This is a genomic window from Burkholderia sp. AU33545 (genome assembly GCF_020419685.1).
GTDB classification, from domain to species: Bacteria; Pseudomonadota; Gammaproteobacteria; order Burkholderiales; family Burkholderiaceae; genus Burkholderia; species Burkholderia diffusa.
The window spans coordinates 168,821-212,957 of the sequence record NZ_JAIZRQ010000012.1; the positions used below are offsets into that span (position 1 = coordinate 168,821).

General features: G+C 67.4%; 45 protein-coding genes and 1 tRNA gene (1 of these 46 only partly in view). 34 read left to right on the forward strand and 12 right to left on the reverse strand.

Annotated elements, in window-relative coordinates:
• On the forward strand, positions 1 to 1,265 hold the 3' portion of the coding sequence (gene gspE, locus LGM71_RS32075) for a type II secretion system ATPase GspE (protein ID WP_226118524.1). It extends 235 nt beyond the left edge of the window; only the last 1,265 of its 1,500 coding nucleotides appear in the window; its start codon lies beyond the left edge, outside the window; it ends in the stop codon at positions 1,263 to 1,265.
• Positions 1,266 to 1,269: 4 nt separating this feature from the next.
• Positions 1,270 to 2,487: a type II secretion system inner membrane protein GspF gene (gene gspF / locus LGM71_RS32080; RefSeq protein ID WP_059602149.1), complete on the forward strand. Its 1,218-nt coding sequence runs from the start codon at positions 1,270 to 1,272 to the stop codon at positions 2,485 to 2,487.
• A 30-nt stretch (positions 2,488 to 2,517) separates the two neighbouring features.
• Here gspF and LGM71_RS32085 read toward each other — a convergent pair whose 3' ends face one another.
• The gene (locus LGM71_RS32085; protein WP_059602152.1) at positions 2,518 to 2,928 is read right to left on the reverse strand and encodes a type II secretion system protein N; all 411 of its coding nucleotides are present in this window, start codon (positions 2,926 to 2,928) and stop codon (positions 2,518 to 2,520) included.
• A 178-nt stretch (positions 2,929 to 3,106) separates the two neighbouring features.
• Between LGM71_RS32085 and gspG the strand changes: the two genes are divergently transcribed.
• Genes gspG through LGM71_RS32125 form a run of 8 tightly spaced genes read left to right on the forward strand, consistent with a single transcriptional unit; the run spans position 3,107 to position 9,060 of the window.
• Entirely contained in the window at positions 3,107 to 3,559 is a 453-nt protein-coding gene (gene gspG, locus LGM71_RS32090) for a type II secretion system major pseudopilin GspG (RefSeq protein ID WP_059531290.1), read from the forward strand.
• Positions 3,560 to 3,601: 42 nt separating this feature from the next.
• A complete protein-coding gene (locus tag LGM71_RS32095; RefSeq protein WP_124627874.1) occupies positions 3,602 to 4,138 on the forward strand; it encodes a GspH/FimT family pseudopilin in 537 nt (178 codons plus the stop codon).
• The gene (gene gspI, locus LGM71_RS32100; RefSeq protein WP_059602158.1) at positions 4,135 to 4,539 is read left to right on the forward strand and encodes a type II secretion system minor pseudopilin GspI; all 405 of its coding nucleotides are present in this window, start codon (positions 4,135 to 4,137) and stop codon (positions 4,537 to 4,539) included. Before LGM71_RS32095 ends, gspI begins: the two co-directional genes overlap by 4 nt.
• Positions 4,517 to 5,221, forward strand: a complete 705-nt coding sequence (locus LGM71_RS32105) for a type II secretion system protein J (protein WP_059602162.1) — start codon at positions 4,517 to 4,519, stop codon at positions 5,219 to 5,221. Before gspI ends, LGM71_RS32105 begins: the two co-directional genes overlap by 23 nt.
• 2 nt (positions 5,222 to 5,223) lie before the next feature.
• On the forward strand, positions 5,224 to 6,348 hold the full coding sequence (gene gspK, locus LGM71_RS32110) for a type II secretion system minor pseudopilin GspK (RefSeq protein WP_124627872.1): 1,125 nt from the start codon (positions 5,224 to 5,226) through the stop codon (positions 6,346 to 6,348).
• Positions 6,349 to 6,372: 24 nt separating this feature from the next.
• Positions 6,373 to 7,737, forward strand: a complete 1,365-nt coding sequence (gene gspL, locus LGM71_RS32115) for a type II secretion system protein GspL (protein WP_226118526.1) — start codon at positions 6,373 to 6,375, stop codon at positions 7,735 to 7,737.
• Positions 7,734 to 8,240, forward strand: a complete 507-nt coding sequence (gene gspM / locus LGM71_RS32120) for a type II secretion system protein GspM (RefSeq protein ID WP_059602273.1) — start codon at positions 7,734 to 7,736, stop codon at positions 8,238 to 8,240. The genes gspL and gspM overlap by 4 nt, the downstream gene beginning before the upstream one ends.
• A gap of 31 nt (positions 8,241 to 8,271) precedes the next feature.
• Complete coding sequence (locus LGM71_RS32125; protein ID WP_124902831.1) at positions 8,272 to 9,060, forward strand: type II secretion system protein N; 789 nt, start codon at positions 8,272 to 8,274, stop codon at positions 9,058 to 9,060.
• A 29-nt stretch (positions 9,061 to 9,089) separates the two neighbouring features.
• On the opposite strand, the gene LGM71_RS32130 is transcribed toward LGM71_RS32125, so the two are convergent.
• Positions 9,090 to 10,649 (reverse strand): efflux transporter outer membrane subunit, encoded by a 1,560-nt coding sequence (locus LGM71_RS32130; protein WP_226118528.1) that lies wholly within the window; start codon positions 10,647 to 10,649, stop codon positions 9,090 to 9,092.
• 275 nt (positions 10,650 to 10,924) lie between these two features.
• The gene (locus tag LGM71_RS32135; RefSeq protein WP_124627866.1) at positions 10,925 to 11,212 is read right to left on the reverse strand and encodes a multidrug ABC transporter ATPase; all 288 of its coding nucleotides are present in this window, start codon (positions 11,210 to 11,212) and stop codon (positions 10,925 to 10,927) included.
• Positions 11,213 to 11,387: 175 nt separating this feature from the next.
• On the opposite strand from LGM71_RS32135, the gene LGM71_RS32140 reads away from it, so the two are divergent.
• Together LGM71_RS32140 and LGM71_RS32145 are read left to right on the forward strand one after the other, a co-directional pair.
• The gene (locus LGM71_RS32140; RefSeq protein WP_059531315.1) at positions 11,388 to 11,876 is read left to right on the forward strand and encodes a MarR family winged helix-turn-helix transcriptional regulator; all 489 of its coding nucleotides are present in this window, start codon (positions 11,388 to 11,390) and stop codon (positions 11,874 to 11,876) included.
• Between the two features lie 174 nt (positions 11,877 to 12,050).
• Positions 12,051 to 13,613, forward strand: coding sequence for a DHA2 family efflux MFS transporter permease subunit (locus LGM71_RS32145; protein WP_124627864.1), 1,563 nt, complete (start codon positions 12,051 to 12,053; stop codon positions 13,611 to 13,613).
• A 50-nt stretch (positions 13,614 to 13,663) separates the two neighbouring features.
• On the opposite strand, the gene LGM71_RS32150 is transcribed toward LGM71_RS32145, so the two are convergent.
• On the reverse strand, positions 13,664 to 14,590 hold the full coding sequence (locus LGM71_RS32150) for a LysR family transcriptional regulator (RefSeq protein ID WP_059531322.1): 927 nt from the start codon (positions 14,588 to 14,590) through the stop codon (positions 13,664 to 13,666).
• A gap of 139 nt (positions 14,591 to 14,729) precedes the next feature.
• On the opposite strand from LGM71_RS32150, the gene LGM71_RS32155 reads away from it, so the two are divergent.
• From LGM71_RS32155 to LGM71_RS32235, 17 genes are all read left to right on the forward strand, one after another.
• Entirely contained in the window at positions 14,730 to 15,206 is a 477-nt protein-coding gene (locus LGM71_RS32155; RefSeq protein ID WP_174911604.1) for a CidA/LrgA family protein, read from the forward strand.
• A gap of 13 nt (positions 15,207 to 15,219) precedes the next feature.
• Positions 15,220 to 15,942: an LrgB family protein gene (locus tag LGM71_RS32160; protein ID WP_059531328.1), complete on the forward strand. Its 723-nt coding sequence runs from the start codon at positions 15,220 to 15,222 to the stop codon at positions 15,940 to 15,942.
• 179 nt (positions 15,943 to 16,121) lie between these two features.
• Positions 16,122 to 16,658 carry a flagellar basal body-associated protein FliL gene (gene fliL / locus LGM71_RS32165; RefSeq protein WP_059602185.1) on the forward strand — a complete coding sequence of 179 codons (537 nt, stop codon included), beginning with the start codon at positions 16,122 to 16,124 and terminating at the stop codon, positions 16,656 to 16,658.
• Positions 16,659 to 16,680: 22 nt separating this feature from the next.
• Positions 16,681 to 17,679: a flagellar motor switch protein FliM gene (gene fliM / locus LGM71_RS32170; protein ID WP_059465946.1), complete on the forward strand. Its 999-nt coding sequence runs from the start codon at positions 16,681 to 16,683 to the stop codon at positions 17,677 to 17,679.
• The gene (fliN, locus tag LGM71_RS32175; RefSeq protein ID WP_124627861.1) at positions 17,672 to 18,163 is read left to right on the forward strand and encodes a flagellar motor switch protein FliN; all 492 of its coding nucleotides are present in this window, start codon (positions 17,672 to 17,674) and stop codon (positions 18,161 to 18,163) included. The genes fliM and fliN overlap by 8 nt, the downstream gene beginning before the upstream one ends.
• The gene (fliO, locus tag LGM71_RS32180; RefSeq protein ID WP_059602191.1) at positions 18,160 to 18,729 is read left to right on the forward strand and encodes a flagellar biosynthetic protein FliO; all 570 of its coding nucleotides are present in this window, start codon (positions 18,160 to 18,162) and stop codon (positions 18,727 to 18,729) included. Before fliN ends, fliO begins: the two co-directional genes overlap by 4 nt.
• 36 nt (positions 18,730 to 18,765) lie before the next feature.
• On the forward strand, positions 18,766 to 19,527 hold the full coding sequence (fliP, locus tag LGM71_RS32185; RefSeq protein WP_124627857.1) for a flagellar type III secretion system pore protein FliP: 762 nt from the start codon (positions 18,766 to 18,768) through the stop codon (positions 19,525 to 19,527).
• A 16-nt stretch (positions 19,528 to 19,543) separates the two neighbouring features.
• Positions 19,544 to 19,816: a flagellar biosynthesis protein FliQ gene (gene fliQ, locus LGM71_RS32190; RefSeq protein WP_006750427.1), complete on the forward strand. Its 273-nt coding sequence runs from the start codon at positions 19,544 to 19,546 to the stop codon at positions 19,814 to 19,816.
• A 28-nt stretch (positions 19,817 to 19,844) separates the two neighbouring features.
• Positions 19,845 to 20,627, forward strand: a complete 783-nt coding sequence (fliR, locus tag LGM71_RS32195; protein WP_174911618.1) for a flagellar biosynthetic protein FliR — start codon at positions 19,845 to 19,847, stop codon at positions 20,625 to 20,627.
• Positions 20,628 to 20,792: 165 nt separating this feature from the next.
• Complete coding sequence (locus LGM71_RS32200) at positions 20,793 to 21,797, forward strand: ABC transporter substrate-binding protein (protein ID WP_124627853.1); 1,005 nt, start codon at positions 20,793 to 20,795, stop codon at positions 21,795 to 21,797.
• Between the two features lie 121 nt (positions 21,798 to 21,918).
• Positions 21,919 to 22,716 (forward strand): ABC transporter ATP-binding protein, encoded by a 798-nt coding sequence (locus LGM71_RS32205; RefSeq protein ID WP_027788757.1) that lies wholly within the window; start codon positions 21,919 to 21,921, stop codon positions 22,714 to 22,716.
• A 19-nt stretch (positions 22,717 to 22,735) separates the two neighbouring features.
• On the forward strand, positions 22,736 to 23,593 hold the full coding sequence (locus LGM71_RS32210; RefSeq protein WP_108064675.1) for an ABC transporter permease: 858 nt from the start codon (positions 22,736 to 22,738) through the stop codon (positions 23,591 to 23,593).
• Between the two features lie 73 nt (positions 23,594 to 23,666).
• Entirely contained in the window at positions 23,667 to 25,034 is a 1,368-nt protein-coding gene (locus LGM71_RS32215) for a sensor histidine kinase (protein WP_226118530.1), read from the forward strand.
• Positions 25,035 to 25,046: 12 nt separating this feature from the next.
• A complete protein-coding gene (locus LGM71_RS32220) occupies positions 25,047 to 25,724 on the forward strand; it encodes a response regulator (RefSeq protein WP_059602202.1) in 678 nt (225 codons plus the stop codon).
• A 271-nt stretch (positions 25,725 to 25,995) separates the two neighbouring features.
• Positions 25,996 to 27,126 (forward strand): porin, encoded by a 1,131-nt coding sequence (locus LGM71_RS32225; protein WP_151048958.1) that lies wholly within the window; start codon positions 25,996 to 25,998, stop codon positions 27,124 to 27,126.
• Between the two features lie 331 nt (positions 27,127 to 27,457).
• A complete protein-coding gene (locus LGM71_RS32230) occupies positions 27,458 to 29,476 on the forward strand; it encodes a site-specific DNA-methyltransferase (protein WP_226118532.1) in 2,019 nt (672 codons plus the stop codon).
• On the forward strand, positions 29,476 to 32,511 hold the full coding sequence (locus LGM71_RS32235; protein ID WP_226118534.1) for a type III restriction-modification system endonuclease: 3,036 nt from the start codon (positions 29,476 to 29,478) through the stop codon (positions 32,509 to 32,511). Before LGM71_RS32230 ends, LGM71_RS32235 begins: the two co-directional genes overlap by 1 nt.
• 227 nt (positions 32,512 to 32,738) lie before the next feature.
• On the opposite strand, the gene LGM71_RS32240 is transcribed toward LGM71_RS32235, so the two are convergent.
• The 5 genes from LGM71_RS32240 to egtB form a co-directional block, all read right to left on the reverse strand.
• Positions 32,739 to 33,107 carry a hypothetical protein gene (locus LGM71_RS32240; protein WP_059602214.1) on the reverse strand — a complete coding sequence of 123 codons (369 nt, stop codon included), beginning with the start codon at positions 33,105 to 33,107 and terminating at the stop codon, positions 32,739 to 32,741.
• A 224-nt stretch (positions 33,108 to 33,331) separates the two neighbouring features.
• Positions 33,332 to 33,586, reverse strand: coding sequence for a hypothetical protein (locus LGM71_RS32245; RefSeq protein WP_124627843.1), 255 nt, complete (start codon positions 33,584 to 33,586; stop codon positions 33,332 to 33,334).
• Positions 33,587 to 33,642: 56 nt separating this feature from the next.
• On the reverse strand, positions 33,643 to 33,945 hold the full coding sequence (locus LGM71_RS32250; protein WP_059448027.1) for a hypothetical protein: 303 nt from the start codon (positions 33,943 to 33,945) through the stop codon (positions 33,643 to 33,645).
• A 247-nt stretch (positions 33,946 to 34,192) separates the two neighbouring features.
• Positions 34,193 to 35,206 (reverse strand): L-histidine N(alpha)-methyltransferase, encoded by a 1,014-nt coding sequence (egtD, locus tag LGM71_RS32255; RefSeq protein WP_226118536.1) that lies wholly within the window; start codon positions 35,204 to 35,206, stop codon positions 34,193 to 34,195.
• Complete coding sequence (gene egtB, locus LGM71_RS32260; RefSeq protein ID WP_226118538.1) at positions 35,190 to 36,419, reverse strand: ergothioneine biosynthesis protein EgtB; 1,230 nt, start codon at positions 36,417 to 36,419, stop codon at positions 35,190 to 35,192. The genes egtD and egtB overlap by 17 nt, the downstream gene beginning before the upstream one ends.
• A 581-nt stretch (positions 36,420 to 37,000) precedes the next feature.
• On the opposite strand from egtB, the gene LGM71_RS32265 reads away from it, so the two are divergent.
• Together LGM71_RS32265 and LGM71_RS32270 are read left to right on the forward strand one after the other, a co-directional pair.
• Positions 37,001 to 37,477: a carboxymuconolactone decarboxylase family protein gene (locus LGM71_RS32265; protein ID WP_226118540.1), complete on the forward strand. Its 477-nt coding sequence runs from the start codon at positions 37,001 to 37,003 to the stop codon at positions 37,475 to 37,477.
• On the forward strand, positions 37,477 to 38,358 hold the full coding sequence (locus tag LGM71_RS32270) for a sigma-70 family RNA polymerase sigma factor (protein ID WP_226118542.1): 882 nt from the start codon (positions 37,477 to 37,479) through the stop codon (positions 38,356 to 38,358). Before LGM71_RS32265 ends, LGM71_RS32270 begins: the two co-directional genes overlap by 1 nt.
• A 195-nt stretch (positions 38,359 to 38,553) precedes the next feature.
• Here the strand turns inward: LGM71_RS32270 and LGM71_RS32275 are convergent.
• Positions 38,554 to 38,630: transfer RNA gene (locus LGM71_RS32275), tRNA-Val, on the reverse strand.
• 94 nt (positions 38,631 to 38,724) lie between these two features.
• Between LGM71_RS32275 and LGM71_RS32280 the strand changes: the two genes are divergently transcribed.
• Positions 38,725 to 38,979, forward strand: coding sequence for an EamA family transporter (locus LGM71_RS32280; protein WP_226118544.1), 255 nt, complete (start codon positions 38,725 to 38,727; stop codon positions 38,977 to 38,979).
• Positions 38,980 to 40,631: 1,652 nt separating this feature from the next.
• On the opposite strand, the gene LGM71_RS32285 is transcribed toward LGM71_RS32280, so the two are convergent.
• Both LGM71_RS32285 and LGM71_RS32290 read right to left on the reverse strand, forming a co-directional pair.
• Positions 40,632 to 41,393 (reverse strand): anti-sigma factor family protein, encoded by a 762-nt coding sequence (locus LGM71_RS32285; protein WP_151048952.1) that lies wholly within the window; start codon positions 41,391 to 41,393, stop codon positions 40,632 to 40,634.
• Positions 41,390 to 41,908, reverse strand: a complete 519-nt coding sequence (locus LGM71_RS32290) for a sigma-70 family RNA polymerase sigma factor (protein ID WP_124627827.1) — start codon at positions 41,906 to 41,908, stop codon at positions 41,390 to 41,392. The genes LGM71_RS32285 and LGM71_RS32290 overlap by 4 nt, the downstream gene beginning before the upstream one ends.
• Positions 41,909 to 42,065: 157 nt before the next feature.
• Between LGM71_RS32290 and LGM71_RS32295 the strand changes: the two genes are divergently transcribed.
• A complete protein-coding gene (locus LGM71_RS32295; protein ID WP_059602233.1) occupies positions 42,066 to 43,154 on the forward strand; it encodes a catalase family peroxidase in 1,089 nt (362 codons plus the stop codon).
• Positions 43,151 to 43,684, forward strand: coding sequence for a cytochrome b (locus tag LGM71_RS32300; RefSeq protein ID WP_226118546.1), 534 nt, complete (start codon positions 43,151 to 43,153; stop codon positions 43,682 to 43,684). Before LGM71_RS32295 ends, LGM71_RS32300 begins: the two co-directional genes overlap by 4 nt.
• Positions 43,685 to 44,137 lie beyond the last annotated feature (453 nt).

Genomic DNA, 44,137 nt, shown 5'->3' on the forward strand with positions numbered 1-44,137 from the left:
ACGAACTCGCGCAGGCGATCAACCAGGCCTACGCGCGCCAGGACGGCAGCGCCGCGCAGGTGGTCGGCGAGGTTGAAGGCGAAGTCGACCTGTCGCGCCTGATGCAGGACATCCCCGAAGTCGAGGATCTGCTCGAATCGGAAGACGACGCGCCGATCATCCGGATGATCAACGCGCTGCTCACGCAAGCGGCGCGCGAACAGGCATCGGACATTCACATCGAGCCGTTCGAGAACGCATCGGTCGTGCGGTTTCGCGTCGACGGCACGCTGCGCGACGTCGTGCGCCCGAAGAAGGCGCTGCATGGCGCACTGATCTCGCGGATCAAGATCATGGCGCAGCTCGACATCGCCGAGAAACGCCTGCCGCAGGACGGCCGCATCACGCTGCGCGTCGGCGGCCGGCCGGTCGACGTGCGCGTGTCGACGCTGCCCACCGGGCACGGCGAGCGCGCGGTGCTGCGTCTGCTGGAAAAGGATGCGAAGCGCCTGAATCTCGAAGCGCTCGGGATGGGCCGCGACACGCTCGTCCAGTTCGACAAGCTGATCGCGCGACCGCACGGCATCGTACTCGTCACGGGCCCGACGGGCTCGGGCAAGACGACGACGCTGTATGCGTCGATGTCGCGGCTCGAAACCGCGACGACCAACATCATGACCGTCGAGGACCCGATCGAGTACGACCTCGGCGGCATCGGCCAGACGCAGGTGAACGAGCGGATCGGGATGACCTTTGCCCGCGCGCTGCGCTCGATCCTGCGCCAGGATCCGGACGTGATCATGATCGGCGAAATCCGCGACCTCGAAACCGCGCAGATCGCGGTGCAGGCGTCGCTGACGGGCCACCTCGTGCTCGCGACGCTGCACACGAACGATGCGGCATCGGCCGTCACGCGTCTGACCGACATGGGTGTCGAGCCGTACCTGCTCGCATCGTCGCTGCTCGGCGTGCTCGCGCAGCGCCTGGTGCGGCAGCTCTGCCCCGTCTGCAAGGAAGAGCGGCACGAGGATGGCCGCACGCTGTGGCATCCGGTCGGCTGCGACAAGTGCGGGCATTCGGGCTACGCGGGCCGGCGCGGCGTATACGAGCTGCTGCTGGTCGACGACTCGATCCGCGCGCTGATCCATCGCAACGCGGCCGACGCGGAGATTCTGGCCACCGGCCGCGCGGAAGGGATGCGCACGCTGCGCGACGACGCCGAACGCTGGCTCGCGGCCGGCGCGACGTCGCTCGAGGAAGTGCTGCGCGTGACGGGAGGCGCATAGCGCGATGCCGGCATTCCGTTTCGAAGCGATCGATGCGGCGGGACACGCGCAGAAAGGCGTCATCGATGCCGACAGCGCGCGTGCCGCGCGCGGCCAGCTGCGCACGCAGGGGCTCACGCCGCTCGTCGTCGAGCCGGCCGCCAGCGCAACGCGCGGCGCGCGCTCGCAGCGCCTCGCGTTCGGCCGCAAGCTGTCGCAGCGCGAGCAGGCGATCCTCACGCGCCAGCTCGCGAGCCTGCTGATCGCGGGGCTGCCGCTCGACGAGGCGCTCGGCGTGCTGACCGAGCAGGCCGAGCGCGACTACATCCGCGAACTGATGGCCGCGATCCGCGCCGAGGTGCTCGGCGGCCATTCGCTCGCGAATGCGCTGGGCCAGCATCCGCGCGATTTTCCGGAAATCTACCGCGCGCTCGTCGCAGCGGGCGAGCATACGGGCAAGCTCGGCATCGTGCTGTCGCGCCTGGCCGACTACATCGAGCAGAGCAACGCGCTCAAGCAGAAGATCCTGCTGGCCTTCACGTATCCGGGCATCGTCACGCTGATCGCATTCGGCATCGTGACGTTCCTGCTGAGCTACGTGGTGCCGCAGGTCGTCAACGTGTTTGCGAGCACGAAGCAGCAGTTGCCGATCCTCACCGTCGTGATGATGGCGCTGTCGGAATTCGTGCGGCACTGGTGGTGGGCGATCCTGATCGTGGTCGCGCTCGTCGTGTGGTTCGTGAAGGCGACGCTGTCGCGCGACGGGCCCAGGCTCGCGTTCGACCGCTGGGTGCTGACCGCGCCGCTCGCGGGCAAGCTCGTGCGCGGCTACAACACGGTGCGCTTCGCGAGCACGCTCGGCATCCTGACCGCGGCCGGCGTGCCGATCCTGCGCGCGTTGCAGGCGGCCGGCGAGACGCTGTCGAACCGCGCGATGCGCGCGAATATCGACGATGCGATCGTGCGCGTGCGCGAAGGCTCCGCGCTGTCGCGCGCGCTGAACAACGTGAAGACGTTTCCGCCGGTGCTCGTGCACCTGATCCGTTCAGGCGAAGCGACGGGCGACGTGACGACGATGCTCGACCGCGCGGCGGAAGGCGAGGCGCGTGAACTCGAGCGGCGCACGATGTTCCTGACGAGCCTGCTCGAGCCGCTCCTGATCCTCGCGATGGGCGGCATCGTGCTCGTGATCGTGCTGGCCGTGATGCTGCCGATCATCGAGCTGAACAACATGGTGCAGTGACGGCCCGAGCGTCGGTCGGGCCGCCGCCGTTCAACGCATGTAGATCGCGGGGGACGGTGTGTTCGCGGGGAGCTGGATTTCGGCGCGGGCGCCGTTGCGGTCGACGATGATCGAGCGGCTGCGGACTTCGGCGAGCTTCGCGCCGGGCGTGACTTCCGCGCCGAGCGACACGGCACGCGGCGGTTCGCCGCCGACGCCGACGATCGCGGCGCCGCCATGATTGAGCGCGAGAATGCCGAACAGGTGGATGTCCTGCACGGGATTCTTGTCGAGCTGTCCGCCGAAGAGCGCGGCGGCGTCCTCGGTGCGGATCGGCAACCGCGCGGCGGCGGCGGGCAGCGGCGCTTCGCGGGCCGACAGCGTGACGACCCAGTAGGTGGCCGTCGCGCACAAACCCGCGAAGAGGGCTAGGGAGAGGATCCGGATCGAGAGCGCGTTCATGCGCGCTATTGTACGGATGTATATGAAATTTGCGTTGGGTGAAAGCCCTCGGCAATGCGCGCCTTACAATGCGTGCTCCGCGCCCGGGGTATCGGAAGCTTGCCGTCAGGCAGGCATGCCGCGATCCGCAGGGTGCGTCACTCAATCGACGATATTTTTTGGAAAGAGGTAGTCAGTCATGCAAACGTGGATCACTCGCCGTAATGCGGCCGTGCGCCGTCAGCGCGGTTTTACGCTGATCGAGATCATGGTGGTGGTCGCGATCCTCGGGATCCTCGCGGCACTGATCGTGCCGAAGATCATGAGCCGTCCCGACGAGGCGCGCCGTATCGCCGCGAAGCAGGACATCGGCACGATCATGCAGGCGCTCAAGCTGTACCGTCTCGACAACGGCCGCTATCCGACCCAGGAACAGGGCCTGAACGCGCTGACCCAGAAGCCGACCACCGATCCGATCCCGAACAACTGGAAGGACGGCGGCTATCTCGAGCGCCTGCCGAACGATCCGTGGGGCAACGGGTACAAGTACCTGAACCCGGGCGTGCACGGCGAGATCGACGTGTTCAGCTACGGCGCCGACGGCAAGGAAGGCGGCGAGAGCAACGATTCCGACATCGGTTCGTGGCAGTAAGCCTGCGCTGACCGGACCGACGTTCTCCCCGTTCCTCATTTCATGCCCGCCCTTCGCACGCCCTTGCGCGCCGCTCGCCGCGATGCCCGCGACGGTCGCGTTCGTCGCGGTGTGCCCGTGACCGCGGCGCGTGCGCGCGGCTTCACGCTGCTCGAGATGCTGGTCGTGCTCGTGATCGCGGGCCTGCTGGTGTCGCTCGCGTCGCTGTCGCTCACGCGCAATCCGCGTACCGACCTGCGCGAGGAAGCGCAGCGCATCGCGCTGCTGTTCGAAACGGCCGGCGACGAAGCGCAGGTGCGCGCGCGCCCGATCGCGTGGCAGCCGACTGCGCACGGCTTCCGTTTCGACGTGAGCTCGCCCGACGGCTGGCGCACGCTGCACGACGACGTGCTGCGCCCGCGCGACTGGGACGGCGGCGTCACCGGCGCCGATATCGACTACCCCGGATCCGACGTGCGCGCGAGCCGCGTCGTGTTCGGCATCGAAAGCGTCGACACGCCGGTGCGCGTGACGCTGCATTCGGCGGTCGGCAGCGCGACGATCGTCGGCACCGGCAACGGCCGCTACGAGGTGCAATGACGATGCGTCGTCGCCTGCCCTTCCCGGCTTCTTCCCGAGGCTTCACGATGATCGAGGTGCTGGTCGCGCTCGCGATCATCGCGGTCGCGCTCGCCGCATCGATCCGCGCGGTCGGCACGATGGCGACCAATGCGTCCGATCTCCATCGCCGGCTGCTCGCCGGCTGGAGTGCCGACAACGCGCTCGCGCAGTTGCGGCTCACGCATGCGTGGCCGGAGGTCGGCGAGCAGAATTTCGACTGCTCGCAAGGCAACGTGCAGCTCGTCTGCACGCAGCGCGTGAGCACGACGCCGAACCCGGTGTTCCGGCGCGTGCAGGTGTCGGTGAGCATGCCGGGGCAGGCCGGCGTGCTCGCGCAAATGGTGACGGTGGTCGCGAATGAAACCAGCCGTCCGCTCTGACGCGCCGATGCGGCGCCGGCCCGTGCGTTCCGTCGGCTCGCGCCGCGTGCGCGGCTTCACGCTGATCGAACTGATGATCGCGATCGCGATCCTCGCGGTGGTCGCGATCCTCTCGTGGCGCGGGCTCGACCAGATCATGCGCGGCCGCGACAAGGTCGCGTCCGCGATGGAGGACGAGCGCATCTTCGCGCAGATGTTCGACCAGATGCGCATCGACGCGCGGCTCGCCGCCACCGACGACGAAGCCGGCCAGCCGGCCATCGGCGTCGCCGGCAACACGCTGCAGATCGTCCGCGAACTCGACGTGCCGGGCGCCGCGCCACGGCTGCAGGTGGTCCGCTACCGGATCGCCGGCGGGCGTGTCGTGCGCTATGCGTCGCCGCCGCTCGACGACGCGAACCGCCTGCGCGACGTGCTGAAGGACAGCAGCGTCGACGGCTGGAGCTGGGTCGCGCTGATGGGCGGCGTCGGTGCGATCGACGCGAAGCTGTACGTGCCGCGCGTCGGCTGGACCACCAACCTGCAGGCGGCCAGCGACGCGCTGTCGCAGAACAACGATGCGCTGAAGGTGCCGCAGATCGGCAACGCGCCGCCGACGCGCGCGGTGACGGGGCTGCAGGTCAGCATCGGTGCGACGTCGCTGCGCGTGCCCGTCACGCGCATCTTCCTCGTCGGGGAATGACGATGCGCGCGCGCCCTCACCGTTCCCGGTTCGCCGCTCGCGGCAGCGCAAGCGCGCATGCCCGCACTCGCCGCGAGCGCGGCGCGGCGATCATTACGGCGCTGCTCGTCGTCGCGCTGTCGGCGATCCTCGTGTCGGGGATGCTGTGGCGCCAGCAGGTGCAGATTCGCCGCATCGAGAACCAGCGCGTGATCGCGCAGGCGCAGTGGGTCGCGCGCGGCGCGCTCGACTGGACGCGCATGATCCTGCGTTCCGAAGGCGACACGGCGCCCGGCATCACCTATCTCGGCGGGATCTGGGCCGTGCCGATCGCGAAGACCAAGCTGTCCGACTTCCTTGGCCGGATCGGCGCGCCGAACGACAACGGCGGCGAAGACACCTACATCTCCGGATCGATCGAGGACGCGCAGGCGAAGTACAACCTGCGCAACCTCGTGTCGTCGCCGGCGCCCGGCGTGCTGCAGCTCAACGTGATGCAGCTCCAGGCGTTCCAGCGGCTGTTGACGACGCTCGGCTACGACGGCGCGTTCGCGAAGCGGATCGCGCTGCAGATGCGCGCCGGCCTGATGCATTCGGCGACGCGCTTCCAGACGCCGACGCTGCCCGGCGCCGGTACGGCCGCGACCGCGCCGGTGCCCGGCGGCGACATGACCGGCAACATCACCGACGAACCGGGAATGTCCGACAGCGATCGCGGGCCCGCGCCGCTCGTGATGACCGGCGTCGACAGCCTGCTCGACGTCGACGGCGTGACGCCCGAAATGGTCGCGCGGCTGCGCCCGTTCGTCACCGTGCTGCCGACCACCACGCCGGTGAACATGAACACCGCGCCCGCCGAGGTGATCGCGGCGCTGGTGCCGGGGATGAGCGTGTCGTCGGCGCAGGCGCTCGTGGCGCGCCGCGAGACCGTTTTTTTCCGCAACGTCGGCGACGTGCAGCTCGCGCTGCGCGGTGCCGGCGCGCCGAACGTGACGATCGACTCGAGCCTCGTCGACGTCAATTCGAGTTATTTCATCGTGCATGGCCGGATTCAGCACGATCGCGCGGAGGTCGATCGCACCTCGCTCGTGTATCGTGATTCGACCACGCACTCGACGCGGGTCGTGCGCATCCGCGACCAGCTATAACGACGCCATTCGGGAGAGGAGCTCTTGAGCACGCTGATTGTTTCTTTGCCGCCGCGCGAGCCGGCCGTGCCGTTGCAGGAATGGCAGTGGCCCGAGCTGCCGTTCACGCTCGTGGACAAGGCCGGCCAGGTGCAGCGCGCGGGCCGCGCCGCGCTCGCGCTGCTGCCACGCGCGAACGCGACGGTGCTGATCGTCGCCGCGCGCGACGTGCTGCTGCTGGCCGCGACCGTGCCGCCGCTCAAGGGGCCGAAGCTGCGCCAGGCGCTGCCCAACATCGTCGAGGACCAGCTGATCCAGGATCCGCTCGGCTGCCATATCGCGCTCGATCCGGTCGCGCTGCCTGACGGCCGCCGCGTGCTGGCCGTCGTCGATCGCGCCTGGTTCCGCGCGATCTGCGACGCGTTCACCGCGGCCGGCCACCGGCACCTGAGCGCCGTGCCCGCGACGCGCTGCCTGCCCGCGCCGCGGGCGCCGGCGGCGGATGCTGCGCCTGCCGACGGTGAGGCCACGCCGGCCGACGCGATCACGGCTGCGGCGGAGCCGCCCCTCCGCCCGACGGCGGTGGCTGCGGTGCTCGGCCTCGCGACGACAGTCGAACCCGTGCTCGTGGAAGCCGGCGCGCTGCCGGCCTCGGCCGGTGCGCCGCGTCTCGAGCTCGCGATTGCGCGCGGTGCGCTCGGCGAAGGTTTCGCGGCGCCGGCATCACGCGCGGGCGGCACGCTGGCCGCGCTCGCCGGTGGTGGCGACGTCGAGCTGTACGAACTCGGCGAACCGGGTGCGGAGCCGCGCCTCGCGTCGGTCGGACGTGCCGACGGCCCGCTGCTGCCCGGCGCGCAGCCGCTGTCGTTCGACGCATTCGCGCGGCGTGCGCTGACCGAGCGCTTCGATCTGTGCCAGTTCGAATTCGAATCCCAGCCGTGGCGCTTCGACCGCGCGACGGTGAAGCGCCTGCGCGTGCCGATCGCACTCGTCGCGGCCACGCTCGGCGTCGCGGTGATCGGGATGAACCTGCACTGGTGGAAGCTGTCGCGTGAGCGCGACGCGCTGTCCGCGCAGATCACCGAGACGCTGCTGTCGGCCTTTCCGAAGACGACGACGGTGCTCGATCCGCCCGCGCAGATGCAGCGTCAGCTCGACCAGTTGCGCCTCGCGGCGGGCGAGCTGTCGCCGAACGATTTCCTCGCGTTGTCGAGCGGGTTGTCGCGTTCGATGGGCGCGCTGCCGCTGAACGGAATCGCGTCGCTCGATTATCACGACCGGCGGCTCGACGTCGGCTTCAAGCCGGAGGTCAAGGTCGACCCTGATTTCCCGCAGCGTCTCGCGCGCAACGGGCTGTCCGGCGAAGTCGACAGCAGCACCGGCAAATGGACGATCCGGAGCCGCTCATGAAGACCGAACAACTGAACCAGACGCTTGCCCAGTTCTGGGGGGAACGCACGCCCCGCGAGCGGACGCTGCTCGGCTGGGGCGGCGCCGTGCTGGCCGTCGCGATCGCGTATTCGGTGTTGTGGTCGCCCGCGCAGGAAGGCCGCGCGCGGATCCGCAACGAACTGCCGACGATGCGTCGCGAGCTCGCGCAGATGACCGCGCAGGCCACCGAGGCGAAGTCGCTGACGGCCGCCGCGCAAGGCGTCGCGCCGACCGGCCTGGCGCTGAAGGACGCGCTCACCGCGTCGCTGTCCGATCACGGGCTGCAGGGCGCGCAGGTGCAGGTCGTCGGCAACGGCGTGCAGGTCCAGATGAAGAACGTGCCGTTCCCGGTGTGGACGCAGTGGCTCGACGATGCGCGCCGGCAGTTCAAGGTGCAGGTCGGCGAAGCGCACGTGACCGCGCTGAAGGAAGACGGCCAGGTCGACCTGACGGCCGTGATGCAACCCTCGACGCAGAAATGACGCAGTGGATGAAACAAGCGACGGTCGGCCGATGAGGCCAGGGATCCGGCGGCTCGTCGCCGCATTGCCGTGGGTGGTGGCAGGCGCGCTTGCGACGGCGCTGACGCTCGTCGCGCTCGCGCCTGCCGCCTGGATCGCACCGCAGTTCGCGCGCGCGACCGGCGGGCACGTCAATCTCGTCGATCCGGACGGATCGCTGTGGCACGGTTCGGGCACGCTGATGCTCGCGCCGGGCGCGGACCAGAGCGCGGCGACGCTGCTGCCGGGCCGGGTCGAGTGGACCACGGGCTTCTGGCCGCTCCTCACCGGGCGCGTGCAGATGCGCATGCGGCAGACCGAGGCGATGCCCGACGCCGTCACGCTCGACGCGACGTGGCGCGGCGCGGTGCTGTCGGCGGGCTCGATGGCCGTGCCCGCGTCGCTGCTCGCCGGGCTCGGCACGCCGTTCAACACGCTCGACCTGCAGGGTGACGTGCGGCTCCGCTGGACCGACTGGCGGATGATCGGCAACAACGCGTTCGGCCAGTTGACGGTGACGATCGATTCGATGAGTTCGCGCGTGTCGCGCGTGAAGCCGCTCGGGTCGTACCGGGCGGTGCTGCAGGCAAAGGGGGCGGACGCCGATCTCGACCTGTCGACGACGCAGGGCCCGCTATTCCTCGACGGGCACGGCACCTTCGGTCCCGGCCAGGGTTCGTTTCGCGGCACCGCGCATGCGGCGCCCGAGCAGCAGGCGAACCTCGCCGGGCTGCTGAACCTGCTCGGCCATCCGATCGGCAACAACCAGGTGTCGCTGATCTTCGGTGATGCGGTGCGCTGACGCGCGCGCCGTGCTCGCCTTTTCCCGTCTTACTTCTGCGCGAGCGGTGCGGCGGCCGACGGTGCGGTTGCGGCCGGCGCTGCCGCAGCGGATGCCGGCACCGGCGCGGGCGCAGCCACGTCGCCCGTTTCGCGCGCCATGTCCGACGCATCCCAGCCGCCGCCGAGCGCCTTCACGAGCCCGACCGACGACACCATCCGCTGCCCGCCGATCGTCGCGAGCTTCTGCTGCGCGGTAAACGCGGTGGTCTGCGCGGTCAGCACGTTCAGGTAGGCGACCGTGCCGGCCTTGTACTGGTTCGTGACGATCGCGAGCGCGTGCTCGGCGCTGTCGACTGCCTGCCGCTGCACGTCGACTTCCTGCGCGAGGATGCGCTGCGATGCGAGGTTGTCCTCGACATCCTGGAATGCGGTGAGCACCGCGAGGCGGTACGCGGCGACGTCCTGGTCGTAGGTCGCGCGCGCGGCATCGGTCTGCGCGGCGCGCAGGCCGGCGTCGAACAGCGTCGCCGCGAGCTGCGGGCCGACCGTCCAGAACCGCGCGGGCAGCGTGAACAGCTGCGACCACACCGAGCTCTGGAAGCCGCCGGTGGCCGACAGCGTGAGCGTCGGGAAGAAGGCGGCGATCGCGACGCCGATCTGCTCGTTCGCGGCAGCCGCGCGACGCTCGGCCGCTGCGATGTCGGGCCGGCGCTCGAGCAGCGCGGACGGTACGTCGACCGGCATGATCGGTGGTTCCGCCGAGAGCGGGCTCGGCGGCAGCGAGAACGTCGAGGCCGGTTCGCCGATCAGCGTCGCGATCGCATGTTCGTACTGCGCGCGCGCGACGCCGTTGTCGATCGACGCGGCCTGCGCGCTCTGCAGCTGCGTCTGCGCCTGGATCACGTCCGCGCGCGCGGCGACGCCCTGCGCGTACTGGTTCTGCGTGAGCTTCAGCGATTCGCCGTACGACTTCACGGTGTCGTCGAGCAGCTTCTGCAGCGCATCGGACGTGCGCAGCTGGAAGTAGGTCTGCGCGAGCAGCGCCTGCTGCGACAGCCGCGCGTTCGCGAGATCGGCCGCGGCGGCTGCCTCGCCGGCGCGTTGCGCGCTGACGCTGCGGCTCACCTTGCCCCACAGGTCGGGCTCCCAGCTCGCATCGAGACCGACGCTGTAGCTATTGCCGATCGACGAGCTGCTGCCGAAACCCGACGTGCTCGACGTGGACGTGCGCCCCGTGCGGGAGCGCGAGCCCGACGCGGTCAGCCCGACGGTCGGGAAGTACGCGGCACGCGCTTCGGTGACGAGCGCGCGGGCCTGCCGGTACGCGGCGGCCGATTGCGCGATGGTCTGGTTCGATGTGTTGAGCTTGCCGATCAGCGCGTCGAGCTGCGGATCGTTATAGACCGTCCACCACGGGCCGCGGTCGGTCCGGTCGGCGGGCTGCGCGACCTTCCACCCAGCCGGCGCTTCCTTGAAGGCGGCGGGGATCGACGTGTCGGGCCGGTGATAGTCGGGCCCGACGGCGCAGCCGGCGAGCAGCACGGCCGTCGCAACGGCGACGGCGGCGCTCAGCGGGCGAAGGGCGCGCGGGAGGGGGGCGTACGGCATCGTGGTATTCCTGTCTGGGCGCGATGGCCAGCGAGCGGCGTCGCGTGATGCGGTCGTTGTGCCGCTGGCGGACAAATGGTAACTGACGGCGGGAAAGCTGCGCAGCCCTTAGGGTACGGTGCGCGGCGGCACGAATGTGTTACCGGCGCGGCCGGCCGGTTTACCGGTCATTACGGATCGCTTGCGCGCGGGATGGGCGACGAATGCGGCGCGGACGGCGCCGGGCCGCGGGGATGCAGCCGGCGTTCAGTCCGGGTGACGGGGGTGATGCGGTGTCAGTGGCAGTGCACGGGCACCGGCACAGGTTCGGCGGCGGCGGACCGCCATGTCGACGGCTCCGTTGCCGCCGGCTGGCTCGTGCGGCGGGCGGTGTGCTTCGCGTTGCGCTGCCGGCGATGATCGAACCATGCGAACCCGAGCGCCGCGAGCGATCCGCCCGGCACCACCAGCATCGTCACGTACAGCGCGATCTTCCAGCCGCGGTGCGGCCCGGAGAACACATGATGAGCGGTATCGGTCAGGTTGCGGCGCAGCGCGCCGGCGGCATTTTTCAGGAACAGCATCGCGAACATCCTCGGGTGCCCGGCAGCGCGGGCTAAGCGGTCAGAACATCGTCTCCGGCAGTGCAACATGCACGTCGTAACTGGTTGCCTGAAATAATATTGACTAAGCAATCAATTTTCAAGATACTGGGCGCGTTTTGACCTGAAACGCACTATTGCTGCGCGCGCAATTCGCATGAACGGCGGCCTCTACGATCCCGACACCATCGCACTGGAAACGAGCCTCGGTTACTACCTGACCAAGGCTCGGCAGGCGCTCGTCGAGCGAATGGACCGCGCACTCGAGCCGTACGACCTCACCGCGCAGCAGATCGGCGTGATCCTGCTGTTGTCGCGAGGCTATGCGCGCACGCCGTTCGAGCTGTCGCGCAAGATGTCGTACGACAGCGGCTCGATGACCCGGATGCTCGACCGTCTCGAGCGCAAGGGCCTGATCGCACGCTCGCGCAGCGAACAGGACCGCCGGGTGATCGAGCTGACGCTGACCGAACGCGGCGCCGAAGCGGCCCGTGCGCTGCCGTCGCTGATCGCGACCGCGCTGAACGCGCAGCTTGCCGGCTTTTCGGCCGACGAACTCGCGCTGCTCACCGGCCTGTTGCAGCGGTTCATCGCCAACGGGCCCGGCGACACCGGCTGCCCGAAGCCCGACGAACCGGACTGTTGAGTGCGGAGGCCCCATGTCTAGGTTAAGCATTCGCTTATTTCTCTGTCTGGGCAGAAGATGACAAGGCACGTGCTCCGTCTCTTCCCTCACCCGTTCCAACCAGCCGGGCCGCGCGGTATCGTGCGCCCGTGCGCTGTGCCGGCGCGTTGCGCGCGCCGCGTCTAGGAGATTCCGATGTCCGCCACCACGGCATCCGCCGCGCCCCGTGCCGCCGAACCCGCGCCGCTGACCGGCGGCGCGCTCGCGCTCCTCACCGTCGGGCTCGCGCTCGGCACCTTCATGGAAGTGCTCGACACATCGATCGCGAACGTCGCGGTGCCGACCATCTCGGGCAGCCTCGGCGTCGCGACGAGCGAAGGCACGTGGGTGATCTCGTCGTATTCGGTCGCGTCCGCGATCGCGGTGCCGCTGACCGGCTGGCTCGCGCGGCGGGTCGGCGAAGTGCGCCTGTTCACGCTGTCGGTGCTCGCGTTCACGATCGCGTCGGCGCTGTGCGGCCTCGCGGAGAACTTCGAGACGCTGATCGCGTTCCGGCTGCTGCAGGGCCTCGTGTCGGGGCCGATGGTGCCGCTGTCGCAGACGATCCTGATGCGCACCTATCCGCCCGCGAAGCGCGGGCTCGCACTCGGGCTATGGGCGATGACGGTGATCGTCGCGCCAATCTTCGGCCCGTTGCTGGGCGGCTGGATCAGCGACAACTACACGTGGCCGTGGATCTTCTACATCAACCTGCCGATCGGGATCTTTTCGGCGGCCTGCGCGTACTTCCTGCTGCGCGGCCGCGAGACGAAGACGACGAAGCAGCGGATCGACGCGGTCGGCCTCGCGCTGCTCGTGATCGGCGTGTCGTGCCTGCAGATGATGCTCGACCTCGGCAAGGACCGCGACTGGTTCAACTCGACCTTCATCGTCGCGCTCGCGCTGATCGCGGTCGTATCGCTGGCGTTCATGCTCGTGTGGGAGGCGACCGAGAAGGAACCGGTGGTCGATCTGTCGCTGTTCAAGGACCGCAACTTCGCGCTCGGCGCGATGATCATCTCGTTCGGCTTCATGGCGTTCTTCGGCTCGGTCGTGATCTTCCCGCTGTGGCTGCAGACGGTGATGGGCTACACGGCCGGCAAGGCCGGCCTCGCGACCGCGCCGGTCGGGCTGCTCGCGCTCGTGTTGTCGCCGCTGATCGGGCGCAACATGCACCGGCTCGACCTGCGGATGGTCGCGAGCTTCGCGTTCATCGTGTTCGCCGGCGTCTCGGTCTGGAACTCGACGTTCACGCTCGACGTGCCGTTCAACCACGTGATCCTGCCGCGGCTCGTGCAGGGGATCGGCGTCGCATGCTTCTTCGTGCCGATGACGACCATCACGCTGTCGAGCATCCCCGACGAGCGGCTCGCGAGCGCGTCGGGGCTGTCGAACTTCCTGCGCACGCTGTCCGGCGCGATCGGCACCGCGGCCAGCTCGACGTTCTGGGAGAACGATGCGATCTACCATCACGCGCGGCTGTCGGAATCGGTGAGCATCTATGCGCAAAACACGACCGACTACCAGGGCGCGCTCGCGCAGCTCGGGATCGTCGGCCAGACGGCCAACGCGCAGCTCAACCAGCTCGTCACGCAGCAAGGCTTCATGATGGCGACCAACGACTTCTTCCACCTGTCGGCGGGGGTGTTCATCGCGCTCGCGGCGCTCGTGTGGATCACGAAGCCGAAGAAGGGCGCGGGACCGGCGATGGGGCACTGAACGCGCTGGGGGGCCGCGCCGGCCCCCCCCGTTCCTCTTCCGTCGCGGCCTCACTCCCGCGCCAGCAATCCGCCGAAGGCCAGATCGTCGCCCGACGCGATCGGCAGCGTCGCCCGCGCGACCTCGAGCCACGCACGCGCCGCGTGCGACAGATAACCCTTCTTCAGCCAGCCGAGCGCGATCGCCCACGTGATTTCCGGCTCGACGATCGGCCGGCACGTGAACTGCCGCGCGTCGAGCCGCCGGCAGTACGGCTCCGGCAACAGCGCGATGCCGACGCCCGCGTGCACGAGGGCCGCCATGAAATCCCAGTGTCCGCTACGGCTCACGATCGACGGCGTGAAGCCTGCCTGCCGGCACGCGTCGAGCACCGCATCGTGCAGCGCGAGGCTCTCCGCATAGAACACGAACGACTCGCGCGCGAGATCGGCGAGCGGCACGGCCTTGTGGTCCTCCCAGCGCGACTCGCGCGGCGCGACGAGCCATAGCGGCGCGCGCACCATCGGCAACCGCTCGAACGTGGCGGGATCGACCGGCTCCAGCAGCCCGCCGAGCTCGAGCTCGCCCGACATCAGCGCGGCCTCGATCATCCGCGCGCCCTGCTCGAACAGCTTCAGCTCGATGTTCGGATAACGCTGCTTGTACGCGGCGATGATCGGCGTGAACAGCGACCCGCCGAGCGGCGGAATGCCGATCGTCAGTTCGCCGCGCCCGAGCGTGCCGAGATCCTTCAGCTCCGACTGCAGCTGCGCCTGCGCGGCGAGCACATCCTGGCCGCGCTGGAACACGATCCGCCCCGCGTCGGTCAGCACCATCTGCCGGCCGTCGCGCAGCAGCAGCGGCGATCCGATCTCGTCCTCGAGCGCCTTCACCATCTTGCTGATGGTCGGCTGCGTGACGAATAGCCGATCGGCGGCCGCCGTGAAACTTTGCTGACGGACCACTTCGACGAAGTACCGCAGCGCGCGCAATTCCATCGATCACTCCCCAGATTGGTGCAGCGAACACAACTGAATTCCGAATTGGAATGACAAGGATAGAGACAAGTCATTTTATTTATGGTTAGGGGAAACCCTATACTCACACCATCGACGAAATACCTGTATGGAGCCCGCCATGAACAAGCCGATCGCCACTGCCGCCGCCCGCCCTGCCGCTTCGGGCAACGTTGCGCGTACGGGCCGGATCGTGCTTCAGGCCGCCGCGCTTGGCGTGCTGTGGATGGCCGTCGACTGGGCCGTGCGCGCGGTCGGGCTGCCGGTGCCGTCCGGCGTGATCGGCCTCGCGGTGCTGCTCGCGCTGCTGTTCTCGGGCCGCGTCGCGCCCGCGTGGGTCAAGGACGGCGCGAACTGGCTGCTGTCCGACATGCTGCTGTTCTTCGTGCCGGCCGCCGTCGCGGCCGTCCAGTACGGCGGTCTGTTCCGCGAGGACGGCTGGCGTATCGCGCTGGTCATGCTCGCCGGCACCGCATTCGTGATGGTCGCGGTGGCGGTGGCGGTCGACCTCGCCGCGAAGCTCGAACGCCGGCTTGCCGCGCAGCGCGTGTTCGCCGAGCGCCGCCGCGCGCGCCTCGCCGCCGTGACCGCCCACTGAGCCGGAGCCCGGGATGCCTGCGCTGCTGTCGAACCTGTCCGCCGACCAGGTGAATACCGCGATCTCCGTCGGCTGCTTCGTGCTGACGGTCGTCCTGTATTTCGTGTCGAAGCGGCTCTACGCGTACAGGAAGACGCTGCTGTTCTCGCCGCTCGTGTTCGTGCCTGGCGTGCTGGTGCTGCTGGTCCTGCTGACCGGCATCCCGTATTCGGTCTACTTCCGCGACACGCGCTGGCTGATGTGGCTGCTCGGCCCGGCAACGATCGCGTTCGCGGTGCCGATCTACGAGTACCGCGACCTGATCCGCCGCCACTGGCTGTCGCTGTCGGTCGGCGTCGCGGTCGGGATCGGCGCGGGCGTATGCGGGTCGCTGCTGCTCGCGAAGCTGCTGCACCTGTCGCCCGAGCTGCAGCGCTCGCTGATGACGCGTTCGGTCTCGACCCCGTTCGCGCTCGCCGTATCCGACAAGATCCATGCACCGAAGGACCTCACCGCCCTCTTCGTGATCGCGACCGGCATCTGCGGGATGCTGCTCGGCGAAATCGTGCTCGCGCTGGTGCCGATGCGCACGCGGCTCGCGCGCGGCGCGCTGTTCGGCGCGGCCGCCCACGGCGTGGGCACCGCGAAGGCGCGCGAGATCGGCAGCGAGGAAGGCGTCGTGTCGAGCCTCACGATGATGATCGCGGGCGTCGCGATGGTGCTGATCGCGCCGCTCTTGTCGCTGTTGCCGATCTGACGATGCGCGGGCGGGCGCCGCTGTCAGCCCGCTCCGCCTCGCTGCCCCGGCGCCCGCCGGCCGCGCCTCGCCCCGCCGTTCCCGCCCTGCATCGAGCCGACACCCGGCCGACAATCGGCTGAGATAGCCGCAATTCCCCCCTCTTTTCCACCCATCGGGCTCGGCCCGGATGCCGAACAATGCATGCTACGAGACATCACGCACGCACTCACATGGCCTCCACGACCGCAAACCCGACCGCCGACAAGCCGGCTTCGTCCGGCAAGTTCAAGCGCATCGCGCTCATCGCCGTCATCGCGCTGGGCGCGGCCGCCGCCGCCGCGGGCGGCATGTACGTGTTCCTGAGCAAGGCAGGCGTCGGCCATGCGAGCGCGCCCGCCGAACCGGCGCCGCTTGCCGCGCCGGTGTTCTTCCCGCTCGACCCGCTGACCGTGAACCTGCAGTCGGACGACGGCGTGCAGCACTACCTGCGCGTCGGCCTGTCGCTGAAGCTCACCGACCCGAAGGCGCAGGAGCAGTTGACCGCGCGCATGCCGGAGATCCGCAGCCGGATCCTGCTCGCGCTGTCGAACAAGCATCCCGAGGATCTCGCGACGCCGGACGGCAAGCGTTCGCTCGCGACGGAACTGCGGGAGCTGATCGAACAGCCGACGCAGCCGGGCAACCAGCGCGCGAAGGTCGACGACGTGCTGTTCACCGAATTCGTCGTCCAATAACGCGGCCGGACAAGGAGCGCGCATGGGCCACCAGGAGTTCATGTCCCAGGAGGAGGTCGACGCCCTCCTCAAGGGCGTCACGGGCGAAACCGATTCAGTCGACGAGCAGCGCGACACGTCGGGCGTCCGCCCCTACAACATCGCGACGCAGGAGCGGATCGTCCGCGGCCGGATGCCCGGCCTCGAGATCATCAACGACCGCTTCGCGCGCCTCTTGCGGATCGGCATCTTCAACTTCATGCGGCGCACGGCGGAAATCTCCGTGAGCCAGGTGAAGGTGCAGAAGTACAGCGAGTTCACCCGCAACCTGCCGATCCCGACGAACCTGAACCTGGTGCACGTGAAGCCGCTGCGCGGCACGTCGCTGTTCGTGTTCGACCCGAACCTCGTGTTCTTCGTCGTCGACAACCTGTTCGGCGGCGACGGGCGCTTTCACACGCGCGTCGAGGGCCGCGACTTCACGGCCACCGAGCAGCGGATCATCGGCAAGCTGCTGAACCTGGTGTTCGAGCACTACACGACCGCGTGGAAGAGCGTGCGGCCGCTGCAGTTCGAATTCGTGCGCTCGGAGATGCATACGCAGTTCGCGAACGTCGCGACGCCGAACGAGATCGTGATCGTCACGCAGTTCTCGATCGAGTTCGGGCCGACGGGCGGCACGCTGCACATCTGCATGCCGTACTCGATGGTCGAGCCGATCCGCGACGTGCTCGCGTCGCCGATCCAGGGCGAGGCGCTCGAGGTCGACCGCCGCTGGGTGCGCGTGCTGTCGCAGCAGGTGCAGTCGGCCGAGGTCGAACTGAGCGCGGATCTCGCCGAGATCCCGTCGACCTTCGAGAAGATCCTGAACCTGCGTGCGGGCGACGTGCTGCCGCTGGAGATCGAGGACACGATCACCGCGAAGGTCGATGGCGTGCCGGTGATGGAATGCGGCTACGGCATTTTCAATGGTCAATATGCGTTGCGCGTGCAGAAGATGATCAGCGCGGGCGACACGATGAAGGAAGGTGGATATGAGTGAGCTGAACCCGACGCCCGAACTCGACCCGCAGGCGCTCGCCGACGCGGCACTCGCCGAATCGGCCGCAGCCGTGCAGGCGGCGCCCGCCGCGGCGGACGAGGAATCGGGCCTGGACGACTGGGCCGCCGCGCTCGCCGAACAGAACCAGCAGCCGGTGCAGGCGGGCGCGACCGGCGCCGGCGTGTTCCAGCCGCTGTCGAAGGCCGCGGCCAGCTCGACGCACAACGACATCGAGATGATTCTCGACATCCCGGTCAAGATGACCGTGGAGCTCGGCCGCACGAAGATCGCGATCCGCAACCTGCTGCAGCTCGCGCAGGGTTCGGTCGTCGAACTCGACGGCCTCGCCGGCGAGCCGATGGACGTGCTCGTGAACGGCTGCCTGATCGCGCAGGGCGAGGTCGTGGTCGTCAACGACAAGTTCGGCATCCGGCTGACCGACATCATCACGCCGGCTGAACGCATCCGGAAGCTGAATCGGTGACCGTCATGAAGTCCGGTCGCGGCGTGCATCCTTGGCCGAGCCTGGCGGCGCTGGCCATCGTCGCGTCGTTCGTCTGCGCGCCGGCCGGTGCCGCCGACATGAACGCGGTGAACAACGCCGGCGCCATCGCGTCGAGCGTGACAGTCGGCTCGGCCGTGCCGTCGCTCGGCGTCGGCGCGGTGCTGCAGACGCTCGTCGGGCTCGCGGTCGTGATCGGCCTCGTGTTCGGCTGCGCGTGGCTCGCGCGCCGCTTCGGCTTCCAGCCCGCGCGGCGCGGCGGCCCGCTGAAGGTCGTGTCGAGCGTCGGGCTCGGCGCGAAGGAAAGCGCGACGATCGTCGAGATCGGCGATACCTGGCTCGTGCTCGGCGTCGCACCGGGCAACGTGCGGCTGCTGCATACGCTGCCGGCCGGCTCGGCGGCGGTCACGACGGCGCCGGCGTCGGCCGACGCCTCCGCCCAGGCCGTATCGGACGAACGCGGCCAGAGCGGCACGTTCGGCGCGCGGTTTCGCGACGCGCTCGCGGGCGAAGCCGCGAAGCGCTTCGGGCGCGGCAAGGACCGCTGACATGGCGTCGCGCCCTCTTTCCGTATTCGCATCTCGATGAAACACGAATTCCTGCGTCACGCGGCGCGCTTCGCGCCCGTGCTGATCCTCGGCTTCGCCCCCGCGCTCGCATGCGCGCAGGCGGCCGGCCTGCCCGCGTTCAACACGAGCCCGGGCCCGAACGGCGGCACCACCTATTCGCTGAGCGTGCAGACGATGCTGCTGCTCACGATGCTGTCGTTCCTGCCGGCGATGCTGCTGATGATGACGAGCTTCACGCGCATCATCATCGTGCTGTCGCTGCTGCGCCAGGCGCTCGGCACCGCGACGACGCCGCCGAACCAGGTGCTGGTCGGCCTCGCGATGTTCCTCACCTTCTTCGTGATGTCGCCGGTGCTCGACCGCGCGTACGCCGACGGCTACAAGCCGTTCTCCGACGGCGCGATGCCGATGGAGCAGGCCGTGCAGCGCGGCGTCGCGCCGTTCAAGGGCTTCATGCTGAAGCAGACCCGCGAGACCGATCTCGCGCTGTTCGCGAAGATTTCGAAGGCCGCGCCGATGCAGGGCCCGGAAGACGTGCCGCTGTCGCTGCTGGTCCCCGCGTTCGTCACGAGCGAGCTGAAGACCGGCTTCCAGATCGGCTTCACGATCTTCATCCCGTTCCTGATCATCGATATGGTCGTCGCGAGCGTGCTGATGTCGATGGGGATGATGATGGTGTCGCCGTCCACCGTGTCGCTGCCGTTCAAGCTGATGCTGTTCGTGCTCGTCGACGGCTGGCAGCTCCTGATCGGCTCGCTCGCGCAGAGCTTCACGTAAGCGGAGGAAGCGCGCGATGACGCCCGAACAAGTGATGACGCTGGCGCACCAGGCGATGATGGTCGGCCTGCTGCTGGCTGCCCCGCTGCTGCTGGTCGCGCTCGCGGTCGGCCTCGTCGTGAGCCTGTTCCAGGCCGCGACGCAGATCAACGAATCGACGCTGTCGTTCATCCCGAAGCTGCTCGCGGTGGCCGCGACGCTCGTGATCGCCGGCCCGTGGATGCTGACGACGATGCTCGACTACCTGCGGCAGACGCTGCTGCACGTCGCGACGCTCGGCGCCGGCTGAGCCGCGCGCCCGGCTCCTTTACCCCGCGATGTTCTCGGTCACCTACGCGCAGCTCAACGGATGGCTGACGGCTTTCCTGTGGCCGTTCGTGCGGATGCTCGCGCTCGTCGCGACGGCGCCCATGGTCGGCCACGCGGCGGTGCCCGTGCGCGTGAAGATCGGCCTCGCCGCGTTCATGGCGCTGGTCGTCGCGCCGACCCTCGGCGCGATGCCGGCCGTCACCGTGTTCTCCGCGCAGGGCATCTGGATCGTCGTCACGCAGTTCCTGATCGGCGTGGCGATGGGCTTCACGATGCAGATCGTGTTCGCGGCCGTCGAGGCGGCCGGCGACTTCATCGGCCTGTCGATGGGACTCGGTTTCGCGACCTTCTTCGACCCGCATTCGAACGGCGCGACGCCGGCGATGGGCCGTTTCCTGAACGCGATCGCGATGCTCGCATTCCTTGCCGTGGACGGCCACCTGCAGGTGTTCGCGGCGCTGGCCGCGTCGTTCCAGTCGCTGCCGGTGTCGGCCGACCTGCTGCACGCGCCCGGCTGGCGCACGGTCGCCGCATTCGGCGCGACCGTGTTCGAGATGGGGCTGCTGCTTGCGCTGCCGGTGGTCGCGGCGCTCCTGATCGCGAACCTCGCGCTCGGGATCCTGAACCGCGCGGCGCCGCAGATCGGCATCTTCCAGATCGGCTTTCCGGTCACGATGCTGGTCGGGCTGTTGCTCGTGCAACTGATGATTCCGAACCTCGTGCCGTTCGTGTCGCACCTGTTCGACATGGGGCTCGATGCGATGGGGCGGGTATTGCTCGGCTGGCGCTGAGCGCGTCCCGCCCCGTTTCCCGCCTGTTCCGGCCCTTCGTTGCTGGAAAACCCCTAAAGGAATCGCCAGCTCACGAAAGGTTGCGGAAGGTTTCGCCTCCCTATACTCGTCATGACGATGCAGCAAGCATCGCGCCATACGAATACAACGAAGGAGACGACCCCGATGCGACCCATCCTGCGCACCCTCGCCGTTGCAGCCAGCCTGAGCTGCGCGCTTGCCGCTCATCCCGCTTTCGCCGACGACGGCGGCAAGATCACGATCATGGTCGGCGGGATCGCGAAGCTGATCTACCTGCCCGCGCGGCTCACGCAGGAGCTCGGCAACTTCAAGGCCGAAGGGCTCGACGTCGAACTGCTGTCGCAGCCGGCCGGCGTCGATGCCGAGAACGAGCTGCTGGCGGGCGCCGTGCAGGGCGTCGTCGGCTTCTACGACCATACGATCGACCTGCAGAGCAAAGGCAAGGAAGTGAAGGCGATCGCCGTGTTCGGCCAGGTGCCGGGCGAAGTCGAGATGGTGTCGACCAAGGCCGCCCCCACCTTCAAGTCGATGGCCGACGCGAAAGGCAAGACGCTCGGCGTAACCGGCCTCGGCTCGTCGACGAGCTTCCTCACGCAATACCTCGCGCTCGCGCACGGCGTGCCGTCGACGCAGTACACGATGCTGCCGGTGGGCGCCGACGCGAGCTTCATCGCCGCGATCAAGCAGGGCCGCATCGACGCCGGGATGACGACCGAGCCGACGGTGTCCGCGCTCGAGAAGATGGGCGACGCGAAGGTGCTGGTCGACATGCGCACCGTCGACGGCACGCGCGCCGCGCTCGGCGGCACCTATCCGGCCGCGAGCCTGTACGTGCAGTCGGCGTGGGCCGATTCGCACAAGGCCGAGGCCACCAAGCTCGCACACGCATTCGCGAAGACGATGCAGTTCATCCACACGCACAGCGCGGAGGAGATCGCCGCAAAGATGCCGGCCGACTACCAGAAGGACAAGGCGCTGTACGTGTCCGCGCTGAAGGCGTCGCTGCCGATGTACACGGCCGACGCGAAGATGCCGGCCGACGGCCCGGCGACCGTGCTGAAAGTGCTCTCGGCGTTCAACCCGTCGGTGAAGGGCAAGCACATCGACCTGGCGCGCACCTACACCAACGATTTCGTGAACGCGAAGTAATCGATATCGGTACAGGCGCCGGCGGTGGCGATCCCGCCGTCGCGCGTTCCCCGTTCCGGCCCGGCTGACCGGCCCGGCGTCGCCACGATGCGGCGCCCTCCTCACCCGCAGGACGAATGCGATGAATCAGGCAGTTTCCCCGAGCACACCGGCGATCGAGTTTCGCAATGTGTCGTGCCGCTTCATTTCGCCGGAAGGCAAGGCCACCGTCGCGTTGCGCGACTTCAGCATGAGCGTCGCACGCGGCGAGTTCATCGCGATCGTCGGGCCGACCGGCTGCGGCAAGTCGACCACGCTGAACCTGATCACCGGCCTGCTCAAGCCGGCGTCGGGCGAGGTGCGCGTGATGGGCCGCCCGGTCGACGGGATCGACCCGCGCATCGGCTTCGTGTTCCAGGCCGACGCCGTGTTCCCGTGGCGCAACGTGATCGACAACGTCGCGGCGGGCCCGCTGTTTCGCGGCCGTTCAAAGGACGTCGCGTACGCGCAGGCCGAGGAATGGATCCGCAAGGTCGGCCTCGACAAGTTCACGAAACACTATCCGCATCAGCTCTCCGGCGGGATGCGCAAGCGCGTCGCGCTCGCGCAGACCTTCATCAACCAGCCGGAAATCCTGCTGATGGACGAGCCGTTCTCCGCGCTCGACATGCAGACGCGCACGCTGATGCAGGATGAACTTCTGCAGTTGTGGTCCGCGAACAAGGGCTCGGTCGTGTTCGTCACGCACGACCTCGAGGAGGCGATCGCGCTCGCCGACCGCGTGTTCGTGCTGACCGCGCGCCCCGCGACGCTCAAGCGCGTGTATGAGATCGACCTGCCGCGCCCGCGCGTCACGTCGGAGATTCGCTACGACACGCGCTTCATCGAAATTTCCAAGGACATCTGGCACGACCTGCGCGAAGAAGTGCAGATCGGCTGACAGCAGCAAGGACAGGAGCATGACCGACATGACGCTTCCCCCCACCGCCATTCCGGCAACGTCGCTCGAGGACGAGTCGCGCGCCGCTCAAACCCGGCTGCGTCGCCGCCGGCAACTGATCATCGGCCTGCGGATCGCCGTGCTCGTGCTCGTGCTGGGCGGCTGGGAACTCGCCGCGCGGCTCAAGTGGATCGATCCGTTCTTCTTCTCGCAGCCGACGCTGATCTTCGCGCAGCTCCAGGACTGGTTCGCGAACGGCACGTCGCAGGGGCCGCTGCTCACGCAGGTATGGGTCACGCTCGAGGAAACCGGCATCGGCTTCGTGATCGGTTCGGTCGCCGGTGTGATCTGCGGGATCGTGCTCGGCCGCAACAAGCTGATGGCCGACGTGTTCGGCCTCTACATCCAGATCGCGAACTCGATTCCGCGCGTCGTGCTCGGCTCGATCTTCGTGATCGCGCTCGGCCTCGGGATGGCGTCGAAGATCGCGCTGGCCGTCGTGATGGTGTTCTTCGTCGTGTTCGGCAACGCGTTCCAGGGCGTGCGCGAAGCCGACCGCTACCTGATCGCGAACGCGCAGATCCTTGGCGCGTCGCGCCGGCAGATCACCACGTCGGTCGTGATCCCGTCCGCGCTCTCGTGGATTCTCGCAAGCCTGCACGTGAGCTTCGGCTTCGCGCTGGTCGGTGCGGTCGTCGGCGAATTCCTGGGTTCCAAGCAGGGCATCGGCCTGCTAATCTCCACCGCCCAGGGCGCGTTCAACGCGAGCGGCGTGTTCGCGGCGATGATCGTGCTGGCCGTGGTCGCGCTGGCCGCCGACTACCTGCTGACCTGGCTCGAGAAGCGCTTGCTCAAGTGGCGCCCCGCCGCGTTCTGAGCAGCGCACGCATCGGATGACACGCCAGAACCGCGCCGGTTGCCCCGGCGCGGTTCGGCATTGAGGAGAAGGAATGGCGCACAGCCTGCGCGGGCGGCTCTTGTGGTGGCTGCTGCTGCCGCTCGCGGTGTTCGTGCTGATCGCGGGCGCGATGTCGTACGACACCGCGCGGACCACGGCCGGGCTCGTGCAGGACAGCGCGCTCGTCGCGTCCGCGCGCACGATCGGCGAGGACGTCGAATGGCGCGACGGCTACCTCGCGGCCGACGTGCCGCCCGCCGCGCTGGAGATCTTCGAGTCGCCGTCGGCCGATTCGGTCTACTACAAGGTGGTCGACAGCCGCGAGCGCCTGCTCACCGGCAATCCGGCGCTCGCCCTGCCCGAACGGCACGGCATCGAGCCGACGCTGTACGACACGGCGCTCGACGGCGTGCCGCTGCGCGCAGTGGTCTACGACCGCCAGCTGTACAACGAGGGCAAGATCGAGACGGTCACGGTGGTCGTCGCGAAGACGACGCGCTCGTACGACGCGATGATCGCGACGATCTGGCGGCCGCAACTCGTGCGCCTGTCGCTGATGCTGGTGCTCGCGGTCGTGCTCGTCTATCTGGGCCTCACGCTCGAGCTGCGCCCGCTGATGAAGCTGAAGGACGACGTCGCCGACCGCGGGCCGATGGAACTGGAGCCGATTCGCCCGGAGCGGCTGCAGCACGAGCTGCGGCCGATCGTCGACGCGATCAACCAGTGCATCGCGCGGCTCAATACGCACACGGCCACGCAGCGCCGCTTCATCGCCGATGCCGCGCACCAGCTGCGTACGCCGATCGCCGTGCTCGACACGCAGATCCAGTACGCGCAGCAGCGCGAGCACAATGATGTGGAACTCGCGTCGGTGCTCGACAGCATGCAGCGCAGCAGCCGCAAGATGGCCGACGTGACCGACAAGCTGCTGCTGCTCGCGCACGCGGAAGCGACGCCGTCGACGCTGCTCACGCATCGCGTCGATCTCGCCGCCGTCGTGTCGAGCGTGCTGGAGGAAACGATCGTGCTCGCGCAGCAGCGCAACATCGATCTCGGCGCCGATCTCGGCGAACGGCTCGACGTCGCGGGCAGCGACAGCCTGCTGACCGCGCTGGTGATGAACCTCGTCGACAACGCGGTGCGCTATACGCAACCGGGCGGCTGCGTGACGGTCGCCGCGCGGCGAGACGGCGACGCCGTCGTGCTCGACGTGATCGACAACGGCCCCGGCATTCCGGCCGAAGCGCGACCGCACGTGTTCAAGCGGTTCTACCGCGTGTCGGCCGACACCGAAGGCTCGGGCCTGGGCCTCGCGATCGTCCGCGAGATCGCGCAGGCGCATGGCGGCAGCGCGTCGCTCGCGCCGGGGCCCGGCAATCGCGGTATCGTCGTGACCGTGCGGCTGCCCGCATACGCCTGAAGAGAAGTCGCCATGAAACTCCTGCTGGTCGAAGACAACGCCGAACTCGCGCACTGGATCGTGAACCTGCTGCGCGGCGAGGATTTCGCGGTCGACTGCGTCGGCGACGGCGAACGCGCGGACACGGTATTGAAGACCGAGCGCTACGACGCGGTGCTGCTCGACATGCGGCTGCCGGGCATCAGCGGCAAGGAAGTGCTCGCGCGATTGCGGCGCCGCAACGACAACGTGCCGGTGCTGATGCTGACCGCGCACGGCTCGGTCGACGACAAGGTCGACTGCTTCGGCGCGGGCGCCGACGACTACGTGGTCAAGCCGTTCGAGTCGCGCGAGCTGGTCGCGCGGATCCGCGCGCTGATCCGCCGGCAGGCCGGCGTCGGCACGACGCAGCTTGTGTGCGGCGATCTCGTCTACGCGTTCGGCACGCGCGAATTCCGTTGCGGGGGCGCGGTGCTCGCGCTGCGTCGCCGCGAGCATGCGATTCTCGAGACGCTGATGCTGCAGCAGAACAAGACGGTATCGAAGGTGCGGCTGATGGACAGCGTGTTCGCGCTCGACGACGAACCGAGCGCGGATGCGATCGACATCTACATCCACCGGCTGCGCAAGCATCTCGCGGGCAGCACGGCCGAGATCATCACGCTGCGCGGGCTCGGCTACATCCTGCGCGAGAAGAACGCGCAGGACTGACGTGCCTGCCTCCAGGTTCGATTCGTAGCACGTAACGTGTCGGCAGCCGCTGGCTGCCGGCCAGGCTCGCGTTCGCCCGCCTGCCCGATTCACGATTATTGCGCGTTCGGTGTTTTCACCGATCCGATTCTTTCCTCCGGGAAAGCGGCGTGAAGGATTGCACCCTCTACGATGCTACACGCCGGCCCCCTCGCTGTGGCCGGCAACAACCGGCATACATTACGTACTGCCAACGAATAGATTTCAATGCGGCAGCTCGGAGGAGACGATCTTGAAACGAAAAACCCTTGCCCTTTCCATCGCGGCGGCAGGCCTGTGCGCCGGCACCCAGGCGCACGCGCAGTCGAGCGTGCAGCTCTACGGCCTGATGGACCTGAGCTTTCCGACCTATCGTACCCACGCCGACGCGAACGGCAATCACGTGATCGGCATGGGCAACGAAGGCGAGCCGTGGTTCAGCGGCAGCCGCTGGGGCCTGCGAGGCGCCGAGGACATCGGCGGCGGCACGAAGATCATCTTCCGCCTCGAAAGCGAATACGTGGTCGCGAACGGCCAGATGGAAGACGAAGGCCAGATCTTCGACCGCGACGCGTGGGTCGGCGTCGAGGACGAGCGTTTCGGCAAGCTGACGGCCGGCTTCCAGAACACGATCGCACGCGACGCATCGGCGATCTACGGCGACGCGTACGGTTCCGCGAAGCTCACGACCGAGGAAGGCGGCTGGACCAACTCGAACAACTTCAAGCAGATGATCTTCTACGCGGCCGGCCCGACCGGCACGCGCTACAACAACGGCCTCGCGTGGAAGAAGCTGTTCAGCAACGGCATCTTCGCGAGCGCCGGCTACCAGTTCAGCAACTCGACCGCGTTCGCGACCGGCTCCGCGTACCAGGTCGCGCTCGGCTACAACGGCGGCCCATTCGCCGTGTCGGGCTTCTACAACCACGTGAATCACGGCGGCTTCACGAACCAGACGTTCTCCGTCGGCGGCAACTACGCGTTCAGCATCGTGCGCCTGAATGCCGGCTACTTCCGCTACAACGGCGACCAAGGCTCGCTGGGCCAGCGGCACGACGATTCGTGGACCGTGTCGATGAAGATCGCGCCGAAGGGCCCGCTCGATTACGAGCTCGGCTACCAGCAGATGCGCGTCAAGAACGCCGCATACAACTCGGACGGCTTCGTGCCGAACGCGAACCTCGGTGCGTTCAGCCTGACGAACGGCGTCGGCAACGGCTTCAAGGAGACGATCTACGGGTCGGTGTTCTATCACCTGAGCAAGCGCACCGAGCTGTACCTGGCCGGCGACTACATGAAGCTGCATGGCGGCTACACGGTGTCGTCGACGTTCGGCGCGAAGAACCAGCTCGAACTGACCTCGGGCATCCGCACGCGTTTCTGACCCCGCGGCCGGGGCGCGCCCCGGCCGTACCTTCGTTCGGGATTCTCCATACGGGCACGCCGGCGCATTGCGCTGAACGTGCCCTTTTTTCGTCGTTTTCGGCTGGTGCCGGGTATCCCGGAAGCCCCATGTGCGCGGCGCCGCGACAACCCGGCCCGAAGCCGCTTGCGGCCCGTCGGACGGGCGATCGCGGCCGATGCCCGCACGATCGCCTCACATCGGTGCTTGACCTGCGCCGACCGACTCGCTAGCGTTTCGGGTTTGCCCGGGTGGCCATTGCCGCCGGTGCCGTGAGTGCGCCCGACGTCCTGGCGCACACGGCCGGGCTCCGATGGAAAAAACGATGCAGAAACTCGATGCGGCGAGCCCGCAGGCGATGTCGACGGATTTCACCGCCGACAACGTCGCGCGCCTGAAGGCGCTGTTCCCCGAACTCGTGACCGAAGGCCCGGACGGCGCGTCGGTCGACGTCGACGCGCTGAAGGCGCTGGTCGGCGAGCGCACCGTCGGCGACGCCGACGAGCGCTACGGCTTCCACTGGCACGGCAAGCGCAGCGCGCGCCAGGCCGCGCTCACGCCGTCGACGGGCACGCTGCGTCCGTGCCCCGGCGACAGCGTCGCGTGGGACGACACGCGCCATCTCGTGATCGAGGGCGACAACCTCGACGTGATGAAGCTGCTGCACAAGAGCTACGCGGGCAAGGTGAAGCTCGTCTACATCGACCCGCCGTACAACACGGGCAGCGATTTCGTCTATCCGGACGACTTCAGCGACAGCATCCGCCACTACCTGTCGATGACGGGCCAGACCGAAGGCGGCGTGAAGCGCAGCACCAACACCGAGGCGAACGGCCGGTTCCATACCGACTGGCTGAACATGATGTATCCGCGCCTGAAGCTCGCGCACGCGCTGCTGTCCGACGAAGGGCTGATCGCCGTGCACATCGACGAGCATGAAGTGCATGCGCTCGTGCTGATGCTGCGCGAGATCTTCGGCGAGGAGAACGAGCTCGGGGTGGCCGTGTGGGACAAGCGCAACCCGAAGGGCGATGCGCGCGGCGTGGCGTACCAGCACGAATCGCTGGTGCTGTTCGCGCGCAACGCCGAGACGCTGCTCGAGCAGGCGCCGCTGAGGCGCCCGAAGCGCAACGCGCAGCGCATGCTGGATGCCGCGCACGACGCGGTGTACCGCAGCGGCAACGTGAAGGATGCGCAAAAGGCCTACCGCGCATGGATGAAGGCGCAGACCAACCTGTCGGGCGGCGAGGTGATGTACGACCGGCTGTCGGCCGACGGGCGCGTGTACCGCCTCGTGTCGATGGCATGGCCGAACAAGAAGAAGGCCCCGGAAGAGTATTTCACGCCGCTGATCCACCCGGTCACCGGCAAGCCGTGCGCGATGCCGGCGCGCGGCTGGCGCAACCCGCCCGCGACGATGCAGGCGCTGATCGAGCGCGGCCAGATCGAATTCGGTCCGGATGAAACCACGCAGCCGCAGCGGATCTACTACCTCGACGAGAACATGTACGAGAACGTGCCGTCGGTGCTGCCGTTCGCCGGCTCCGACGACGCGCTGCTGAAGACGCTCGGCATCCCGTTCGACCAGCCGAAGCCGGTCGATTTCGCGGCGGCCGTGATCGGCTGGTGCACGCGCGGCGACGACATCGTGCTCGACTGCTTCGCCGGCTCCGGCTCGACCGGTCACGCGGTGATGCAGGTGAACGCGACCGACGGCGGCGCACGCCGCTACATCCTCGTGCAACTGCCCGAGGCGCTCGACCGCCGCGACAAGACGCAGCTGGCGGCCGCCGATTTCTGCGCGAAGCTGAAGAAGCCGCCGACGCTCGCCGAAATCACGAAGGAGCGCCTGCGCCGCGCGGCCCAGCAAGTGGCGCGCGACTATCCGGAAAGCTATGGCGACCTGGGCTTTCGCGTGTACCGGCTCGACACGACCAACGTGATCGAGTGGGATCCGCGCCGCGACGACTTCGACCATGCGCTCTTCGCGTCCGTCGAGCACGTGAAGACCGGCCGCAGCGAGGACGACCTGCTCGCCGAGCTGACGCTGAAGCTCGGCCTCGACCTGTGCACGCCGGTCGAGCATCACCAGGTCGCAGGCAAGACCGTGCACCTGATCGGCCGCTCGATCGTCGCGTGCTTCGATGCGCGCATTTCGCGCGACGACGCGGGCCCGCTCGCCGACGGCATCGTCGAACTGCTCGACGCGACCGGCGCGACGCGCGATGTCACGTGCCTGTTCCGCGACAGCGGCTTCGTCGACGACGTCGCGAAGCTCAATCTCGCCGCGCTGCTCGAACAGCATGGCGTGAAGCGCGTGCGGAGCCTGTGATGCGGCTGCATTTCGAAGCGGATCTCGACTACCAGCGCGAGGCGATCGACGCCGTCTGCGACCTGTTTCGCGGCCAGGAATCGTATCGCGGCGACTTCAGCGTGCTCGCGAACGCCGCGCCCGGCACCACGGCCGCGGCTCAAGGCTCGCTCGGCTTCGCGGTGTCGGAGCAAGGCGTCGGCAACCGGCTGTCGCTGACCGACGACGCGCTCGCGCGCAATCTCGCCGACGTGCAGCTGCGCGGCGGGCTGCCGCCGTCCGGCTTGCCCGGCTCACGCGACTTCACCGTCGAGATGGAGACCGGCACCGGCAAGACCTACGTGTACCTGCGCACGATCTTCGAGCTGAACCGCCGCTACGGCTTCACGAAGTTCGTGATCGTCGTGCCGTCGATCGCGATCAAGGAAGGCGTGCACAAGACGCTTTCGATCACCGAGGACCATTTCCGCGCGCTGTACGCGGGCGTGCCGTACGACTACTTCCTGTACGACTCCGCGAAGCTCGGCCAGGTGCGCCACTTCGCGGCGAGCGCGGCGATCCAGATCATGGTGATGACGGTCGCCGCGATCAACAAGAAAGAGATCAACAACCTCTACAAGGACAGCGAGAAGACCGGCGGCGAGAAGCCGATCGACCTGATCCGCGCGACGCGGCCGATCGTGATCGTCGACGAGCCGCAAAGCGTCGACGGCGGGCTCGAGGGGCGCGGGCGCGAAGCGCTCGCCGCGATGGCGCCGCTCTGCACGCTGCGTTATTCGGCGACGCACGTCGACCGCCACCACATGGTGTACCGGCTCGACGCGGTCGACGCGTACGAGCGCAAGCTCGTCAAGCAGATCGAGATTGCGTCGGCGATCGTCGAGGACGCGCACAACAAGCCGTACGTGCGGCTTGTCAGCGTGTCGAACCGGCGCGGCGCGATCAGCGCGCGCATCGAGCTCGACGTCGCGACCGCGGCCGGCGTGAAGCGCCAGATCGTGTCGGCGACCGACGGCGACGATCTCGAACGCCTGACCAAGCGCGCGCTGTACGCGGGGCTGCGGATCGGCGAAGTGCATGCGGTGAAGGGTGCCGAATACGTCGAGCTGCGCCATCCGGAAGGCGAGGCGTTCCTGTCGCTCGGCGAGGCGTTCGGCGACATCGACACGCTCGCCGTGCAGCGCGAGATGATCCGCCGCACGATCCGCGAGCACCTCGACAAGGAATTGCGTCTGGCCGAGCGTGGAGTGAAGGTGCTGTCGCTGTTCTTCGTCGATTCGGTCGAGCGCTATCGCCGCTACGACGAGAACGGGATGCCCGTGAAGGGCGATTACGCACTGATCTTCGAAGAGGAATATGCGCGCGCGGCGCGCGTGCCGGCCTACCGTGCGCTGTTCGACGGCGTCGACGTCGCGCTCGAAGTCGAGCGCGCGCACAACGGCTACTTCTCGATCGACCGCAAGGGCGGCTGGACCGACACGAGCGAAAGCAGTGCCGCGGCGCGCGAGAACGCGGAGCGCGCATACGGCCTCATCATGCGCGAGAAGGAAGCGCTGCTGTCGTTCGACACGCCGCTGAAGTTCATCTTTTCGCACTCGGCGCTGAAGGAAGGCTGGGACAACCCGAACGTGTTCCAGATCTGCACGCTGCGCGACATCCAGACCGAACGCGAGCGCCGCCAGACGCTCGGCCGCGGGCTGCGCCTCGCGGTCGACCAGGACGGCGAACGCGTGCGCGACCCCGGCGTAAACACGCTCACGGTGATCGCGACCGAACGCTACGAGTCGTTCGCGGAGAACCTGCAGAAGGAAATCGAGGCCGATACGGGCATCCGTTTCGGGATCGTCGAGGAGCACCAGTTCGCGGCACTGCCGGTGCAGGAAGGCGACGGACCCGCGCACGCGCTCGGCATCGGGCTATCGCGCGCGCTGTGGACGCATCTGCATGAGCAGGGCTACGTCGACGCGCAGGGCAAGGTGCTCGACCGGCTGAAGGATGCGCTGCGCCAGAGCGCGCTCGTGCTGCCCGACGCGTTCGAGTCGCTGCGCGCGCCCATCGTCGCGACGCTGCGCAAGCTGTCGGGCCGCTTCGCGGTGCGCAATGCGGACGAGCGTCGCGCGATCGCGTTGCGGCGCGATGCGTCGGGCAAGGCCGTCGTGTTCGGCGACGACTTCCGGGCGTTGTGGGACCGCATCCGCCATCGCACCGTGTACAGCGTCGAGTTCGACAACGCGAAGCTCGTGCGCGATTGCACGGCCGCGCTGCGCGACGCGCCGGACATCGCGCGCGCACGGCTGCAGTGGCGCAAGGCCGAGATCGATATCGGCAAGGCCGGCATCGAGGCGATCGAGGTGGCGGGCGCCGGCACGGTGCTGATCGACGAAGGCGAGTTGCCGCTTCCCGACCTGCTCACCGAACTGCAGGACCGCACGCAGCTCACGCGCCGCTCTCTCGCGACGATTCTGGCCGACAGCGGCCGGCTCGACGACTTCCGCGTGAATCCGCAGCAGTTCATCGCGCTGGCCGCCGATGCGATCAACCGCTGCAAGCGGCTCGCGCTGGTTGCGGGCATCGCGTACCGCAAGCTTGGCGAGCGCCACGTACATGCGCTCGAGTCGTTCGAGAGTGAGGCGCTGACCGGCTACCTGCGCAACCTGCGGTCCGATGCGCGGAAGTCGATCCACGAAGCGGTCGTGTGCGAGACCGACGCGGAGCGTGCGTTTGCCGATGCGCTCGAAGCGCACGACGGCGTGAAGCTGTACGCGAAACTGCCCGCGTGGTTCCGCGTGCCGACGCCGCTCGGCAGCTATCACCCGGACTGGGCGGTGCTCGCGGAGCAGGACGGCGGCGAGCGGCTGTATTTCGTCGTCGATACGCCGAATGCCGACGGCGACGTGACGAGCGAGCACGAGCGCGCGAAGCTCGTGTGCGGCGAGGCGCATTTCCGTGCGCTGGTGGACGGCGGAGAGGCCGCGCGGTTCGTGCGCGTCAGGCAGGCCGATGCGTTGTTCGAGCCGGTTGCAGCCGTCGCGCCCCTGGCGGGCGCGGGACGCTGAAACGAAGGGCGGCGACGAGCCGCCCTTTTTTCATTTCATCGATCCGGTTACGGCGAATCCGTTTGTCATCCGAATGAAAGCGATTCGTATCCTCGCCGGTTCGCGCGCGTCGTTACCGCTGGTTGCAAATCGGGGTCGATGCGACGCCGGCGCGCGACACCTCCGTTTCGCCACCGCCATGAAAAAAGGGCGCCGAAGCGCCCTTCCTCAACATGCGTGCGCCGCAGTTACAGCGTGCGGCCGAACGCGTTGCGATGTGCGTGGTGCGTGGACGTCGACGCATGCGCGGTATGGCCGTGCGTGTGCCCATGACCGTGGCCCGGCTGCGTGCCTGCACGATCCGCGATCGTGTCGGAGCGGTCGGCTGCACGCGCGAGGCCCTTGTCGCGGTCGCCCGAGCGGAAGCCGTTCGAGTTGCTCAGCGCTTCGCCGCTCATGTGGCCGCCGGACATGCCGCCGGCGTTGCCGCCCATGCCGCCAGCACCGTGACCACCGCCGTTGCCCCCACCGTTGCCACCGGCCGCGGCATTCGCGGAAACGGCACCGAGTGCGAGGAGCGCGGCGGCCAGTACGGACAGATATCGTTGCGTTTTCATTGTTTGCTTCCTGGAGCGTGTTCGGATGATTGCATTCTAGGAACACGCGATTTCCGCGCGACTCGACGTTGTAAATGATCGTAACGGTGCGCGTGACGCGCATTCGTCGGATCAATGTGCGACATGCCGGATGCGTGCGCGGAATGCGCGGCCGGCCGTCGTCGGACGAAGCAAGATGAAAGGCGGGAACGGCGCTGTCGCGCCGTTTCCGCCGGTGAGCGCGCTTACTGCGCCGGCTGCACGCCCTGCGCGGCGGCCTTGCGCTGAGCCGCCATCTCCTGCTCGTGCTTCTTCGCCATGTGGTGGCCGACGATACAGCCGCCGACCGCACCGACCACGGCGTGATGTCCCGCGTAGTGGCCGGCGACGCCGCCCACCACCGCGCCCTTCATGCAGCCTGCCGCGTGCGCGCTGCCGATCGTTGCGAGCGCAACGACGGCGGCCGCTGCGCACGACCTGATGTGTCGAATGGGCATCATGCGATCACTCTCCTCTTGTCGTCGTGATCAGTATTCTCGTGAGCCGGCCGCCCGGTTCAGTTCCAGCGGCCGCGCCAGCCGTCGCCGTCACGCCAGGCGCGCTCGCGCCACTCGTGCTCGCGCCATTCACGGCGACGCCACTCGTGTTCACGCCATTGACGCGCACGCCAGTCGTCGTCGCGATAGCCCACCGGCGCGTACATCACCGGCGGCGGCGGCGCGACGTAGACCGGCTCGGGCGCCGCATAGACGCCTGGCACACCGATCCCGACCGACAGGTCGACGTGGGCCGATGCGACGCCCGAAGCTGCCAGCGCCGCTACACCGAGAACTGCACCGAGGATAAGTTTCTTGCTCATTTCGCGACTCCCTGCACGTGTCGTGCGTCATGTGACTACGGTTCGGAGTCTAGGCATCGGGCGCCGACACAGGTGAAACCGGTCTGCGAGACCGGTAACGGACGTTTACGGCGGGGCGCAAGGCGTTGCAGGACAAGGGTGGCGGGCGATTCGACACGCCGTTGCAACGGCGCATCGAATCGGTAAAGGCGGGAATTTTTGCCGGAAAACGCGCCGGCGCCGCTCGCCGCACGCGAATCGAACGAAGTTACGCGCGGATATCGTCGACGCTGCGGAGCCAGTGCACGCTGAACAGGCTGTCCGCGTCGGTCCACACGGTGTCGGGCTCGAAGCCCGCACGGCGCGCGATCGCATGGAAGCCGTCGATCGTGAACTTGTGCGAGTTCTCCGTGTGGATGTGCTCGCCCGCCTCGAAGCGGAACGCGTGGCCGCGCACGTGCACCGTTTGCGCGATATCGCTGACGAGATGCATCTCGATGCGCTGCCGTTCGCGGTCGTAGAACGCGCAATGCGAAAACGCGTCGAGATCGAAGTTCGCGCCGAGTTCCGCGTTCGCGCGGGCGAGCAGGTTCAGGTTGAACCGCGCGGTCACGCCCTGCGCGTCGTTGTACGCGCGATGCAGCGTGCGCTCGTCCTTCACGAGATCCACGCCGACCAGGAGGCCGCCGCCGCGCAACAGCCGCGCGGCGTCGCGCAGGAACGCATCGGCTTCCTCCGGCGAGAAGTTGCCGATCGTCGAGCCGGGGAAGAAGCCGATGCGCCGGCGCGGCGTCTCCGTCAGTTCGGCCAGTTGCTCGGCCTTCGTGTAGTCGGCCGCGATCGGCGCGACGTCGAGCCACGGATACGCGTCACGCAGCCGCGCCGCGGCGCCGTGCAGGTAGTCGGCCGAGATGTCGATCGGCACGTAGCGCGCCGGCGCGTTCGCGTAGTTGTCCGCACACGCGTCGAGCAGCACGCGGATCTTTTCGAGCGAGCCCGCGCCGAATTCGACGATGTCCGCATGCGGGCCGACGCGCCGCACGATCTCGGCCGCGCGATCGCGCAGGATGCCGAGTTCCGTACGCGTCGGGTAGTACTCGGGCAGCTCGCAGATGCTGTCGAACAACGCCGACCCGGCCGCATCGTAGAAGTATTTCGGCGAAATGCTGCGCGGCGTGCGCGACAGTCCGTCGATCAGGTCGCGCTCGAACGCGCTCGGCCGCGAATCGCGGGCGGGTTGCAGGCCACCGCTCGTGGCCGTCAGATCAGACGTCTCGCGCAAGTCGCACTCCCGTGAATTGCCAGCGCGCGGCCGGCGGAAAGAAATTGCGGTACGTCGGCCGTTCGTGCCCCGGCGGCGTCGCGACGCTGCTGCCGCGCAGGACCTGCTGGCCAACCATGAACTTGCCGTTGTATTCGGCGGCGACTCCCGCGAGCGGCCGAAAGCCCGGATACGGCTCGTAGGACGAACGGGTCCACTGCCACACGTGCCCGAGCATCTGCTGAATACCATCCGCGCCGAATGCGGCTTCCCATTCGAATTCGGTCGGCAGGCGTGCGCCGGCCCACTCCGCGTACGCGGCCGCTTCGTAGAAGCTCACGTGACACACGGGCGCATCGGGCGCGAGCGGCTCCACGCCGTGCAGACCGAACGCGCGCCATGCGTGTACGGCTTCCGGCCCACCGTCGTCGTCCGGAATCCAGTACGCGGGCCCTCGCCAGCCTTCCCGCTGCACCGTCGCCCAGCCGTCCGACAGCCAGTATTCAGGGCGGGCGTAGCCGCCGTCCGCGATGAAGGCCGCGAATTCCGCATTCGTCACGAGACGGTTCGCGATCTCGTACGGACGCACGAGCGCCGTATGGCGCGGCCGTTCGTTGTCGAACGAGAACGCGTCGCCGTCGTGGCCGATCTCGACGAGCCCGCCCGGCTGATGCAGCCAGCGCAACGGGCCGGCATCGCCCGCGGCCAGGGCCGCGTGCCCATCGGCGCGATTGAGCGGCCGGAACGCAGGCTTGAGCGGGTTGCACGAGAACGCATGCAGCATGTCCGTGACGATCAGCTCCTGATGCTGCTGTTCGTGATGCAGGCCGAGTTCGATCTCGGGCGCGATCGTGGCGAGCATCGTCGGATCGGCGCCGTCGAGCGCGCGCAGCATCGCGTCGTCGACGTACTGACGGTACGCATTCACCTCGTCGAGCGACGGACGCGTGAGCAGCCCGCGCTGCGGCCGCGGATGGCGCGGGCCGAGCGCTTCGTAATAGGAATTGAAGAGGAACTGGAACGCGTCGTCGAACGGCGCGTAGCCATCCACGCGGCGCATCAGTACGACGGTTTCGAAGAACCAGGTCGTATGCGCGAGATGCCACTTCACCGGACTCGCGTCGGGCATCGACTGCACGGCCTGGTCTTCGGCGGATAGCGTCGCCGTCAACGCGACACTATGGGCGCGCACGTCCTGATAACGGCGCTGAAGCTGGGATGCAAGGAGGCTCATCGGTTTACCGTCCACGTCGCGATTCGCTGCGTTGCGTTGCCGGAAAAAGGAAAGCCTTGCGCTCGGATGCGCGCGGCTGGCGTGCGACCTTCATTGCTGCGATGTCGGGCAGCCGGCGCGCGCGCCGGGCCGCTGGTGCGGCGTCACATCATCTGCCCGTGCAGAACAGTATGGGCCAGAAATGTGAACGTCGCGAATCGGATTTCGGGCGAAACAAGTGCGAAAGACAAATGAAAGCACTCGCGCGTCGAGCGGCGACGTTGGCGAACCGTCGATGCCCGTGATGGCGGGGCCCGGCAGGGGATCGCAATGGGCATGCCTGCGCGTCGGCATTACCGCCGCCTCATGACAGTCGCGCGGCACGCATGAAAGGTCGACGACCCGCGTTCACCGGCGCAACGGCGTCGTGCGGTCGATATCGGCCCCGATCCGCACGCCGGCATCACGGCCGTCGGTGCGATGTTCAACTGCCCTGCCCTCCGTGCGCTTCCCGGCTTTTGAAAAATTTTTCGCGCCGATGTCACGCGCGCGGGGGCCTCGCTCGTCATATCACCGGAACCCACACGAAAGGAGAAGGAACCATGACTGCGAAACTCAATCCGTTCGCCGCCGCCCCCGCGCTGATGAAGAACTGGATGGCCGTATCGGTCGCCGCTGCCGGGAGCCTCGAGCCGACGCTGATCGAGCTGGTCAAGATCCGCGCGTCGCAGATCAACGCGTGTGCGAACTGCCTTAACATGCACACCGTCGAGGCCCGCGAGCAAGGCGAGACCGAGCAGCGCATCAATCTGCTGGCCGCGTGGCGCGAAGCGCCCTGCTACACCGACCGCGAACGCGCGGCGCTCGGCTGGACCGACGCGCTCACGCGGCTGTCGGAGGGCCATGGCGCGCACGAAGCCGCGTATGCGGCGCTGAACGACCACTTCAGCCAGGAGGAGCAGGTGAAACTCACGGTGATGATCAACGTGATCAACGGCTGGAACCGGCTGGCCGTCGGCTTCGGGCTGTGGATCGATCCGGCTGAAGCGAAAGCCGCTGCCGCGCAGATGGTGGCCTGATGACCAGCCTCGATCCGGCCGCGGGCAGCGCCGAAGACCGGGCCGACGCAGCGGCGAGCTTCGATCCGCTGCGTCGCACGTTGATCCGCGTCGCGTACCGGATGCTCGGTTCCGTCGCGGACGCCGAGGACATGGTGCAGGAGGCGTTCATCCGCTGGATGGGCGTCGATCGCACGGAGGTGCGCGTGCCCGAGGCGTTCCTGCGCCGCATGGTGATGCGCATGTGCCTCGATCAGCTGAAGTCCGCGCGGCACCAGCGCGAGACCTATATCGGCCCGTGGCTGCCGGAGCCAGTCGTCGAGGAGGATGAACAGGAGGACGTCACGCTGCCGCTGATGCTCGCGCTCGAACGGCTGTCGCCGCTCGAACGTGCTGCGTTCCTGCTGCACGACGTGTTCGGCCTCGAGTTCGACGAGATCGCGACGACGATCCAGCGTGACCCGGCCGCATGCCGGCAGCTCGCCGCGCGGGCGCGCACGCATGTGCGCGAGGCGCGGCCGCGGTTTCATGTCGAGAAGCAGCGCGGGATCGAGCTGGCCGAGGCATTCTTCGCGGCGTCACGCAGCGGCGACATGCGCGCGCTCGGCGCGATGCTCGCCGAGGACGTGAGCCTGCATTCGGACGGCGGCGGCAAGCGCGCGGCCGCGGGCAAGCCGGTGTTCGGCTTCGAGCGCGTGATGAAGGTCCACGCATACCTGGCCGAACTGTTCGCCACGCATGCGTCGAAGCTCGTGCGGGCCGGGTTCATCAACGGGTTGCCGGGTTTCGTCACGCTGGAGGCCGACGGCGAGTTGCAGACCACGGCGCTGGAGATCGAAGACGGGAAAATCGTCGCGATCTATGTCGTGCGGAATCCTGACAAGTTGAAGCATCTGCATTGATGCTTCACGAGCAGGGGCTCTACGCCCTGCCTTGCCGATTACCCGCTGCTTGCCGCACGAAGCATCGCCCATGCATGCACGATTTCGTGCCGCAAAAAGAAAAACGCCACGCGATGTTGCCGCGTGGCGTTTGTATGTTGGCGAGCCGGATTGCCTGTAGGCAATGCGTGCTGCCAGACCCCTTCTTTTGTTCGTTGGTAGGCTCGATTGGATTCGAACCAACGACCCCCACCATGTCAAGGTGGTGCTCTAACCAACTGAGCTACGAGCCTAAGAAGCCGCGAATTATAGAGAGGGTTTTGGAGGTGCGCAAGTCCCTTTTGTGAAATTTATTCGATCGAGCATGGCGCGCATGGGCGGCGCACCGTGCGCGAAGCGGATCGCGATCGCATCCGGGTTGATCCCCACTGCGGGCTGCTTTGCTACGGCGCGGGCACGGTGCTCTGGATCTTCGCGTTGAGCAAGGCGGGGCTCACCGTCGTATATCCGTTTACCGCGCTCACGTTCGTGCTCGTCTTTTTGGCTGGAATCTTGTTCTTCGGCGAGCGTGTGTCGTACGCGCAATGGGGAGGCGTCGCCATGATCCTCGGCGGGCTGTATCTGATTGCCATGGTTCGATAGCGGGCGGACCGGCGCCGCAACTTATCCACAGAGCGCTATGGATAACCGTCCGGCAAGCCTCTGGATTCACAGTGGAACGATTGAGGATATGTCGCCGCGGCTGTGAATCTGCGGAAAGTTGTTCTGTGATGCACAGCGATTTTCCTGTGCATCACCTGTGGTTGTGCATTCTGTTTCATGTTGAAAATTCATGGTGTTACGGAAGTTATCCACTGTGGAGCGGTGGGCTTGTTAACTATCACTACGTATATATACGAACCCTGTTAACACCTTTGGATAAGCACAGTCCGCCGACTGTGATCCGGGAAGGATATGCACTGCGCGCGGTGGATGAATCACGCGAAGTCGAAGCCAGTGACCAGCCCGAACGCTCGCATCTGTAAAGTCGCCAGGTTCTCGACAGGCCTCGTCAATGAACCGCTGGTGGTGGATATTGCTGGCCGCGTACCGGGGCTCATGGCCGATGTGGCCGCGGTTGTACGAGGATCCGTTATGACAATCACGTCATCGTCGTGCGACATGACGGACGTCACGACGCGGCGCAGGGTCTTCCGGATCCCGCAACGCCTGATTAGCTGGTCAGAGAAACGCGAGCGCTGAAGGCCGGTCTCGGAGGTGGATGCTCACCTGTACTACCATCATCGCTATCGAGTCGGCACGCCATGTTCCGCGGGACCCTTGGGTCAGATGAGGTATCTCGGAAAGCTGGGTTTCAAGGCAAAGGTGAAATGATGCCGCTGGTGAATTGTTCATACCACGGACATGTCGGAGGTGAGCTCGTGACTCGGGCCGTGTCCGATCTCGTCAACGATCGTAGCAACGGCAGGAGTGGGCACCGGGTCGTGCCATCGACGCGCTGGTGCGTGATGAAATCGAATTTCCGGGTTACATGCTCGAATCCGAAGAGACGAAAATTCTGGCGTTGGGCGGGAAGCATGAGGGGGGCGGCGTCTATCGGTTCGACGATGACGAGTCGGTGGAATCCGCTATCGGGTAATTGACGGCAACTTGTGCTGAATGCCTGAGGGAATTGATTGCAAGGCAGGAAGAAGGGTAGGAGGACGAGTGCCTCGGGGAGACGGATGACCGGATTGAATTTCGAAGGTCAATCTGTGTTCCGTCCAGCTCAATATCGCGACGCTGTTCGGCCTGAAGACTGCCAACATTAGCCCGAATGTCTTGTCTGGCGGGGCTTTGCCGGAACAGAGCAGACGATGCGGACGGTGCTGGTGCGGTCCGTCGTCGTGGATGCCTTGTGGATATCGAGAAGTCAAATCACTCGAAGGCCTGTGCACTCAACGGATACGGCAATCGAATTCGGTGCAGATGTTCGCGGTACCTTGCGGTTGTGGATATTGCACGCCAAAACAATCCGAAACACTGTGCAGGCCGAAGATGAGCGAGTCGACCGATGACCGCGCGCGGTGTCGACATGATTGATGTGGATATCCCGCCCCGCAGCGACTCGAAACGCTGTGATTCCAAAAGGGCAAGGGTGCCGGTGTTGTTTCGATGTGGACAACAAACCGCGAAAGTCAGTCGAAACGCTGTGCAAGCGAGTGGTGACAGTAAGCACGCTCAAGTCAGAAGCCGCATCATTCGGGGCGTCGACGGCCGCCCACCGATCACCAGCCGCGCGCGCGTCGTACCGCTCAAGTCTGCTGATCGAGCGCCTGCGCGATCGCTTTCTCCGCGAGGCTTCCGGCCGGCCCGACCACCGCGAAATTGAGCCCGTTCACCGACCCGTACCGCGCGAGCAACGGCCCATCCACGCGTTGTCCGGCCGGCAGCAGCCGGTGTTTCGATTCCGCCGGCCGGAGATAGAAGCTCAGTGTCCGCCCGGCATCGTCCTCATAGAGCACCATCGCGGCAGTGGCTCCGCTGTCCGTCGTAAACAGCCGCCCGCCAACCGGCCTGAACCCGGCCGCACTCAAATCCGGCAACCGCGCCGATGCGCCGACGCGTCTGGTGAGCCACCCTTGCAAATCTCCCGCACGGGTTGGCCGAAAATCCACCTTCGCGGCTTGATCGACGACCATCATCCGGTAAGCCTCGACCGCATCGCTCATCGGCGCGATCGGAGGCGGCGCGTTCCATCCATGCGCCTGCCACCCGCCAAACGTCCCCAGCCCGATACAGAACACGAACGAAGCCGCCATCGCGAATCGCATCCGCGAGCGCTCCACACGCTTCGCCCGAATCGCAGCTGGATCGAGCTCAGGATTGTGACCGGGCATCCGCACGCTCTCGAGCGCGGCCCGCAATCGTTGCGCATCCTGCTGCCATTGCCTTACCTGTTCCGCACGCTCCGGATGCAGCGCGAGATATCGCTCGACCGCGGCGCGCGCGTCGTCGTCGAGCTGGCCGTCGACATAGGCCTGGAGATCGTGTTCGTCGGGACGGAGGTGGTTCATTTCATCACGCGGAGAGAAGGAGCGGGAAGTTCGCCGTCGCTGAGCTGGCGCAGCGCCTGGCGCGCGCGGGAGAGTCGCGACATCACGGTGCCGATCGGCACGCCGAGCAGGTCGGCGACTTCCTGATACGTAAAGCCCTCGACCGCGACGAGCAGCAGCAGGCTGCGCTGCTCGTCGGAGAGCCGGCCGAACGCTTCGAGCGTCGCGCGTGCGGCCACCTCACGTTCGGCGGACGGCCAGTGCGCTTCGTCGTCGTCGCGAATGCGGCCGAGCAGCCATGCGTAGCGCTTCGCGCTGCGTTTGCCGTCGAGAAACTGCCGGTAAAGGATCGTGAAGAGCCAGCTGCGCAACGACGCGTCGTCGCGGCGGCTTGCCCAGCGCGACAGCGCGCGCTCGAGCGTCGACTGGACGAGATCGTCGGCGGCGTGGACGTCGCGCGCCAGCCAGAGCGCGAAGCGTCGCAGCCTGGGGATGAGTTCGCGCAATGCGTCGTCGTCGGGGGCGTTTGAGGGCATGGCCGGGGCGCGAGCCGATAAGCGTGGAGATGCCGCGTAGGACGCCGGTCGGCGTCGCTTATTCCGTCAGCATACGAAAAATTTCTTCATGGAATAAAGCGGCGCGGGTGGCGTCCTACACGCGTTCGACAATGATCAGACGATCGGGAGTGCATCCATGAAGCAATCTTCCTCTTCTTCGCCGCCGAGCGAACCCGGGCGCGGGTGGTGGCGCTGGGCCGTCATCGGCGGCGCGGTGGCCGGCGTGGCCGTGGCGTTCGGGTATGTCGGCGGCTGGCTTGCGCCGGCGCGTCTGACCCCGCACCGGCTCGTCGACGCGCTGCAGACGGCCGGCGGCGAGCATCCGGGCTTCCGGCGCAATCACGCGAAGGGCGTGTGCGTGACCGGTTACTTCGAAGGCAACGGCGCCGCGAGCGCGTATTCGGTCGCGCCGTTCTTCAAGGCGGTGCGCACGCCGGTGGTCGGGCGCTTCGCGCTGCCGGGCGGGAATCCTTATGCGCCCGACAGCAGCGTGCCGATCCGCAGCCTCGCGCTGAAGCTCACCGCACCGGACGGCCAGCAATGGCGGACCGGGATGAACGCGATGCCCGTGTTTCCGGTGGCGACGCCGAAGGCGTTCTACGCGCAGTTGCTGGCGACCCGGCCGGATCCGGCGACGGGCAAGCCCGATCCGGCGAAGGTGAAGGCGTTTTTCGGCGCGCATCCGGAGACGGCAGCGTTCCGCGCATGGGTGAAGGGTGCGAAGCCGAGCGCGAGCTACGTCACCGAAAGCTATTACGGATTGAACGCGTTCTACTTCGTCGATGCTGCCGGCAAGCGCCAGGCGGTGCGGTGGCGCGTCGTGCCGGAGCAGATGACGGGCGCCGGCGACGTCGCGACGGCCGCGGACCCGAACGTGTTGCAGCAGGACCTGACGCGGCGCATCGCGGACGGTGCGCAAAAGTGGAAGCTGCTGGTCACGCTGGCCGAGCCCGGCGACCCGGTGGACGACGCGACGAAGACCTGGCCCGCGCAGCGGACGACGATCGACGCGGGGACGCTCGTGCTCGATCGCGTGGAGCCGCAGGACAGCGGGCCATGCCGGGACGTGAATTACGACCCGACGGTGCTGCCGCAGGGGATTCAGGTGTCGGGGGATCCGTTGCTGGCGGCGCGGTCCGCGGCGTATGCGGATTCGTATCTGCGCCGGACGAGTGAAGAGGCCGGCGTGGCCGGCGCGGCGCGACTGAGTGCGGAGGGACGATGATGAAGGCTACGACGACGTTTAGCTTGCCGGCGAGGCTGCTGCATTGGGTGATGGCCGCGATGATCGTCGCGATGCTGTTCATCGGGGTGGGGATGGTGGCGTCGGTTTCCGGGCGGCACGATTTCCTGGTGGCGTTGCACAAGCCGCTGGGGATTGCCGTGCTGGTGCTGGTTTGCGTGCGGATCGTGGTGCGGTTCGTGTCGAAGTCGCCCGCGTTGCCCGATGATCTGCCCTGGTGGCAGAAGCTTGCCGCGCATGGGTCGCATCTCGTGCTGTACGCGCTGATGCTCGCGATGCCGCTGATCGGATGGGCGATGCTGTCGGCGGGCGGGTATCCGGTGACGCTGGGTGGCGGCGTGCAGTTGCCGGCGCTGGTCTCGGCCGACCCGGTGACGTTTGCCTGGCTCAGGGTCGCGCACCGGGTATTGGCTTACCTGTTCTTCGTGACGTTCCTCGCACACTTTGCGGCGGCGCTGTATCACGGGTTGATTCGGCGGGATGGGGTGGTGAAGGCGATGGTGGGGAGGTGAGCGACGCAGCGTTACGCTCGATGCGGGCGAGGTGGCTCAAAGGCTTTCTCGCCCGGATCGTACCGAATGGCTTCCATGACCATCCGTGGGGGCGGCTCGACTGTCCCGGGCCCGCTTGTAAAAATATTTTCACAAAGTGCTTGCGGAGACCGGGGCAGGTGCATAGAATCACGCCTCTTTCGCGCTAACGGAAACGCAGCGCGGAGGAAGAAGGGAAGCGGTGCGGTTGGGATCGGTTGTAGCGACTCCAGTGCACACGAAATTAAACCGCAGTCGTCGCAACGAAGTAGTTAAAAAAGTTGTTGACGAGTTTTAAAAAACGGTTAATAATCTCGCTTCTCTGCTGCTGAAAACGCAGCGCTGCTGGGAAACTTCAGGTTTCTCGCAGAAATGCTCTTTAAAAATTAACAGCCGATAAGTGTGGGCGCTTGATGGAAGCGAGCTGATCTTCGG

Bases quoted from the DNA above. Each gene is read 5' to 3' on its own strand.
- gspF (WP_059602149.1), top strand. From the start codon at position 1,270: ATGCCGGCATTCCGTTTCGAAGCGATCGATGCGGCGGGACACGCGCAG.
- LGM71_RS32085 (WP_059602152.1), bottom strand. From the start codon at position 2,928: ATGAACGCGCTCTCGATCCGGATCCTCTCCCTAGCCCTCTTCGCGGGT.
- gspG (WP_059531290.1), top strand. From the start codon at position 3,107: ATGCAAACGTGGATCACTCGCCGTAATGCGGCCGTGCGCCGTCAGCGC.
- LGM71_RS32095 (WP_124627874.1), top strand. From the start codon at position 3,602: ATGCCCGCCCTTCGCACGCCCTTGCGCGCCGCTCGCCGCGATGCCCGC.
- gspI (WP_059602158.1), top strand. From the start codon at position 4,135: ATGACGATGCGTCGTCGCCTGCCCTTCCCGGCTTCTTCCCGAGGCTTC.
- LGM71_RS32105 (WP_059602162.1), top strand. From the start codon at position 4,517: ATGAAACCAGCCGTCCGCTCTGACGCGCCGATGCGGCGCCGGCCCGTG.
- gspK (WP_124627872.1), top strand. From the start codon at position 5,224: ATGCGCGCGCGCCCTCACCGTTCCCGGTTCGCCGCTCGCGGCAGCGCA.
- gspM (WP_059602273.1), top strand. From the start codon at position 7,734: ATGAAGACCGAACAACTGAACCAGACGCTTGCCCAGTTCTGGGGGGAA.
- LGM71_RS32125 (WP_124902831.1), top strand. From the start codon at position 8,272: ATGAGGCCAGGGATCCGGCGGCTCGTCGCCGCATTGCCGTGGGTGGTG.
- LGM71_RS32130 (WP_226118528.1), bottom strand. From the start codon at position 10,649: ATGCCGTACGCCCCCCTCCCGCGCGCCCTTCGCCCGCTGAGCGCCGCC.
- LGM71_RS32135 (WP_124627866.1), bottom strand. From the start codon at position 11,212: ATGCTGTTCCTGAAAAATGCCGCCGGCGCGCTGCGCCGCAACCTGACC.
- LGM71_RS32140 (WP_059531315.1), top strand. From the start codon at position 11,388: ATGAACGGCGGCCTCTACGATCCCGACACCATCGCACTGGAAACGAGC.
- LGM71_RS32145 (WP_124627864.1), top strand. From the start codon at position 12,051: ATGTCCGCCACCACGGCATCCGCCGCGCCCCGTGCCGCCGAACCCGCG.
- LGM71_RS32150 (WP_059531322.1), bottom strand. From the start codon at position 14,590: ATGGAATTGCGCGCGCTGCGGTACTTCGTCGAAGTGGTCCGTCAGCAA.
- LGM71_RS32155 (WP_174911604.1), top strand. From the start codon at position 14,730: ATGAACAAGCCGATCGCCACTGCCGCCGCCCGCCCTGCCGCTTCGGGC.
- LGM71_RS32160 (WP_059531328.1), top strand. From the start codon at position 15,220: ATGCCTGCGCTGCTGTCGAACCTGTCCGCCGACCAGGTGAATACCGCG.
- fliL (WP_059602185.1), top strand. From the start codon at position 16,122: ATGCATGCTACGAGACATCACGCACGCACTCACATGGCCTCCACGACC.
- fliM (WP_059465946.1), top strand. From the start codon at position 16,681: ATGGGCCACCAGGAGTTCATGTCCCAGGAGGAGGTCGACGCCCTCCTC.
- fliN (WP_124627861.1), top strand. From the start codon at position 17,672: ATGAGTGAGCTGAACCCGACGCCCGAACTCGACCCGCAGGCGCTCGCC.
- fliP (WP_124627857.1), top strand. From the start codon at position 18,766: ATGAAACACGAATTCCTGCGTCACGCGGCGCGCTTCGCGCCCGTGCTG.
- fliQ (WP_006750427.1), top strand. From the start codon at position 19,544: ATGACGCCCGAACAAGTGATGACGCTGGCGCACCAGGCGATGATGGTC.
- fliR (WP_174911618.1), top strand. From the start codon at position 19,845: ATGTTCTCGGTCACCTACGCGCAGCTCAACGGATGGCTGACGGCTTTC.
- LGM71_RS32200 (WP_124627853.1), top strand. From the start codon at position 20,793: ATGCGACCCATCCTGCGCACCCTCGCCGTTGCAGCCAGCCTGAGCTGC.
- LGM71_RS32205 (WP_027788757.1), top strand. From the start codon at position 21,919: ATGAATCAGGCAGTTTCCCCGAGCACACCGGCGATCGAGTTTCGCAAT.
- LGM71_RS32210 (WP_108064675.1), top strand. From the start codon at position 22,736: ATGACCGACATGACGCTTCCCCCCACCGCCATTCCGGCAACGTCGCTC.
- LGM71_RS32215 (WP_226118530.1), top strand. From the start codon at position 23,667: ATGGCGCACAGCCTGCGCGGGCGGCTCTTGTGGTGGCTGCTGCTGCCG.
- LGM71_RS32220 (WP_059602202.1), top strand. From the start codon at position 25,047: ATGAAACTCCTGCTGGTCGAAGACAACGCCGAACTCGCGCACTGGATC.
- LGM71_RS32230 (WP_226118532.1), top strand. From the start codon at position 27,458: ATGGAAAAAACGATGCAGAAACTCGATGCGGCGAGCCCGCAGGCGATG.
- LGM71_RS32235 (WP_226118534.1), top strand. From the start codon at position 29,476: ATGCGGCTGCATTTCGAAGCGGATCTCGACTACCAGCGCGAGGCGATC.
- LGM71_RS32240 (WP_059602214.1), bottom strand. From the start codon at position 33,107: ATGAAAACGCAACGATATCTGTCCGTACTGGCCGCCGCGCTCCTCGCA.
- LGM71_RS32245 (WP_124627843.1), bottom strand. From the start codon at position 33,586: ATGATGCCCATTCGACACATCAGGTCGTGCGCAGCGGCCGCCGTCGTT.
- LGM71_RS32250 (WP_059448027.1), bottom strand. From the start codon at position 33,945: ATGAGCAAGAAACTTATCCTCGGTGCAGTTCTCGGTGTAGCGGCGCTG.
- egtB (WP_226118538.1), bottom strand. From the start codon at position 36,419: ATGAGCCTCCTTGCATCCCAGCTTCAGCGCCGTTATCAGGACGTGCGC.
- LGM71_RS32265 (WP_226118540.1), top strand. From the start codon at position 37,001: ATGACTGCGAAACTCAATCCGTTCGCCGCCGCCCCCGCGCTGATGAAG.
- LGM71_RS32270 (WP_226118542.1), top strand. From the start codon at position 37,477: ATGACCAGCCTCGATCCGGCCGCGGGCAGCGCCGAAGACCGGGCCGAC.
- LGM71_RS32285 (WP_151048952.1), bottom strand. From the start codon at position 41,393: ATGAACCACCTCCGTCCCGACGAACACGATCTCCAGGCCTATGTCGAC.
- LGM71_RS32290 (WP_124627827.1), bottom strand. From the start codon at position 41,908: ATGCCCTCAAACGCCCCCGACGACGACGCATTGCGCGAACTCATCCCC.
- LGM71_RS32295 (WP_059602233.1), top strand. From the start codon at position 42,066: ATGAAGCAATCTTCCTCTTCTTCGCCGCCGAGCGAACCCGGGCGCGGG.
- LGM71_RS32300 (WP_226118546.1), top strand. From the start codon at position 43,151: ATGATGAAGGCTACGACGACGTTTAGCTTGCCGGCGAGGCTGCTGCAT.